This is a genomic window from Luteimonas arsenica (assembly GCF_004352825.1).
Lineage (GTDB): Bacteria > Pseudomonadota > Gammaproteobacteria > Xanthomonadales > Xanthomonadaceae > Luteimonas > Luteimonas arsenica.
Genome location: NZ_SJRW01000001.1, coordinates 453,566 through 510,166, shown reverse-complemented (window position 1 = coordinate 510,166; position 56,601 = coordinate 453,566). Strand labels below are relative to the sequence as shown.

Sequence of the window (56,601 nt, the reverse complement as noted above, 5' to 3'; positions counted from 1 at the left end):
ATGCGGGAAGTCGGTCAGCGCGACGGGTTCCGCATCGGCGGCGCCCGGCGTGCGCAGCAGCACGTTCGCCGGTTCCGTGGGCGATTCGCGCAGGGTGAGGATGCGCGAGGCATCGGCGTCGAGCAGGGCGATGGGCGCTTCGTACCAGGGCGCCTGCGAGTGGAACAGGCGCTCGGTGCCGCCGCCGGCGAGGTCCTGGCGATCGAGGAAGGGGCGGTCGCCCTCGGGCGAGGCACCGTCGCCGATGCGGTAGATGGTTTCGCCATCGCCGGTGGTGAGCAGGCGGGCGAAACCGCGCTCGTCGAGCTGCATCACCGGGTCGCCGGGATCGGCATAGCGGTCCTCGTAGGAGCCTTCGCGCAGCAGCGCGGGTGCGGTGCCGGTGTCGGGCGACAGCCGCCATTCGCGCAGCTGCCGGGTTTTCCACCAGTACTCGCTCAGCAGCGCAAGGCTGCCGTGCCCCCACTGGATGCCGCCGTAGCGCATCGACAGGTCGGCGATGGCTTCGGGTTCGCCGCGGAACGGGGCCGCATGCGCGAACACCCGGTCGCGAACCTCCACCTCGCGCGCCGGGTCGCCACCGTCCTGGGCCTCGGCCCAGACCAGGGTCGCCGGCGCGTCGGCACGCCAGGAAACCCGGCGCACGCCCGTGGCGACCGCGTCGTTGCCGGTGGGCAGGCCTTCGACCAGCGGCAGCGTGGCCACGGTGTGCAGCAGGCGCCCGTCGAGGTCGATGACGTCGATCCGGCGCGGGAAGCGCGAGTACGGCACGGCGTACGAGAACGGGCGCTCCAGCCGCTGGCGCAGCAGGTGGCCGCCATCGGGCGAGACCGAGGCACCGACGTACAGCTCCGGCACGCCGATCGCGCGCACGCGGCCGTCCACGCCCACGCGCACCAGCTGGCTGGTCATGTAGTACGCGAACAGCGCTTCGTCGTGGGCGTTCTTCAGCAGGTCCTGGTAGGTGCGCAGGCTCTGCACCTGGCCACTGCCCTCGGTCTCCTGGATGTTGGGGCCGACGGGCACGCCGTCGTCGGCCGGCGCCGCACCCTGCCCTTCCGGCCGCAGCAGGGCGATCAGGCCGCTGCTGTCGGGCAGCCAGTCGAAGCCGCTGCCGGTGACGCTGCCCAGCGCCTGCTCCAGCAGCCGGCGCGCACGGCCCCCGGCCACGTCCACCAGCCACAGCTCCACCCGTCCGGCGCGGGCATCGACGTGGCTGAAGGCGATGTGGCGCTGGTCGGGCGACCACTGCAGGGACGACAGCGCCAGCGGCTGCGGCAGGCCCTCGATGCGGCGCTCTTCACCGCCGTCCACGGCCTGCAGCCAGAGATCGGTGCTGAAGCTGAAGGCGCTGGCCGAATGCGTGCGCGGATGGATGCGCAGGCCGGCGAGCTTGAGCTCGGGCTGGGCGACCACGTCGATGCCCGGCAGCGCGGGCTGCTGCATGTAGGCCAGCAGGTCGCGGCGCGGCGACAGCGACAGTCGCGGCGCGGTCGGCGCATCGACGATGGCGCGCAGTCCGGCGGCGGGCAGGCGGTAGCCGGACGGCGCATCGGCGGACGCCTGCGTGGCAGGCGCGTCAGCCGCCTGCGCGAACGGATGCGCGCACAGCAGGGCGAACAGCAATGGGGCGGCGAAATGCTTCAGGGCGTGCGTGGCCAAGGCGTCGATCCTGTCGGGGCAAAGGATCTACCCTAGCCGCCGCGGCGCGCTGCGTACCGTGGCGACGGTCATGGTCGCCACGCCAGGCTCCCGCGTGGCTCAGCTGTCCTGCACGGTCACCGTGCCCGGCAGCTTCACGTAGTTGTTGTCGCCATAGTCACCATCGGCGGCACCGGAAATCTTGAACAGGCGTTCCGCGCTGCCGTAATCCGAGCCGCCCAGGTTGCGGGCCAGGCCGAGCGCGAAGTCGAAGGTCTCCACCGGGTTCCCGTCGTAATCCTGGGTGAGGATGCGCAGCCCATGGTCCATGCCGCCCAGGCCTTCCAGCGCGTCCTCGGCATGGCCCTGCAGTTCGGCCATCTCCTCGTGGGTATAGGTGATGGTCACGGTCTCGCCGGGCTTCACCGGGCCGTCCTTCGCCTTGTCCACGTCGCCGGTCTGCGCGGCGTTGATCAGCTGCGAAGTGTTCTCGTCGACCTTGAGGGTGAACGCATACTGCCGCTCGTCCATCATCTCGTTGCCGTCGGCATCGTATTTCTGCGTGAGCGTCATCGGCACGTTGCCGCTGTACTGCACGTTGAAGGTGCGCTCCGCGGTGCCGTCCGGGTAGGTGGTGACCACCGAGTCGCCGGTGTTCTTCGCGCCGTCGAGGCCCAGCTCCAGCGGGCCCAGCTTCGCCTCGATCTTGCTCTGCGACGAATAGTCGAGCTTCTCGATGGTCTTCACCTCCGAGATGCCCGGCCCGTTGTCGGCGGGCATGTTGCCGTTGGCCACGAAGTCGTTGTACCCCGCCAGGCCCTCGGGCGTGGACAGGTCGAACTCCGCGGTCTTGAGCGTCGCGCCGCTCAGGCTGGTGTCGTTGCCCAGCATCACCTTGACCTGTTCGAAGTCCAGGCCGACGCCGTTGTAGGCCTGGATGGCCTCGGTCGGGCCGGCGGTCACCCGGACGGTCTCGGCCCCGGTCTTCTCGACCAGGAGGCTGGTGCCCTCCTCGCTGGTCACCTTGGTCTCGGCGGCGATGTTCCTGAAGGTGGCCTTGAACTCGTTGCTGGTGTAGTCGGAGCCGTCGATCTTGACGACGGTGCCGGTCGGCATCGACGAGGGATCGAACGGGTTGACGGTGGCCAGATCGATGTTCCTGGCCGCCTGCTCCGGCATCGATACCTCGTAGGAGGCCTTGATCCCGCGGGTATGCCCGACTTCCACGCCAGCCTGCTTGACGTCCAGGCCGCCGCTCAGCGACACCGAAACGTCGCTGGAGACGGAGTAGGTGGTGATGCCGTCCTCGGTCTTCTTGCCGGCGACCACGGTGGTGCCGTAATCGATGCCGAAGCTCAGGCCGACGCCTTTCGAATTCTTGACGCTTTCGGTGAAGCCGCCGTTGGCCGAAAGCGAGACCGTGCCCTTGTCGGGATCCACGCCGATGCTGCCGCCGGCGGTGGTGCCGCTGGTGGTCTTGTTGCCGTCGGCATCGGTGGTCGTGGTCTTGTCGGTCTGCTTGCCGCCCACCGTGACCCCGTCGTCGGACACGCCGACGCTGGTCTCGCTCTTGGAGCTGGTGCCGTTGTCGTCGGTGCCGGTCCTGGTTGTCTCTTCACCGTTGACCTTGACCGAGCCACCGCCGGAATCGGCGTCCTTGGCGACCGCCGGCAGGTTGAGCGCATCGCCCGGATAGAGGTTGTCCGGGTTGGCCAGCTGCGGATTGGCCCCGATCAGCGCCTGTGGCGTGGTGCCGTTGGCCTTGGCGATGCTGGCGATGGTGTCGCCGTGCACGACTTCGTACTGCTTCGGCGGATCCGCCGGCGGCGGCGGCTGGACGGGCGGGTGGTATCCGACGGCGTTGACGGTCATGCGGGGCTTCCGGGGGCTTCTGGGGGATACCGCAAGCCTAGGGGGCGCCGGCCGCATGCCACACCCGGTCCAACCCTAGGTCGCGGCCCGCGAAGCCGCCCCGCTCCTGCGCTGGTCAGCCGGGGGCGTATATAATCCGCGGCTTCCGCCGAGGGGCGCTGCGATGGGCCGGCTTCCGATGAAGCCCCGTCCACCAGGCTCGGCGATGATTCCTGCAACGGCGCCCGGTTCACCTCACCCACCCTCTCCCGCGAGCGGGACAGGGAGCAGAAACCGGAGCTTCCGAATGAACGCACAGGTCAAGACCTTCTCCACCGAAGGCGACTACAAGATCGCCGACATCTCCCTGGCCGACTGGGGCCGCAAGGAGATCGACATCGCCGAGCACGAGATGCCCGGCCTGATGTCCATCCGCCGCAAGCACGCCACCAATGCGCCGCTCAAGGGCGTGCGCGTGACAGGCTCGCTGCACATGACGATCCAGACCGCGGTCCTGATCGAAACCCTCAAGGACATCGGCGCCGACGTGCGCTGGGCGTCGTGCAACATCTTCTCGACCCAGGATCACGCCGCCGCGGCCATTGCCGCCAGCGGCACCCCGGTGTTCGCCTGGAAGGGCGAGACTCTGGAGGAGTACTGGGACTGCACACTGGATGCGCTGAGCTTCCCCGACGGCCAGGGCGGCTTCCTCGGCCCGCAGCTGGTGGTCGACGACGGCGGCGACGTGACGCTGCTGATCCACAAGGGCTACGAGCTGGAGCAGGGCGACGAGTCCTGGGTGAACTCGCCTTCGGGCAGCCACGAGGAGCAGGTCATCAAGAACCTGCTCAAGCGCGTCGCGAAGGAACGCGCCGGGTTCTGGACCACCGTCGTCCGCGACTGGAAGGGCGTTTCCGAGGAAACCACCACCGGCGTGCACCGCCTCTACCAGCTGGCCCAGGACGGCAAGCTGCTGGTGCCGGCGATCAACGTCAACGACTCGGTCACCAAGTCGAAGTTCGACAACCTCTACGGCTGCCGCGAGTCGCTGGCCGACGGCCTCAAGCGCGCGCTGGACGTGATGCTGGCCGGCAAGGTGGCCGTGGTCTGCGGCTACGGCGACGTCGGCAAGGGCTGCGCGGCCTCGCTGCGCGCCTACGGCGCCCGCGTGATCGTCACCGAGATCGACCCGATCTGCGCCCTGCAGGCGGCGATGGAAGGCTACGAGGTCGCCACCGTCGAGGACACCCTCGGCGAGGCCGACATCTACGTCACCACCACCGGTAACAAGGACATCATCCGCGTCGAGCACATGACCGCGATGAAGGACCAGGCCATCGTCTGCAACATCGGCCACTTCGACAACGAGATCCAGGTCGATGCGCTCAAGGCGCTGGCCGGCGTGGAAATCGTCAACATCAAGCCGCAGGTGGACAAGTTCATCCTTCCGAACGGCAACGCCATGTTCCTGCTCGCCGAAGGCCGCCTGGTCAACCTGGGCTGCGCCACCGGCCACCCGAGCTTCGTGATGTCGAACTCCTTCGCCAACCAGACGCTCGCGCAGATCGACCTGTGGGCGAAGAAGGACGAGTACGCCAACAAGGTCTACATCCTGCCCAAGCTGCTCGACGAGGAAGTCGCCCGCCTGCACCTGGAGAAGATCGGCGTGAAGCTGACGAAGCTCACGAAGGAACAGGCCGACTACCTCGGCGTGCCGGTGGAAGGTCCGTTCAAGCCGGAGCACTACCGCTACTGAGCCCCGGGCGCCGCTCCAGGCGCGGCCGGTCTGCGACACGCGATGCCGCGGAACCGGCGTCGGCAGCAATGAAGGGCGCCCCCTGCGGGCGCCCTTCGTCTTTCCGGCACGCGTATCCACCGGCCGGCCAACACCCGCATCCCGCGCCGGAAACAGGCATGGCCGCGGAGGCCGCCGTCATTCGTTCACATCTATCGCGATAAAGCGATATGATCGCCCCACCCCGACCGGCGCCGGACCCATGACACCCATCAGCTTCGAGTTCTACCCACCCAAGAACGACGACCAGCGCGCGCAGCTCGCCCGCACCGCGAAGCGGCTCAAACGCTACCGCCCCGAGTACGTGTCCTGCACCTTCGGCGCCGGTGGCTCCACGCTGAGCTACACCGGGGAGACGATCCGGGCGCTGTCGCGGGAGCACCGCTTCGACGCGGCGCCGCACCTGTCCTGCGTCGGCGGCACCCGCGCCGAGATCGCAGCCCTGCTGCAGGACTACCGCGACGCCGGCTGCCACCGCATCGTCGCCCTGCGTGGCGACCTGCCCTCGGGCATGGGCCATCCGGGCGACTTCCGCCATGCCACCGACCTGGTCGCCTTCATCCGCGCCGAGCACGGCGACCACTTCCACATCGAGGTCGCCTGCTACCCCGAGGTCCATCCCCAGGCCGAGGACGCGATCATCGACCTGCGCCACTTCAAGGCCAAGGTCGATGCCGGCGCCGACGGCGCGATCACCCAGTACTTCTACAACGCCGACGCCTACTTCCGCTTCGTCGAAGACGCGCGCGCGGCCGGGGTCGAGGTGCCGATCGTGCCGGGCATCATGCCGATCTCGAACTTCTCGCAGCTGCGGCGCTTCTCCGAAGGCTGCGGCGCCGAGATCCCGCGCTGGCTGCGCAAGCGCATGGCCGCCCATGGCGACGACGTCGACAGCATCCGCGCATTGGGCGCCGACTTCGTAGCCGAGCTGTGCCGGCGCCTGATCGAGGGCGGTGCTCCCGCACTGCACTTCTACACGCTCAACCTGTCGCGGCCCACGACTTCGGTACTCGAACGCCTGGGCTGAGCCTGCCGCCGCTTCTGCGCGGTGGCCGGCCCCTGTACCCTTGGCCGATGCCGTACCCGCGACATCCTGCCGTGGCCGGCGCGCTGCTGTCGGCCGTGGCGATCGCCGCGGCCATGCCCGCGCCCGTCCACGCCCAAGTCCGCCGCTGCACGACGCCCGACGGCGGCACCGTGTACACCGACCGCGCCTGCACGTCCCTGGGCGCGGTCGAGAACCGGCCGCAGACTGGCGGCGGCATTGGCGCGGCCGCGCTGCGCTACCGGGGCGGCTGCTCGCGGCGCCTGCAGGACCTGGTCTTCGAAGTGACTTCGGCGATCGACGCCCGCGACGGCAACCGGCTGGCCCGCAGCTACCACTGGGTCGGCATGGGCCACAGCGCCGGCTATTCCGTGATCCAGCGGCTGGACGCGATCAGCCAGCGCCCGCTGGTCAACATCACCGCGCTGCGCCCGGCCCGGCCCGTGGTCGTCGAGGCGCAGCCCGTCGTCACGACCAGTCCCGACGGTATCAGCGTGCGACCGCCGCCCACCCCGCTGGCCACGCCCGATGGCGGTGCCGCGATGCCGGCCGCGGCAGCCGCGCCGCGGCGTCCGGTCGCGCTGCGCATCGACCAGGTGTTGAGCGACGGCGTCACGCCCTCGACCACCACCTTCGGCCTGCGCCGGCACATGGACTGCTGGTGGATATCGCTCTGAGCCCGGTGCGGCACAATAGCGGGTCAACACCAAGGAGCAGCGCGATGCAGTACCCCGAATGGATCTGGCACAACGGCGGCATCAAGCCCTGGGCGGAAGCCACCACCCACGTCATGTCGCACGGCCTGCACTACGGCTCCTCGGTGTTCGAGGGCATCCGCGCCTACAAGACGCCGACCGGCAGCGCGATCTTCCGCCTCCAGGACCACAACCGCCGCCTGTACGCCTCGGCGCGCATCCACGACATCGAAATCCCCTACACGCTCGATCAGCTCAACGCCGCCTGCCATGAAGTGGTGCGTCGCAACGGCCTGGAGCAGGCCTACCTGCGCCCGGTCGCCTGGCGTGGCCTGGGTGGCTTCGGCCTCAGCGCCGACACCCCGATCGACGTCGCGGTGGCGACCTGGCACATGGGCCCCTACCTCGGCCCCGACGCGCTGGAGAACGGCATCGACGCCTGCGTGTCGAGCTGGCAGCGCTTCGCGCCCAACACCATCCCGGCCGGCGCCAAGGCCGGCGGCAACTACCTGTCCGGCCAGCTGGTGGCGCGCGAGGCGCGGCGCCTGGGCTTCGGCGAGGGCATCGCGCTGGCCTCCACGGGCCTGCTCAGCGAGGGCGCCGGCGAGAACCTGTTCCTGGTCTTCGACGGCGCCCTGCACACCACACCGGTGAGCGCGGCGCTGCTCAACGGCATCACCCGCGACTCGATCATCCGCCTCGCGCGCGACGCCGGCATCCAGGTGGTCGAGCGCGACCTGCCGCGCGAGTACCTGTACCTGTGCGACGAGCTGTTCATGTGCGGCACCGCCGCCGAGATCACGCCAATCCGCTCGGTCGACGGCCGCCAGGTCGGCGCCGGCAAGGCAGGCCCGGTGACCCGCCGGCTGCAGGCGCTGTTCTTCGGCCTGTTCGACGGCAGCACGCCCGACACCTACGGCTGGCTGGAGCCGCTGGCCGACTGAGTCGGGGGCCGCGAGCCCGGCGCGGCAGGCTTCAGCCGGCTGCCGGGTCCGTGATGTCGAAGCGCAGCGTGGCCACCACGCCGCGCTCCTCGCCCGGCACCACGCGCACCTGCCAGTCGTAGAGGCTGCACAGGCGGCGCACGATCGACAGGCCGATGCCGCCGCCGTGGGTGTGCTCGGCATGGCTGCCGCGGTAGCCGCGCTCGAACAGGTGGGCGGCATCCTCGGCGCTGAGGCCCGGGCCGGAATCCACGACGTCCACCGCATTCCCGGCCAGGCGCACGATCACCGCACCCTCGGTGGTGTACTTCACCGCGTTGCCGATCAGGTTGCCCAGCGCGACCGAGACCGCGGATTCCGGCGCGTCCACCACCAGGGTTCCCGGCTCGCCTTCGAGGCGGAGTTCGAGCGGCTTGCCACCCAGCTGCGAGCGGTGCGCCTCCAGCAGCTGCTCGGCGACGCGATAGACGTCGGCACGGCCGTGTCCACGCTCGGCGCGCGAGAGCAGCAGCAGGGCGCTGATCAGGTCGGTGCACTGCGCCTCGGCGCGCTGGATCCGCTGCAGGCGAACCAGCGTCTTGTCGTCGAGGTCCGGCCGGGACAGCAGCAGTTCGACCGCGCCCTTGATCACCGCCAGCGGCGTGCGCAGCTCGTGGCTGACGTCGGCGTTGAATTCGCGGTCGCGCTGCACCACCTCGGTCAGGCGCGCGGCGTAGTCGTCGAGCGCGGTCGCAAGCTCACCCACTTCGTCATCGGGGAAATGCGGTGCCAGCGCCGCGGGGCGCGCGCTTTCATCGGAGGCACCCAGCAGGTTCGCCAGCTCCGACACCGGCCGCATCACCCGCGAGGCCGACCACCAGCCGATGATGCCGGCGAGCACCGTGAACAGCACCACCGCGGCGATCAGGATCAGCTTGATGCGCGCGCGCACCTCGGCGGTGTTGGTCATGTCCTGGGCGAGGAAGAACCAGTAGTCCGCGTCCTTCTTCACCACCAGCCGGTAGACGAAGGACTCGCCGTCCTCCTCGCCGGTGATGTTGTAGAGGCCGGTATCGAGCTCCGCCCAGTCCGGGGGCACGTTCTGGCGCCCGCCCGGACCGTAGACGTGCGCGCGCACGCTGCCCAGCGGCGCCCACTGCGCGGAGCGATCCTCGTAGAAGCGTTCGGCGTATTCGTCGACGTTGTGCTTGAGCACCCGGCCGACCGCCTCGTCCTCGACCACGGCGCCGACATAGGCCGCCGCGATCGCGAACATGGCCGTCAGCCCCAGCCCCAGCAGGGCGAAGGACAGGATGATGCGGCTGCGCAGCCTGCGCCGGTAGCGGCGGCGCCCGAGGATCGCGGGCGCGTCTGCACCCGCCTCAGGCTGAGGCATCGGGCGCGGCGATCCGGTAGCCGATGCCATGGCGCGTCTGCACCAGCTGGGTCGGGAACGGCTTGTCGATCACCGCGCGCAGGCCGTGGATGTGCACGCGCAGGCTGTCCGAATCGGGCAGTTCCTCGCCCCAGACGCGGGTTTCCAGTTCCTGGCGGGTGACCACCGCCGGCGAAGCCTCCATCAGCGCCTGCAGGATCTTCAGCGCGGTGGGGTTGAGCTGCACCAGCTTGCCGGCGCGGCGCACCTCGAGGGTGTCGAGGTTGTATTCCAGGTCGGCGACTTCCAGCACGCGGGTCTGCACGCCCTTGCCGCGGCGCGAGAGCGCGTTGAGCCGGACCTCGACCTCCTGCAGCGCGAAGGGCTTGATCAGGTAGTCGTCGGCGCCGGAGTCGAAGCCGGCAAGCTTGCTGTCCAGGCTGTCTCGCGCGGTCAGCATCAGCACCGGGGTCTGCTTGCGCGCCTCGTTGCGCAGCTTGCGGCAGACCTCCAGCCCGTCCATGCCCGGCAGGTTCAGGTCGAGTACGACGGCGTCGAAGTCGTGGACCACCGCCAGGTGCAGGCCGGTCACGCCGTCGGCGGCGAAGTCGACCGTATGGCCGCGGTCCTCCAGGTAGTCACCGATGTTGGCGGCGATGTCCTGGTTGTCTTCGATCACGAGGATGCGCATGCGAGGGTCCTGTTCAGGGGTCGGGATTGGACCGTTCCAGACGGCGGGCGTTCCCGGATCGCCCGATTCTTGCACAAGCCACCGCGGGCTCCCGCGATGACGCCCGGGCGGACAGAAAGCGGCCCGGGCAAGTGGCTTGCCCGGGCCGAAACGTATTGCCCCGATGACCGTAATCCACGACTGACGACAGGAGAGACCTCGATGACGCACGAGGGATTTCGGTCGGTTCAAGCTACCCGCGATGCGATTAAGGGCCTGTTAAACGCCCCGTTAAAATTTCGTTCCGCGGGGTTTTCTCACACGCTTGCGCGACGCCATCCCGGTGCCCGTGGCCCCCGCCGCAACGAACTCGATGATCCGCCCGGCGACATCGACACCGGTGGAACACTCGATGCCCTCCAGGCCCGGCGAGGCATTGACCTCCAGCACCAGCGGCCCGCGCGCCGAGAGGATCAGGTCCACCCCCGCCACGCCCAGGCCCAGCACCTTCGCCGCCCGCACCGCCAGTTCGGCGGCGGCCGGGTCCAGGGCGAAGGCTTCGGCCACCCCGCCGCGGTGCAGGTTGGCGCGGAAGTCGCCCTCCGGCGCCTGCCGCCGCATCGCCGCCACCACCTCGTCGCCGACCACCAGGCAGCGGATGTCGGCGCCGCCGGCCTCGGCGATGTACTCCTGCAGCAGGAAGGTCGCGTACAGCCCGCGCAGCGCATCGACCACGCCGCGCGAGGCCGAGGGCTTCTCGGTCAGCATCACCCCGCGGCCCTGGCTGCCCTCGGTGAGCTTGATGACGTGCGGCGGCTCGCCGAGCATCGCCAGCAGGTCGTCGGTGTCGTCGGGGTTGTCGCCGAACACGGTCAGCGGCATGTCGATGCCCTGCGCCGCCAGCAGCTGGTGGCAGCGCAGCTTGTCGCGCGCGTCCTTGATCGCCGCCGCGGGGTTGGGCGTGTGGCAGCCCATCAGTTCGAACTGGTGGAGCACGGCGGTGCCGTAGCGGTTGATCGACGCGCCGATGCGCGGGATCACCGCGCCGTAGCCGGCCAGGGACTGGCCCTTGTAGCGCAGCGCGAAACCGTCCTTGCCGATGCGCATGTAGCAGCGCAGCGGATCGAGCACGCGGACGCTGTGCCCGCGCTGGCGCGCCGCCTCGACCAGGCGGCGCGTGGAGTACAGCTTGCCGTTGCGCGAAAGGATCGCGAGTTTCATGCGCGCGGGAACGCCGGTTACTTCGCGAGCTTCGCCGAGTGGTCCAGGTACTTGCGGCCCTGGCTGCGCACGGTCTCGACCTCGTAGCGCTCGGAGGCGACGTGCACCGCTTCCAGGGTTTCCTCCAGGCCTTCGACTTCCGACTTGATCTTCGCCAGCGCGTTCTCGAGCGTGTAGGTCAGCTCGTGGATCTCGGCGGTGTCCTCGGGGCCCAGCTCGTCCTTGGCCAGGATCGATTCGAGCCGCGCGTTGTACGTCGACAGGTGTGCCAGGGCGTCTTCCAGGTTCGCGGCCTTCTCACCTTCGAAGTGGTCGGGACGCTCGTCGGCAAGCGCGAAATCGGACAGGCCAAAGGCCAGCACCAGGCCGGCGAACAGGAAGGACAGGCTCTTCATTGCGGGATTCTCGACAAAGGGAACGCGCATGGTAATGAATCGCATTACCGCGCGCTTGGCCGTCGACCGGGGGCGGTGCCGGTGGCGGGGCCACGGACCGCGAAGATGGAGCGGGCGAAGGGAATCGAACCCTCGTCAGTAGCTTGGGAAGCTACAGCTCTACCATTGAGCTACGCCCGCACGGGGCGGCCAGTCTAGGGCGCGGCCGCCACGCTTGGCAACGCCGCGCGGACGATCCGCGCGGCGCCCCGTGGCTCAGAAGCCGGCGCCGACGCTGGCGAAGACCATCGAGTGCTTGCCGCCCTTCTGGCCATTGTTGACGCTGGCGCCGATGTTGGCGTCCAGGCCAAACAGCTTCGTGCGCGCACCGAAGGTCAGGGTCGTCCAGGACTGGTCGTATTCCACGCCCGGCACCGCGTACGGCAGCGAGCCGGCGATCGACTGCGAACGCCCGAAGGCCTGCGTGGCCTCGTCCTCCAACTCGCGGTCGATGGTGATCCGCGCGTAGGGCACCAGGTGGTCGTGGATGGTGTAGGCCAGCTGCCAGCCGGCGCTGCCGACCAGCGAATCGAACTCCTGGTCGGGATAGGCGAGCGAGGTCGAGAGGGTCGGATCGCTTTCGGCGAAGCCGTCGACCTCGATCCGCTGCGCGACCACGCCCAGCACCGGGCCGTGGCGCAGGGCGCCGTCGCCGAAGTCCCAGCCGCCCTGCACCGCCACGGTCAGGTTGCTGCCGTCGGTCGAGGCGGTGTGCGTGCGCAACGCAGGGCCCAGCGGCACCTGGCGCTCGATGTCGAAGTCGATGCGGCTGTAGCTGAGCTGGCCGTTGACCCAGGCACCCGACTCGCCGTTCCATCCGGCATAGCCGCCGATGGAGAGCTCGGACTGGTCCCAGTTGCCGCGGCGGGCGCCCCAGTCGTTGCCCTGCGCACCGTAGCCGAGGAAGCCGCCCCAGGACAGGCCGTCGCTGCCCCAGTCCATGCCGACGGTCAGCGCCGGGCCGGCGCCGTCGTAGTGCTTGCCGTGGTCATAGCGCTGGAAGTCGCCGCGCAAGTCCGCCCACCAGCGCGAACCGGTGGCGTCGCCGCGCGCATTCGCCTGCGCACCCACGCGCGCGGCGCGGTCGCGGCCGGTGCCTGCGGCCGAGTGCGGCAGCACCGCCATCTGCCGCGGCGCCTCGATCGCGGCGATGGCCAGGTCGGCCAGCGCGACGTGGGCGCCGCTGGCCGGGTGCACGCCGTCGGCGAACAGGTGGGTCTGCGGTGCGTCCGGACTGACCAGGCTGGTCGGATTGCAGGTCAGCGACTGCGCGGTGATCTGCGGCATGCAGGCGGTGCCGGTGACGTTGGAAATGCCGAACAGCGCCGGGTTGGCCACCACTTCCTGCAGGAAGCTGAAGGTGTCGACCGGGATCACGCTCAGGCCGTTGGCGGCCAGGGCGCCGAACAGGGCCTCGTTGTAGGTCGTTGCCAGGGCCGTGCCCTGCGCCGCGGCCCCCGGCCCCTGGGCCAGGAAGCCCGGCGTCACGCCGAGGTCGGGGATGTTGGGCACCAGCACGTAGCGCGCGCCCGCGGCCTGCAGGCTGCCGATGATCCCCACCTGCGCGGTCACCGCGCCGCCGATGATGGCCTGGGCGTTGGCGGGGTCCGAGGTCACTGCGAACAGGTCGTTGGCGCCGCCCCAGACCGTATACAGGGCATCCGGATCGGCGCGGCCGCCGTTGGCGGCGAGGTAGCCGGCCGCCTGGGTCGCCAGCGACGGGGTGAAGCCCAACGCGCCGTTGACGTCCACGCCCACCCGGGCGCCGCCGGCGGCGTGGTTGTCGCCGGTCTGGCCGTTGCCGTTGGGACGGGCCTGGGTGCCGTAGTACTCCGCCAGCCACTGCGACCACACCAGGCCGGGGTTGGTGGTGAACTGGCCGGTGACCGCCTGCACCTCGGGCGGGAGCAGGGGCCGGAAATAGCCGGCGTCCGTCAGGCTGTCGCCGAAGAACACCGTCTGCGAGAACGGCTGGTCGTGGGCGGCGGCGGGCAGCACGGCCAGCGCGAGCGCGGCGGCAAGTGCGGTGTGGACGGCATTGCGCTTGGACATCAGGGGGCTCCTGGGGGGACGTCGTGTCTCGGCGCGGGTGCCGGACCGTGGCCGCGCATCGTTCCATACGGTCGCGGATGCGCTCAAGGTGCAGTGCGGCATGGCCGCGTACGGTCGCGCAGGCATGCAATCGCCCTGCCCCCGGGCGACAATGCCGGCATGGACATCATCCTCAACGGCGAGCCGCAGGCCCTTCCCGGCCCCTGCACCGTCCTCGCCCTGCTCGAAGCGAAGGACCTGGCCGGGCGCAAGGTCGCGGTCGAGGTCAACGGCGCCATCGTGCCGCGCAGCCTGCACGCCGAACACGCGCTGAAGGACGGCGACCGGATCGAGATCGTGCACGCGCTCGGGGGCGGCTGAAGCGCGAAGTTGCGCAATAATGGCGCAATGACCAGCCAAGACACCTTCGGCGACGACGCCCTCGTCATCGCCGGCAAGCGCTACCGTTCCCGCCTGCTCACCGGCACCGGCAAGTTCAAGGACCTCGAAGAGACCCGCCTGGCCACCGAGGCCGCGGCCGCCGAGATCGTCACCGTGGCCATCCGCCGAACCAACATCGGCCAGGACCCGGGCGAGCCGAACCTGCTCGACGTGCTGCCGCCCGACCGCTACACCATCCTGCCCAACACCGCCGGCTGCTACACCGCCGACGAGGCCGTGCGCACCTGCCGCCTCGCGCGCGAGCTGCTCGATGGCCACTCGCTGGTGAAGCTGGAAGTGCTGGGCGACCAGCGCACCCTGTTCCCGGACGTGGTGCAGACCCTGGCCGCCGCCGAGACCCTGGTCGCCGACGGCTTCCAGGTGATGGTCTACACCTCCGACGATCCGATCCTGGCCAAACGCCTGGAGGAGATCGGCTGCGTGGCGGTGATGCCGCTGGCCGCGCCGATCGGCTCGGGCCTGGGCATCCAGAACCGCTGGAACCTGCTCGAGATCGTCGACAACGCGAAGGTGCCGATCATCGTCGACGCCGGCGTGGGCACCGCCTCGGACGCCGCGATCGCAATGGAGCTCGGCTGCGACGGCGTGCTGATGAACACCGCCATCGCCGGCGCCCGCGAGCCGGTGCTGATGGCGCATGCGATGAAGCTCGCCGTCGAGGCCGGCCGCGCCGCCTTCCGCGCCGGGCGCATCCCGCGCAAGCGCTACGCCAGCGCCTCCTCCCCGGTGGACGGCCTGGTCGGCTGATGACCGACCCGTTCTCCAGTCCGGGATCGAAGGCACCGCCCAAGCCCTTCACCGTCGAGGACGGGCACCGCCGCGTGCGCAGCTTCGTGCTGCGCCAGGGCCGCTTCACGCCGGCCCAGCAGCGCGCCTTCGACGCGCTGTGGCCGCGCTTCGGCCTGGACTACGCGGGCACGCCGCGCGACTTCGACGCCGCCTTCGGGCGCAGCGCGCCGCGGATCCTCGAGATCGGCTTCGGCAACGGCGAAGCGCTGCGCTACTCGGCCGCGCGTGACCCGGGCCGCGACCACATCGGCATCGAGGTCCATGCCCCCGGCGTCGGCCGCCTGCTCAACGCACTCGCCGAAGATGGCAGCGACCACGTCCGTCTCTACCACCACGACGCGGTGGAAGTGCTGGAGAACGAAGTCGCCGATGCCAGCCTCGACGAAGTGCGCATCTACTTCCCCGATCCCTGGCACAAGAAGCGCCACAACAAGCGCCGGCTGGTGAACCCGGAGTTCGCCGCGCTGCTGGTGCGCAAGCTCGCGCCCGATGGCCGCTTGCACCTCGCCACCGATTGGCAGGACTATGCCGAGCAGATGTGGGACGTGCTCGACGCCACGCCCGGAATCGCCAACCGCGCCGGTCCGCGCGGCCAGGTGCCGCGGCCGGACTGGCGTCCACAGACCCACTTCGAGAGCCGCGGCCAACGGCTCGGGCACGGGGTCTGGGACCTGCTCTACGACAGGACGGGGGACTAGGCGCAGGACATGGACACGCTTGCACTCACCACCGACATGACGCTCGTGCTCGGGCTGGTCGCGCTGGTGATGGTGCTGTTCCTGTTCGAGCGCGTGCGCGCCGACCTCGTCGCCCTGGTGGTGCTGGTGGTGCTGGGCCTGACCGGCCTGGTCGCGCCCGAGGACATCTTCAACGGCTTCTCGTCGAACGCGGTGATCAGCATCATCGCGACCATGATCCTGGGCATGGGCCTGGACCGCACCGGCGCGCTCAACCGCCTGGCGGCCTGGCTGCTGCGCCGGTCCAAGGGCATGGAAAAGCGGCTGCTGCTCTACACCTCGGCGGTGGCCGGCCTCAACTCCTCCTTCATGCAGAACCCCTCGGTGATGGCGCTGTACCTGCCGGTGGCTTCGCGCCTGGCCTCGCGTACCGGCCTGCGCCTGTCGCGCTTCCTGCTGCCGATCTGCGCCGCGATCATCATGGGCGGCTCGCTGACCATGGTCGGCAACTCGCCGCTGATCCTGCTCAACGACCTGCTGGTGGCGGCCAACGCCAACCTGCCCTCGGGCGTGGCCACGCTCGAGCCGCTGCCGATGTTCGCGCCGCTGCCGATCGGCCTGACGCTGCTGGTGATCGCGCTGGCCTACTTCCACTTCTTCGGCGACCGGCTGCTGGGCGGCGGCGGCGAGAGCGACGGCAGCGTGACCCCGGCGCGCACCCAGAGCTACTTCGCCCGCGCCTACGGCATCGAAGGCGACGTCTTCGAGCTCACTGTCAGCGCCGACAGCCCGCTGGTGGGCATGGCGCTGGGCGAGGCCGAGAACGTGCACGGCGCGCCGCTGCTGCTGGCGCTCAAGACCGGCAACGATTCGCGGCTGGCACCGCCGGGCGACGCCCGCATCTGGGTCGGCAGCGTGATCGGCGCGATGGGCCCACGGCAGCAGGTCGCCGACTTCGCCCAGAACAACATGCTGCGCATGACGGCGCGGCTGCGCGAGTTCGGTGACCTGTTCAACCCCAGCCGCGCCGGCATTTCCGAGGCCGTGGTGCCGCCGACCTCGAAGTTCATCGGCAAGAGCGCGGCCGAGCTGTCGCTGCGCAAGAACTACGGCATCAGCCTGCTGGCGGTGAACCGTGACAAGGAAGTGCTGCGCGACGACGTCCGCAACATGCCGCTGCGCGCCGGCGACATGCTGGTGCTGCACAGCATCTGGCAGGATCTGGCGCAGACCGCGGCCAAGCGTGACTTCGTGGTGGTCACCGACTACCCCAAGGGCGAGCAGCGGCCGCACAAGTTCAAGGTGGCGATGGCGATCTTCGCGGTCACCATCCTGGTGGCGCTGGGCTCGGACCTGCCGACCTCGATCGCGCTGATGACCGGCGTGGCCGGCATGCTGGTCTGCGGCGTGCTGAAGATGGACGAGGCCTATTCGGCGATCAGCTGGAAGACGGTGTTCCTGATGGCCTGCCTGATCCCGCTGGGCTGGGCCATGGACACCAGCGGCGCGGCGGCCTGGATCGCCGGCCACACCGTCGAGGAACTGCCCGACGGGGTGCCGGTGTGGCTGCTGCAGTTCGCCATGGCCGCGCTGACCTCGGTGTTCTCGCTGGTGATCAGCCACGTCGGCGCGACCATCGTGATGGTGCCGCTGGCGATCAACCTGGCCCTGGCCGCCGGCGGCGACCCGACCGCCTTCGCGCTGATCGTGGCGCTGGCCGCGTCCAACAACATGGTCACGGCGTCCAACCCGGTGGTGTCGATGATCACCGGCCCGGCCGACTACTCCGCGCGCGACCTCTGGCGCGTGGGCTCGGCGCTGTCGATCGCCTACCTGCTGGTGGTGGTGGGAATGGTGAACCTGATCTTCTGACGGCCGCAGCCGTCAGCCGGCCAGCCAGACCGCGCCGTCGCGGACCTCGACCGGGACCGCGCGCAGGGCTTCGCCGCGGCAGGGACCGGCCTCGCACACGCCCCCCACGGTCTCGAAGCTGGCGCCGTGCACCGCGCACACCAGCAGCCCTTCCTTCGACACCAGGAACTGCCCCGGCGCCCAGTCCAGGCGGCGGCCGGCGTGCGGGCAGACGTTGAGCCAGGCGCGGACATCACCGGCGGCGTCGCGATGGAGGACCAGTGATTCGGCTTCGCCCTCGACCAGGCCCTCGACCTCGGCGAAGGCGCCCGGCGCAAGCGCGTCGAGCGCCAGCAGCGGCGCGCCAGCGGCCTGGGTTAACGCTTCACTTACATCTTCCGGCGCCATCGGCCCGATACTCGCTTCATCACCAAGATTTCACATTCTGGCACCACCCCATGATCAACCGCACCTTCCGCAGCTTCCATGCCCGTTTCGATGCCAGCCAGCTCGGCGCCGTGTTCGCGCCGCGCAAGCCCCGGCATCCGCTGCTGCGCCTGGCCGTGGGCCTGCTCGGCCTGGCCCTGCTGGCGGTGCTGCTGGTGTTCGGCGTGGTGATCGGCACGGCGATGCTGGCGATCGGCCTGGTGCGCCGCCTGCTGCGCCGTCGCCCCGCGCCGCACGCAGGCCGGGTGGTCGATGCCGAGTACCGCGTGGTCGACAAGCCGGCGCACTCCCTGCCCCACTGAGCCTGACGCTCACCCCCTCCTGGAGCCTTCCATGACCGACGTGATCCCCGCGCCGGCGCCGGTCCGCGTGCCGGTCCGCGGCGGTGGCTGCTTCCCCGTGCGCCGCATCTACTGCGTGGGCCGCAACTTCGCCGACCACGCCCGCGAAATGGGCGCGCAGGCCCCGGCCTCGAAGGCCGAGCGCGGCCGCCCGGTGTTCTTCATGAAGCCCGCCGACGCCGTGGCCACCGGCGGCGAAGTCCACTACCCGCCGGCCACCGCCGACCTGCACCATGAGGTGGAGCTGGTGGTCGCGCTGGGCCGCGACGCGCCCGACGGCGTGCTCGACCGCGCCGATGCCCAGGCCCTCGTTTTCGGCTACGGCGTGGGCCTCGACCTGACCCGCCGCGACCTGCAGGCTGCCGCCAAGCAGGCCGGCCTGCCCTGGGACACCGGCAAGGGCTTCGACGAGTCCGCGCCGCTGAGCGAACTGGTGCCGGCCGGCGAGATCGGCGAGCTGTCCCCGCGCCGGCTGTCGCTGGCGGTGAACGGCGTCGAGCGCCAGGCCGCGCCGCTGTCGGACCTGATCTGGGACGTGCCCGACATCCTCCACGAACTGTCGAAGCTCTACGCCCTGCGCGCAGGCGACCTCGTATTCATGGGCACCCCGGCGGGCGTCGCCGCCCTGTCCCCGGGCGACGTCTGCGAGGCCACCCTCGACGAGGCCATCACCCTGCGCTGCCGGATCATCCCGGCGCGTGTAGGCTGACAGCCGCCACACCATCCACAACCAGGGAGATCGCGATGGGCATGATGAGTGAGTTCAAGGAATTCGCAATGCGCGGCAACGTCATCGACCTCGCCGTCGGCGTGGTCATCGGTGCCGCCTTCGGCAAGATCGTGTCCGTGCTGGTCGACAACGTGATCATGCCGCCGATCGGCCTGCTCATCGGCGGGGTCGACTTCTCCAACCTGGCCATCACCCTCAAGGAAGCCAGCGTCGATGCCGCCGGCGAAGCCGTGCCCGCGGTGGTGATCGGCTACGGCGAGTTCATCAACGCACTGATCCAGTTCATCATTGTGGCCTTCGCGATCTTCATGGTGGTCAAGGCGATCAACCGCATGAGCCGCAAGCAGGAAGAACCCGCAGCGCCGGAAGCGCCGCCGGAGGACGTGCTGCTGCTGCGCGAGATCCGCGACTCGCTGAAGCGCTGAGGCGCCGTCCCGCCGGTCGGGACTTGTCGCACATGGGCACTGGGCCGCGGCTTGCTAAGCTGCGGCCCCGTCCTTTTCCGCGCCGGAGCACCATGCGCCTGGTCCCGATGTTGCTCGCCGCGGCGATCGCCGCCGTCACCGTCCCCGCAGCCTCTGCCACCGACGCGGCCGCAGCCGCCGCACCGGCCACCGCCGAAACCCGCATGAGCGACGCCTCGCTGGCCGTCGCCGCCCGGCTGCGCGAGACCGCGCTGGCCAGCAGTCTGGCTTGGGACATCACCGAATCGCTGACCACCGAGATCGGCCCGCGCCTGGCCGGCAGCGAGGCCGATGCGCGCGCGGTCGAGTGGGCGAAGGCGAAGTTCGCCGAGCTCGGCTTCGACCGGGTGTGGACGGAGCCGGTGACCTTTCCGAAATGGATCCGCCGCAGCGAGTCCGCCGAAGTGCTGGGCGCGAACGCGCAACCGCTGGCCCTGACCGCGCTCGGCGGCAGCCCCGGCGGCACGGTCGAGGCCGAGGTCGTGCGCTTCGCCGATCTTGCCGCGCTGGAGGCCGCGCCCGTGGGCTCGCTGGCCGGGAAGATCGCCTTCGTCGATTACCGCATGGAGCGCGCCCGCGACGGCAGCGGCTACGGACCCGGCTCGCGCGTGCGCAGCCGCGGCCCTTCGGCGGCGATCCGCGCAGGCGCCATCGGCTTCGTGATGCGTTCGGCGGGCACCGACTCGCACCGCAACCCCCACACCGGCATCACCCGCTTCGACGAGGGCCTGGCGCCGGTGCCTTCGGCGGCGCTGGCCGTGCCCGACGCCGACCAGCTCGCGCGCCTGCTCGCGCGCGGCCCCGTGCGCCTGCGCCTGGCGCTGGACTGTGGCTGGGACGGCGAATACACCTCGCAGAACGTGATCGGCGAGATGACCGGCGCCCGCCTTCCGGACGAAGTGGTGCTGATCGGCGCGCACCTCGATTCCTGGGACCTGGGCACCGGCGCGATCGACGATGCCGCGGGCATCGGCATCACCCTGTCCGCGGCCGTGCACATCGCCGCGCTGGAGCGGCGCCCCGCACGCAGCATCCGCGTGGTCGCCTTCGCCAACGAGGAGCAGGGCCTGCACGGCGGCAACGCCTACGCCGCGGCGCATGGCGCCGATGCCGCCCGCCACCAGCTGGTGGCCGAGAGCGACTTCGGCGCCGGCCGCATCTACGGTTTCAGCACCAGCGCGCCGGCACACGCCAAGGCGGCCGAAGCGCGCATCGCCGAGGCACTGGCGCCGCTGGGCATCGAACACATGCCCGGCGAAGGCGGCCCGGGGCCGGACGTGATCGCGATCGCGGCCAAGGGCGCCACCTGGGCCTGGCTGGGCCAGGACGGCACCGACTACTTCGACCTGCACCACACGCCCGACGACACCCTGGACAAGATCGACCCCGCGGCGCTGGCACAGAACGCGGCGGCCTACGCGGTGTTCGCCTACCTGGCCGCGGATGCCGAAGGCAACTTCGGCAGTGCGCCAGTCGCGGTGCCGTGACCTGGCGGGAAGGGCTTTTTTGCCACGGATTTACGCGGATTGCGCGGATTTACACGGATCTAGCCGAGGCAGGATCGTGGCCCGAAGCCCATCCAGCCAACTCGCCAGAGGCCATTCTTGGAAAAAGCTTGTACAGCGCCTGATGTGGATCGTGGCCGCAGACAGATCCGTGTAGATCCGCGCAATCCGCGTCATCCGTGGCAAAAGCCCTTGCTCTACCCGTGAAAATCCGCGGCGAATCCGCGTAGATCCGTGGCAACCGCTTTTCCCCGCTGCGACGCCTACGAAGCGCGCGCCGCCTGCCACCAGCGGGCGAGCAGCACGGCAGTCGCCGCGGCAACATTGAGGCTTTCTACCGCGCCGGTGCCGGGAATCGACAGCTGCAGGTCGCAGGCCTCGGCGAGTGCCGGTGACATGCCCTCGCCTTCGTGGCCCAGGACGTAGACCAGGCGCTGCGGCAACGCTGCCGCGAAAGCGTCGTCGCCGCCACGCACCACGGTCGCGGCCAGGCCGAAGCCGGCGCCGCGCAGCTGGGCGATGGCGTTGTCCTCGCGGCCCAGGCGCACCAGCGGCACCGCTTCGGCGCCGCCTTCGGCCACGCGCGCGGCGGCGCCCGACAGCTGCAGCGGCGAATGCTTGGGCAGCAGCACCGCGGCGCCGAAGTTCGCGGCCGAGCGCAGGATGGCGCCGAGGTTGTGCGGGTTGCCGACGCCATCCAGCCACAGCGCGCAGGCCGCGCCTTCGCCGAGGTCGCGCAGCCAGGCGGTCAGCGCCTGCGGCGCCTCGCGCAGCACGTCGGCGACCACGCCCTCATGGTGGCTGCTGGCGGCAAGCTTGCGCAGGTCGTCCTCATCGACCACGCGGTAGCCGACGCGATGGGCCACGCACCATTTCAGCAGCGGTTGCAGGCGCGGGATCAGCGCTTCGGCGAGGTAGAGCTTGCGGATCGCCTCCGGGCGGCGCGCGAACACGGCCTGCACGGCGTTGATGCCGTGCAGACGGATCTCGTCGCTGGAACCGGCCCTGGCCAACTCAGTCCTTCCTGCGTTCCCAGAAGGCCGCGTTGCGGATGCCCAGCGCGGCCGGGTCGAACTCGGGCTCCAGGCCCTGCTTCTTCTGCCGCTCGTAGTCGCGCAGCGCGAGCAGCGCCGGCTTCTGCAGGATCAGGATGGCGACGATGTTGAGCCAGGCCATCAGGCCCACGCCGATGTCACCCAGGGTCCAGGCCGCGCCGGCCGAGCGCACCGCGCCCAGGATCACCGCCAGCAGGATGCCCACGCGCAGCACCAGGGTCATCCAGGGGCGGCTCACCTTGCGGTTGATGAAGGCGATGTTGGTCTCGGCCATGTAGTAGTACGCGACGATCGTGGTGAAGGCGAAGAACAGCAGCGCCAGGGCCACGAAGCCGGCGCCGTAGCCGGGCATCACCGATTCCACCGCCGCCTGCGCGAAGCCGGGGCCGGCCTCGATGCCGGGCAGCGCCTCGACCAGCATCGCGCCATCGGGCGTGGCCACGTTGTACATGCCGGTGGACAGGATCATGAAGGCGGTGGCCGAACACACCAGCAGGGTGTCGACATAGATGGAGAACGCCTGCACGTAGCCCTGCTTGGCCGGGTGCGAGACCTCGGCCGCCGCCGCAGCGTGCGGGCCGGTGCCCTGCCCGGCCTCGTTGGAATAGATGCCGCGCTTGACGCCCCACTCCACCGCCAGGCCCAGCATCGCCCCGAAACCGGCTTCCAGGCCGAAGGCGCTGCGGAAGATCAGCGCCACCATCTCCGGCACCTGGCCGGCGTTGAGCACCATGATCACGAACGCCACCAGCATGTAGGCCAGGGCCATGAACGGCACCACGAACTCCGCGAAGCGCGCGATCCGCTTGACGCCGCCGAAGATGATGAAGCCCAGCGCCAGCACCACGCCGGCCGCGGTCACCGTGGGCGGGATGTTCCAGGCGTTGTCCAGGCCCGAGGCGATGCCGTTGGCCTGCACGCCGGGCAGGAAGAATCCGGTGGCAATGATGGTGACCACGGCGAACAGCCACGCATACCACTTCTGGCCCATCGCCTTTTCGATGAAGTAGGCCGGGCCGCCGCGATAGCGCCCTTCGTCGTCCTTTTCCTTGTAGATCTGCGCCAGCGTGGACTCGATGTAGGAGGTCGAGGCCCCGAGGAAGGCCATCACCCACATCCAGAACACCGCGCCCGGACCGCCGAAGGCGATCGCGGTGGCGACGCCGGCGATGTTGCCGATGCCGACGCGGCCCGACAGCGATATCGCCAGCGCCTGGAACGAGGACACGCCGGCCCGCGAGGACTTGCCCGACAGCAGCAGCCGGATCATTTCCGGCACATGGCGCAGCTGCATGAAGCGGGTGCGGATGGAGAAGTACAGGCCCGCACCCAGGCAGAGCGCGATCAGCGCCTTGCTCCAGATGAGGCCGTTGAGGGTTGCGAGGAACGCGTCCAAGGGCTGGCTCCGGTGGTGGGTTGCAGTGCACCGGCACCAGGCTCTCCCCCGACCGGAACCGTCCCGATTCTCCACGATCGGGACACGGATGTGAAAGGGCCGCCCTTCAGCGGCCCTTTCCGGTCAGGCGTGCCCGCCCACGCTGGGCACTTCCCGCGCCTGCTTCTCCAGCTCCTGCGCCACGGCCTCGGGGGAACTGGTGAACGGCGCGAACAGGGTGTAGAACGCCGGCACCACGAACAGCGACAGCAGGGTCGAGAACGCCACGCCGGCGATGATCACCACGCCGATGGTGGCGCGGCTGGCCGACCCGGGACCGCCGGCCAGCACCAGCGGCAGGGCGCCGGCGGCGGTGGCGATCGCGGTCATGAGGATCGGGCGCAGGCGCACGGTCGAGGATTCGACGATGGCCCGGGCGACGCTGCGCCCCTCGTCGCGCAGTTGGTTGGCGAACTCGACGATCAGGATGCCGTTCTTCGCCGCCAGGCCGATCAGCATCACCACGCCGATCTGGCTGAAGAGGTTCAGCGTGCCCCCGGTCAGCGCCAGTCCGATGAGGGCGCCCAGCACCGCCAGCGGCACCGTCAGCATGATCACGAAGGGGTGCACGAAGCTCTCGAACTGCGCCGCCATCACCAGGTAGACCACCAGCAGCGCCATGGCGAAGGTCAGCAGCACCGCGCCGCCGGCCTTCGTGAATTCGCGCGATTCGCCCTTCCAGCCGACCTGGGCGTAGTCGGGCAGCTCGGTGCGCACCACCTCGTCGAGGAAGGCCAGGGCGTCTCCCATCGGATAGCCGGGGGCGAGGCCGGCGCTGATGGTGATCGCGCGCATGCGGTTGAAGCGGTTGAGGCTGCCGGGCTCGGCCAGCTCGCTGAGCGTGACCAGGTTCGACAGCGGCACCAGGTCGCCGCTGCGCGCGCGGACCTCGATCGCGGCCAGGTCGGCAGGCTCGGCACGGCCGGAGCGGCCGGCCTGCACCAGCACGTCGTACTCCTCGCCCTCCTGGACGAAGGTGGTGACGCGGCGGCTGCCCATCATCGTCTCCAGCGCGCGGCCGATGTCGGTGACGCTGACGCCGAGGTCGGCGGCGCGCACGCGGTCGATGTTCACGCGCATCTGCGGGCGCGTCTCCTTGTAGTCGGAGTCGACCGAGAAGAAGCCGGGGTGGGCCTCCATGCGCTGCATCACCAGGTCGCGCCACTGCGCGATCTCCTCGTACTCCGGGCCGCCGAGCACCATCTGGATCGGCTGCCCGCGGCTGCCCACCAGGCCGCCGCCCACGCGCGGCTGCGCTTCAACGCCGCTGAGCTGGCCCAGTTCCGCGCGCAGGGAGTCGGCGACCTCGGCGGTGCTCTGGTCGCGCTTGTTCCACTCCTCGAGGAACACGATCACGTTGCCGGTGTGCATCTCCTCGCTCGCACCCCAGCCGCCGGGCGCACGGGTGTTGTAGCGGCGGATGGCGCTGCCCTCCTCGGCCACGCGCTGCGCGAAGACCTTCTCGACCTCGCGCACCTGCTGCACGGTGTAGTCGAATCCCGCGCCTTCGGGGCCGATGATCGAGACGAAGAACGAACCGCGGTCCTCCGCCGGCGCCAGTTCCGAAGGCACCAGCCGGCCCAGGCCCCAGGCCGCGGCCACGCAGGCCAGCATCACCAGCAGCACGCCGCCCAGCAGCTTCGCCGGCTGCAGCGCGGTCATCGACTCCAGGCGGCGGCCATAGGCGGCCGTGACCGAGGCCAACCGGGCGTTGAACCAGCGATTGATGCGGCTGGACTTCTCCTCGGTATGCGGGCGCACCATCTTCGAGGCCATCATCGGCGTCAGCGTCAGCGCGACGAAGGCCGACAGCGCCACCGCGCCGGCCAGCGCCACCGAGAGCTCGCGGAACAGGCGCCCGGTGTTGCCTTCCATGAAACCCACCGGCAGGAACACCGCCACCAGCACCGTGGTGGTCGCGATCACCGCGAACGCCACCTGTCTGGTGCCGCGCTGCGAGGCCACCAGCCGCGGCTCGCCCAGGTCGACGCGGCGCTGGATGTTCTCCAGCACCACGATCGCATCGTCCACCACCAGGCCGATCGCCAGCACCAGGGCCAGCAGGGTCAGCAGGTTGATGGAGTACCCGAACACCAGCAGCGGGATGAAGGCCGCCAGCAGGCAGACCGGCACCGTCACCGCCGGGATCAGCGCGGCGCGGAAGCTGCCCAGGAACAGCCAGATCACGATCAGCACCAGCGCCATGGCCTCGATCAGGGTCCAGTACACGCGTTCGATCGAGGCTTCGATGAACACCGTATCGTCGTAGGCGACGAAGATCTCCGTGCCCTCGGGCAGCGATTTCTGGATCTCGACGGCCGCCGCGCGCGCGGAGCGGGTCACGTCGAGCGCATTCGCGGTCGAGGTCTTGACGATGCCCAGGCCGATATTGGGCTGGCCGTTGCTGTGGTAGTAGGCGCGGCGCTCGGCCGAGGCCAGCTCCACCTCGGCCACGTCGCCCAGGCGCACCACGTAGCCGTCGTCGCCCTTGCGCAGCGGAAGCTGGGCGAAATCCTGCGGCTCCACGTAGCTGCGCTCCACGCGCAGGGTGAAGTCGCGGCTGCCGGATTCGATGCGGCCCGCGGGCAGCTCGACGTTCTCCGAGCGCAGCGCGGCCTCGACGTCGTTGGGGGTGATGCCGCGCGCGGCCATCGCCGCGCTGTCCAGCCACACGCGCATCGCATAGCGCTGGCGGCCGCCGATGCGCACCTGGGCCACGCCGTCCAGGCTGGAGAGCCGGTCGACGATGTAGCGGTCGGCGTAGTCGGACAGCTCCAGCGTGTCCATCGTCGCCGAGCTCATGTTGAGCCAGATGATGGTGTCCGAGTCGCTGTCGGCCTTCTCGACCTCGGGCGCGTAGGCCTCGTCGGGCAGGCGGTCGAGGATGCCGCTGACCGCGTCGCGCACGTCGTTGGCCGCGGCCTCGATGTCGCGGTTCAGGGTGAATTCCAGGGTCACCGACGAGCGCCCGTTGCGGCTGCGCGACTGGATGATGTCGATGCCCTCGATGCCCGACAGCGCGTCCTCGAGCACCTGGGTGACGCGGGTCTCGACCACCGCCGCCGAGGCGCCGGGGTAGTTCACGTCCACCGAGACGATCGGCGGATCGATCGCCGGCAGCTCGCGCAGGGTCAGGCGCGAGAAGGCCATCACGCCGATCACCATCAGCAGCAGGCTCATCACCGTGGCGAACACGGGACGGCGGATGGAGAGGTCGGACAGCACCATGGCTCAGCCCTCGCCGGGCACGCCCGCAGGCGCAGGTTCGGCGGCTTCAGCGGCATCGGCGGGCACCACCGGCGCGCCGTCACCGGCTTCGACGATGCTGCTGCCGTCGCGCAGCTTGCCGGTACCGTCGACCACGATGCGGTCGCCGGGCTCGAGGCCGGCGGTGATCTCGGCCATGCCCGCTGCGCGCGAGCCGATGGCCACGGCCACCTGCTGCACCGTGTCGTCGGGGCGCACTCGATAGACGAAGGAATCGCGACCCACCTGGACCACGGAAATTTCCGGCACCAGCAGGGCATCGCGCTCGGCGCGCTCGAGTTCGATCTGCACCAGCATGCCCGGGCGCAGCAGGCGCTCGGGGTTGTCGAAGTCCGCGCGCACGTTGAAGGCGCGGCTGGTCGGGTCCACGCGCGAACCGACGTTGCTGACCACGCCCTCGAAGCCGCGCGCGCGCCAGGCCGTGCTGGTGCCGGTGATGCGCTGGCCGACGGCGACGTTGGCGAGCTGCCCCTCGGGCACCGGGAAATCCACGTACACCGTGGACAGGTCGTCCAGGGTCGCGATCACGGTGCCGGGCGTGATCAGCGCGCCGGGGCTGACCTGGCGCACGCCGAGCACGCCGCCGAAGGGCGCGCGGATGATGCGGTCCTGGAGGTTGGCCTCGATCTGGCGCACCTGGGCCAGCGCGCTGTCGCGGACCGCGCGCTGGGTGTCGAGGGTGGCGCGTGCGATCAGCTGCTGTGCGGCGAGTTCCTGCTGCCGCTTGAACATGCGGTCGGCCTCTTCGGCGGTGGCGCGCGCCGCCGCCAGCGCCGCCTGCTGCTGCTGGCCGCTGAGCGAGACCAGCGGCGCATTGGCCGCCACCACGTCGCCGCTCTCGAAATGCACCCGCTCCACGGTCTCGCTGACCTTGGCGGTGACCTCCACCGATTCGCGGGCCTTGACCGTGCCCAGCGCGCGGATGCGATCGTTGAAGGGCTGGATCGCGATCGTGGTGGTGGTCACCATGGCCGCAGGGGCGCCACCCGGGCCCATCGCATCGCCGCCACCCGTGCACGCCGCCAGCGCCAGGGCGACCAGCGCGGTCATGAAGGCCCTGCAGGCCGGGCGGGAACGTGGTGCGTGGGGCATCGTCTGTCCGTGGGGGCGGCTGGGGGATGAACCGGTGGATTCTATCGACCCGCCGTGTGTGCGACGTATGCCATCAGGCCCGGTCGCGGAATGCCGTGTTCCTGTCAACCGCTGGCGCCGTCATGCGTTACGGCGCACTCTGGCCCTGCCCCGGGGCCACCCCGGTGGCCCGTCCCCTCCCCGACCAGGACGCCACCCATGATCCACGAAAGCATCCTCGACACCATCGGCGGCACGCCGGTCGTGCGCCTGAACCGCATCGCGCCCGAGGGCGTGAGCCTGTACGCGAAGGTCGAATCCTTCAACCCCGGCGGCTCGGTCAAGGACCGCCTGGCCCTGGCCATCATCCTCGACGCCGAGCAGCGCGGGCTGCTCAAGCCCGGCGACACCGTGGTCGAAGCCACCTCGGGCAACACCGGCGTGGCCCTGGCCATGGTCTGCGCAGCGCGCGGCTACCGGTTCGTCGCCACCATGGTCGAGACCTTCTCGATCGAGCGCCGCAAGCTGATGCGCGCCTACGGCGCCCGCGTGATCCTGACCCCGGCCGCCGAGCGCGGCACCGGCATGGTGCGCAAGGCGGAGGAACTGGCCGAGGAGCACGGCTGGTTCCTGGCCAGCCAGTTCGCCAACCCCGCCAACCCGGCCTACCACCGCAACACCACCGCGGCGGAAATCCTGCAGGACTTCGCCGGCCGCCGGCTGGACCACTTCGTCACCGGCTGGGGCACGGGCGGCACGCTCACCGGCGTGGGCGAGATGCTCAAGCTGGCGCGGCCGGAGGTCGAGGTGGTCGCCGCCGAACCGGCGGTGGCCGCGCTGCTGCAGGGCGCCGAATTCACCCCGCACAAGATCCAGGGCTGGACCCCGGACTTCGTGCCCGAGGTGCTCAACCGCGAGGTCGCCAACCGCGTGCTGTCGATCAGCGACGCCGACGCCATCGCCATCGCGCGCCGGCTGGCGGCTGAGGAAGGCGTCTTCACCGGCATCTCCGCCGGCGCGACCGTGGCCGCGGCGCTGGAGGTGGCGAAGGATGCCGCGGAAGGTGCCGTGATCCTGGCGATGCTGCCCGACACCGGCGAGCGCTACTTCTCGACCCCGCTGTTCGAGGGCGTGTCCGAAGGCAGCGACGACGACTGGCTGGCCGGCCTGCCCTGACGCAGCCCCCCCTGTGGGAGCGGCTACAGCCACGATGGCCGCAAAAGCACCTCGTTCCACCAGCCATGAAAGAAAGGGCGGCCTTCGCGGCCGCCCTTTCGTGAATCCCGAAATGCATCGCGGCTGTAGCCGCTCCCACAAGGGGCTCCGGGGATGGATCAGCCGCGGGTCCACTGCCCCAGCGCGGCCAGGCCGTTGGCCTTGGCGCGCTCGTACACGGTGGCCTGGGCGGCCCCATAGTTGCCGGCCAGATCCTGCGACCACAGCTTCAGCGCGGCGGACTGCATGGCGCGGCCGTAGGAGAACGACAGCGGCCAGGGGTTCGGGCCCAAGCGGTTCATCGCGTCCAGGTGCGCGGTGGCGTCGTCGTCGGACTGGCCGCCGGACAGGAACACGATGCCCGGCAGGATCGCCGGCACCGCCGACTTCAGGCACATCAGGGTGGCTTCGGCGACCTCGTCGACGCTGGCCTGCTCGTCGCAGTCCTTGCCCGGCAGCACCATCGAGGCCTTCAGGATCGTGCCCTCGAGCGCCACGTTCTGGTTGTACAAGGCGTCGAACAGCGCGCGCAGGGTGACCTCGGTGACCTCGTAGCAGGTCTCGATGTCGTGGTTGCCGTCCATCAGCACTTCCGGCTCCACCATCGGCACCAGGCCCTGCTCCTGGCACAGCGCGGCGTAGCGCGCCAGGGCGTGGGCGTTGGCCTCGATGCAGGTGCCCGAGGGCACGTCGTCGCCGATGTTGATCACCGCGCGCCACTTGGCGAAGCGGGCGCCGAGCTTGTAGTACTCCTCCAGGCGCGCGCGCAGGCCGTCCAGGCCCTCGGTCACCAGCTCGCCCGGGAAGCCGGCCAGGGCGTGGGTGCCCTTGTCGACCTTGATGCCCGGGATCATGCCGTTGTCGGCCATGAACTTCGCGAAGGGCACGCCGTCCTTCGTCTTCTGGCGGATGGTCTCGTCGAACAGGATCGCGCCGCTGATGTACTCGTTGAGCTTCGGCGTGGACAGGAGCAGCTCGCGGTAGGCGCGGCGGTTCTCCTCGGTGTTCTCGATGCCGACGCCTGCGAAGCGCTTGGCGATCGTGCCGGTGGATTCGTCGATGGCGATGATGCCCTTTCCGGGGGCGACCATGGCGAGAGCGGTTTCGGCAAGCTGTTCGATGCTCATTCTCTGGACTCGGGGCTGGCGACGGGGCCGCCCAGTATAGCCGTTTGCCCCTGCCGGGGCCCCGTCCCGCGGCGGCGCCCTACAGCGTGCCGAGGCCCTGCGCGGCGCCGTCCTCGCCGACCTGGAGCAGGCGCAGGGTATTGGTGGCGCCGTGGGTCTCCATCGCCTCGCCGCTGGTGAACACCACCCGGTCCCCGGCCGACAGCAGGCCGGCGGCCACCAGCAGGGCCATGGCGTCGCGGGCCGCCTGCCGGGCGTCCTGGCCGCGGCTGTCGTGGGCCGTGGGGAAGACGTCGCGCATCAGGCTCATGCGCCGGCGCGCGCCGGCATGGCGGGAGAAGGCGTAGATCGGCGCGCTGGAGCGGAAGCGCGACAGGAAGCGCGCGGTGCCGCCGGATTCGGTCATGGCCACGATCGCGGCCACGCCGATGTGCTCGCTGAGGAACATCGCCGCCATCGCGATCGCCTGGTCGGCACGCTCCAGGCCGCGCTGGGCCTGCTCGAAGTCGGTGTCGTGCTCGAACTGCTTCTCGGCGCCGACGCAGATCCGGCTCATCGCCTCCACCGCCGCCACCGGCCAGGCGCCGGCCGCGGTCTCGGCCGAGAGCATCACCGCGTCGGTGCCATCGATCACCGCATTGGCGACATCCAGGACCTCGGCGCGGGTCGGCATCGGGCTTTCGACCATCGACTGCAGCATCTGGGTGGCGGTGATCACCACCCGGTTGCGGGCCAGGGTCTCGCGGATGATCTTCTTCTGGATGCCGGGCAGCTCGGCGTCGCCGATCTCCACGCCGAGGTCGCCGCGGGCGACCATCACCACGTCGCTGGCATCGATGATCGCGCCCAGGTTCTCGATCGCCTCGGCGCGCTCGATCTTCGACACCAGGGCGGCGTCGCTGCCGTGCGAGCGGGCCACGCGGCGGGCCTCGTGCATGTCTTCGGCGGTGCGGCAGAACGAGACCGCGATGAAGTCCACGCCGATCTCCGCGGCCACCTTGATGAGGTCGCGGTCGTGGTCGGTGATCGCGCCCAGCGACAGCCCGCCGCCCTGCTTGTTCAGGCCCTTGCGGTCGGACAGCACGCCGTCGTTGAGCACGGTGGTGGCGATGGTGTCGCCCTCCACCGCCTGCACGCGCAGCTGCACCATGCCGTCGTCGAGCAGCAGCACGTCGCCCGGGGCGACGTCGCCGGGCAGGCCGAGGTAGCTCACGCCGACGCCGGCCACGGTGCCCTGCGGCGCATCGGCGCGGGCGTGCAGGTCGAAGCGTTCACCGGCGCGCAGCTGCACGCGTCCGCCCTCGAAGCGTTCGATGCGGATCTTCGGCCCCGGCAGGTCGGCGAGGATGCCGACCTCGACGCCGGCGCGGGCCGCGGCCTCGCGCACCTCCTGCGCGCGCCGGACGTGGTCGTCGGGCACGCCGTGGGAGAAGTTCAGCCGCACCGCGTTGACGCCCGCGCGCACCAGCGCATCGAGGACGCCGGGCGCGTCCGTCGCCGGCCCGAGGGTGGCGAGGATGCGGGTACCGCGGCGGTATTCGGACATCGGAGGCCTCGTGCTCGGCAGGTCGGGACGGATCGCCCCATGCTAGCCGAGCCGGGTTTCAGGTGGCGGACCGCGATCCGGCGCCGCCTTCCCGCTGTCAGTCGCCGCGCTGCGCCAGCGCCGCGACCGCCGGCAGGGTCTTGCCCTCGAGGAACTCGAGGAAGGCGCCGCCGCCGGTGGAGATGTAGGACACGCCCTCGGCGATGCCGTACTTGTCGACCGCGGCCAGGGTGTCACCGCCGCCGGCGATCGAGAACGCCTTCGAAGCGGCGATCGCCCGCGCCAGGGCCTCGGTGCCCTTGCCGAAGGCGTCGAACTCGAACACGCCGACCGGGCCGTTCCAGACCACGGTGCCGGCTTCGGCGATCAGCTGCGCGTAGCGCGCCGCGGTCTCCGGGCCGATGTCGAGCACCATGTCCTCGGCGCCGATGGCGTCGACCGCCTTCACCGTCGCAGGCGCGTCGGCGGCGAAGGCCGGCGCCACCACCACGTCGGTCGGCACCGGGATGTCGGCGCCGCGGACGCGGGCGTCGGCGATGATCTTCTTCGCGGTATCGATGAGGTCGGCCTCGTACAGCGACTTGCCGACGCCGTGACCCTCGGCGGCGATGAAGGTGTTGGCGATGCCCCCGCCCACGATCAGCTGGTCGACCTTGCCTACCAGCGAGGACAGCAGCTCGAGCTTGGTCGAGACCTTGGAGCCGGCAACGATCGCCAGCAGCGGGCGCGCCGGATCCTGCAGCGCACGGCCCAGGGCGTCGAGCTCGGCCATCAGCAGCGGGCCGCCCGCGGCCTGCGTGGCGTGGCGGATCACACCGTGGGTCGAGGCCTGGGCGCGGTGCGCGGTGCCGAAGGCGTCCATGACGAAGGCATCGCACAGCGCCGCGTACCGCTTCGCCAGCGCCTCGTCGTCGGCCTTCTCGCCGGCGTTCATGCGGCAGTTCTCCAGCAGCACCAGCTGGCCGGGCGCGACCTCGACGCCGTCGAGATAGTCGCGCACCAGCGGCACCTCGCGGCCGAGCAGCTCCGACAGGCGCGCGGCCACCGGCGCCAGCGAATCGGCCTCGCTCCACGCGCCCTCCGTCGGGCGGCCCAGGTGCGACATCACCATCACCGCGGCACCGGCGTCGAGCAGCGCCTTCAGCGTCGGCAGCGACGCCAGGATGCGCTGGTCGGAGGTCACGCGGCCCTCGGCCACGGGCACGTTGAGGTCCTGGCGGACCAGCACGCGCTTGCCGGCAAGGTCGAGGTCGGTCATGCGGAGGATGGACATGGGATGGCGGCCGGAGTGTCAGGGGGCGCCATTGTCCGTGCGGGTGGCGGCGGATTCAAACCCGCGATGGTGGCCGCGATGCCGCCGGAAACGGAAAGGCCCCGCCTGGGCGGGGCCTCGTCCACTGTCGCCGGACGCTTCCGGAGGCGCTTACTCGCGGTAGCCGGACTCGTTCTTGTTGTGGATGATCCAGATGAGGTTGCCGCCGCTGTCCCAGCCCTTGCCGGCGAAGATCAGCCGCCCCTGGCCCTTGTAGGCCATCTCGTAGCGGTGGCGGTCGGACCCGAAATAGAACGGGATGAAAGCCTTGCCGGTGACGTAGACGCCCTGGTCGGTCGGCTCGCCCACGATGTCGGTCACCTGCTTCATCGGCATGCCGATCTGAAGCTGGGTGAACTTGCTGTCCGGCGCGGGCTTGCCGGTGATCTCGCCTTCCCAGCCGTTGACGCCGGTGACGGTCTCGCCATAGCCGGCTTCGACCGCCGACGAATCAGTCACTTCGCCTTCGGCGTTCAGCCAGGCCGGCGCTTCCTTGGCCTTCGAACCGCGACGCGCCTCGGCGTCTCCGGCTGCGAACAGGCCCGCGCCGGCAATCACCGCCACGGCGGCGATCACTCGCATGCTGCTGTGCATTGCTTTCCTCTCCCTGTGGTTGCGCCCCCTTTCCTTGTCTCCCCCCACGGACCGGGGCCTGATCCGAGGCGTGGTCGGATTCTCACCGCGTCCCCGGCCGGGCGCAACCTCGGAAATCAGCCGCTCCGGCGCCGGAAAAGCAGCCAGGACACCGTCAGCATCAGCAGCGGCGGCACCGCGTAGGCGATCCGGTAGTCGAAGCCGTAGACTGCGGCGAGCTTGGCCACCTGGTTCTGCAGCAGCCAGAACAGCAGCGCGAACACCACGCCGACGAACAGCCGCCGCCCCAGGCCACCGCTGCGCAGCGAGCCGAAGGCGAAGGGAATCGCCGCCAGGCACAGCGCCAGCACGTTGAGCGGGTAGAACCAGCGGGCCCAGTAGTGCTCTTCGTACTCGCTGGCGTCCAGGCCGTTGCGCTTGCGGTAGTCGATGCCCTGGCCCAGTTCGGCCGCGGACATGTAGCGGGGGCGGAAGGCGCCGCCCGCGCTCGCGGCCAGCGCGGCCGCGTCGAGCCGGGACTCCCAGCGCTCCTCGTCGACGTGGACCTCGGCCACCGAGCGTTCCTCGAAGGTCACCCGGCGCACCCCGCGCAGCAGCCAGCCGTCACTTCGGTGCTCGGCCAGGCCGACCTGGGCGACCGACTCCAGGCGGCCGTCGTCGTCGAACTCGAACATGCGCACGTCGTCCAGCTCCAGCCATGACTGGCCGTCTTCGCTGCGCTCACGCCCGTCGCGGGCATTGAGGAAGGTATTGCCCTCGCGTGCCCACAGGCCCGAGTACCGGGCCACGATCATGTCGTTGGAGCGTGCGGCGGCCTTCATCGCGTCGGCGCTGCGCTGCGCGCCCGGTCCCAGGGTCTCGCCGCTGAACATCATCAACCCGGTCAGCAGCGCCAGCGGCAGCGCCACCGAGAAGCTCAGGCGCCGGCGGGACACGCCCAGCGCGCGCAGGGCGGTCAGCTCCGAGGTCGCCGCCAGCTGGCCCAGGCCCATCAGCGAGCCGATCACCGCCGCGGTGGGGAACATGGTGTAGGCCCGGCGCGGCAGCGAATAGACGATGTAGGTCAGCACGCTCACGAAGCCGTAGTTGCCCTGGCCCATGTCGTCGATCTCGTCGACCGCGGCCAGCACCGCGTCCAGGCCCACCAGCACCACCCAGACCAGGAGCACGGTGGCCACCACCACGCGCGCGACGTGGAGGTCGTGGATCTTCGGGAAGGGCATCATCGCGCCACCTCCGCGCCACGGCGCCGGCGCGGGGCGCCGACCCGGCCGTCACGGAAGTACATCCAGGCGCCAAAGGCCAGCAGCGGCAGCACCAGCCACCACAGGCCCAGCGGCAGCGGCAGCTTGCCGTCGGCCAGCCAGCGGGTGCCCAGGGACATCAGGTTCATGCCCACCACGTAGGCCAGGAAGCCCAGTGCGATGCGGCCGTAGCGCGCCTGGCGCGGGGGGCTGCGCGCCAGCGGCACCGCCAGCAGGGCGAAGGCCAGCGCCAGCAGCGGCGGCGCGATGCGCGCGTGCAGTTGGGCCCGCGCCTCGGGCCGGGGATCGCCGAGCAGCGCGACGGTGGTGGCATATTCGGGATCGTCCTCGGCCGCGCGGGTCTCGGCGTCGGGCAGGCGCAGTTCGTTGCGCTGGTAGCGCATCATCCGGAAGTCCAGGGTGTCGGCCAGCGGGCCCTCGACCCGGAAGCCCTCGCCCAGGTCCAGGTAGCGCTCGGCGCCGTCCACCGCCAGCCGGCCGGTGCGGGCAGTGGTGACGTCCATGCGCTCCCCGTCCTCGCGGTAGACGAAAACCCGGCCCAGGGCCGAGCCCTCGCCCGACATCGCGCCCACGTAGACCACGCCCCCGCCGCCGGGCAGTTCCACGAAGCGTCCGGCCTCCAGGCCCGCCAGCAGCAGGTTGCGGTTGCCCTCGGCGACCATGCGCTGCGAGTAGTCGTTGGCCCAGGGGCCCAGCCACAGCGAACAGGCGGCGATGAAGACGACCACCGGCAGCACCAGCATCATCAGCGGCCGCAGCAGCCGCCGCGGACCGACCCCGGTGGCCACCAGCACCGGCATCTCCGAATCCCGGTACAACCGGCCCACGGCCAGCAACAGGCCCAGCATCAGGCCCAGGGGCAGGATCAGCGGCAGGTAGTTCAGCACCATCAGTCCCAACTGGGACAGCATCAGGCCCGCAGGGACCCGGCCGCGGGCGATGTCGCCGAGCACGTCGGCGAACACGCCGCCCAGGCTCACGATCATCAGCACCACCAGCGCCGCGAAGGTGGACTGGGCGAATTCGCGGAACAGGTAGGTATCCAGCTTCGGCATCGGGGTGCGGCCTTGCATTAGAATCGGGGGTTCTCGTCCATACACCGCTACGGCCGCGCCGGGACGCCGGCGCCGCGGCGCATCGCCGCATTCTGGACCGCGGATTGTAAGGAACACTTCACGCCAAACCCCAGTACAGGACCCCATGACCCTCGAATTCGCCCTGAACAACGCCGCCCCCGCCTCCGCCGACGTCGACTGCGTGGTGGTCGGCGCCTATGCCGACCAGACCTTCACGCCCGCCGGCCGCGCCCTGGACGAAGCCAGCGGCGGCCGCCTGGCGGCCCTGGCCGCCCGCGGCGACATCGACGGCAAGACCGGGCGCAGCGCGACGCTCCACGACCTGCCGGGCGTCACCGCGCCGCGGGTGCTGGTGATCGGCCTGGGCGAGCCGGGCAAGTTCGCGGTCCCGCAGTACCTCAAGGCCATCGCCGACGCCGTGCGCGCGCTGAAGACCGGCCCGGTGCGCTCGGCCCTGCTGACCCTGGCCGAGGTCGAGGTCCCCGGCCGCGACGCCGCCTGGACCCTGCGCCAGGCCGTCATCGCCGCCGACCACGCCGCCTACCGCTACACCGCCACCCTGGGCGAGAAGAACCGCAAGCGCGACGAAAAGGGCCTGGAGCGCCTGGAGATCAGCGGCAGCGACGCCACCGCCCTGGCCCGCGGCCAGGCCATCGCCGCCGGCGTGGCCTTCACCCGCGAGCTTGGGCACCTGCCGCCGAACATCTGCAATCCGGCCTACCTGGCCCAGCAGGCGCAGGAGTTCGCCGCGAAGTTCGACAAGGCCTCCTGCGAGGTGCTCGAGCGCGAGGACATGGAGAAGCTCGGCATGGGATCGCTGCTGGCGGTCGCCCGCGGCTCGGCCAACGCGCCGAAGCTGATCGTGCTGAAGTGGAACAATGGCGGCGACGCGAAGCCTTACGTGCTGGTCGGCAAGGGCATCACCTTCGACACCGGCGGCGTCAACCTCAAGACCCAGGGCGGCATCGAGGAGATGAAGTACGACATGCTCGGCGCCGGCTCGGTGCTGGGCACCTTCGTGTCCGCCGCGGGAATGGACCTGCCGGTGAACCTGGTGGTGGTGGTGCCGGCGGTCGAGAACGCGATCGACGGCAATGCCTACCGCCCTTCGGACATCGTCACCAGCATGTCGGGCAAGACCATCGAGGTCGGCAACACCGACGCAGAGGGCCGCCTGATCCTGTGCGACGCCCTGACCTATGCTCAGCGCTTCGAGCCGCAGGCCCTGGTCGACGTGGCCACGCTCACCGGCGCGTGCATGGTCGCGCTCGGCAGCTTCGCCACCGGGCTCATGTCCAAGCACGACGACCTGTCGCAGGAGCTGCTGGCCGCCGGCGAGGACGTGTTCGACCGCGCCTGGCGCCTGCCGCTGTGGGACGAGTACCAGACGATGCTGGATTCGACCTTCGCCGACGTCTACAACATCGGCGGCCGCTGGGCCGGCGCGGTGACCGCGGGCTGCTTCCTGGCGCGCTTCACCGAGGGCCAGCGCTGGGCGCACCTGGACATCGCCGGCAGCGCCAGCCACAGCGGCAAGAACGGCCTGGCCACCGGCCGCCCGGTCGGCCTGCTGTCGCAGTGGCTGCTGGACCAGGCGGGCTGAGCCCGTCGTGGCCCGCGCCGACTTCTACCTGATCGCGAAGCCGCGCTTCCGCGACCAGCCGCTGCTGCTGGTCTGCGAGCTGGCGAAGAAGGCGCTGGCCGCCGGCCAGCCGATGCTGGTGCTGGCGCGCGATGCCGCCCAGGCGGAGCAGCTCGACGACCTGCTGTGGTCGTTCGAGCCCGACGCCTACGTGCCGCACCAGATCGCCGGCGTCGACCTCGAGGACGGCGGCGGCGAGGAGGAGGAAGCCGATGTGCTGATCGCCTCGCCCGAAGCCGACGTGGCGCTGCGCCCGCTGGTGCTGAACCTGCGCGACGCCGCGGTCGAGGGCGACTTCGAACGCGTGCTCGAGGTGGTGCCCGCCGACCCCTCGGCCCGTGAACCGCTGCGCGCGCGCTGGACGCAGTACAAGGCGCGCGGACTCGCCCTGAACAAGTACGACATGTGATCCCCCCATGACCCTCGCCACCGGCTACGACCCCAAGTCCTTCGAATCCCGCCTCTACGCCCAGTGGGAGTCCAGCGGGGCCTTCGCGCCCGCCGGCGACGGCCCCGCGTACTCGATCCTGCTGCCGCCGCCCAACGTCACCGGCACCCTGCACATGGGCCATGCGTTCCAGCACACGCTGCAGGACGCGCTGATCCGCTACCACCGCATGCGCGGCTTCCGCACCCTGTGGCAGGTGGGCAGCGACCACGCCGGCATCGCCACCGAGATGGTGGTGGCGCGCAACCTCGACCGCGAGGGCCGCGGCGAGACCCGCGACTCGCTGGGCCGCGAGGGCTTCATCGACAAGGTCTGGGAGTGGAAGGGCCAGTCCGGCGACACCATCGAGCGCCAGATGCGGCGCATGGGCGCCTCGGGCGACTGGTCGCGCAGCGTCTTCACCATGGATCCGATCGCCTCGGACGCCGTGGTCGAGGCCTTCGTGCGCATGCACGCCGAGGGCCTGATCTACCGCGGCCAGCGCCTGGTCAACTGGGACCCGGTGCTGCAGACCGCGATCTCCGACCTGGAAGTGGTGAGCGAGGAAGAGGACGGCCACCTGTGGTCGATCCGCTACCCGCTGGCCGATGGCGCCAGCTACGAGCACGTCGAGCGCGACGCCGACGGCAACGAAGTGCTGCGCGAGACCCGCGACTACGTGGTGGTCGCCACCACGCGCCCGGAAACCATGCTCGGTGACACCGCGGTGATGGTGCATCCGGAGGATCCACGCTACGCGTCGCTGGTCGGCAAGGCCGTGGCCCTGCCGCTGACCGGGCGCCGGATCCCGGTGATCGCCGACGCCTACGTCGAGCGCGACTTCGGCACCGGCGTGGTCAAGGTCACCCCGGCGCACGACTTCAACGACTACGCGGTGGGCCAGCGCCACGGCCTGCCGATGATCAACGTGCTGACCGCCGACGCCAAGGTGGTGTCGGACGACGACGCGATCCCGGCGCACTACCGCGGCCTGGACCGCTTCGATGCGCGCGCCGCGGTGCTGGCCGACCTCGAGACCGCCGGCCTGCTGGTGGAAACGAAGGACCACAAGCTGCAGGTGCCGCGCGGCGACCGCACCGGCCAGGTGATCGAGCCCTGGCTGACCGACCAGTGGTTCGTGCGCATGGACGGGCTGGGCGCGCGCGGCCTGGAACTGGCCGGCGGCAGCGACGCCGGCGAAGGCCAGGTGCGCTTCGTCCCCGGCAACTGGATCAACACCTACCGCCACTGGCTGGGCAACATCCAGGACTGGTGCATCAGCCGCCAGCTCTGGTGGGGGCACCGCATTCCCGCGTGGTACGGCAGCGGCGGCGAGATCTTCGTCGGCCGCGACGAGGCCGAGGCGCGCGCGAAAGCGGACGAAGCCGGCTACACCGGGCCGCTGCTGCAGGACGAGGACGTGCTGGAGACCTGGTTCTCCTCCGCGCTGTGGCCGTTCAGCACCATGGGCTGGCCGGACGCCGACGCCATGGTCGAACGCGGCTACGACGGCTTCCTGCCGTCGGGCGTGCTGGTCACCGGCTTCGACATCATCTTCTTCTGGGTCGCCCGGATGATCATGATGACCGACCACTTCACCGGCCGCCTGCCCTTCCGCGACGTCTACGTCACCGGCCTGGTGCGCGACAAGGACGGCCAGAAGATGTCCAAGTCGAAGGGCAACATCCTCGACCCGCTGGACATCATCGACGGCATCGCGCTCGACGACCTGGTGGCCAAGCGCACCAGCGGCCTGATGCAGCCGAAGATGGCGGAGAAGATCGCAAAGGCCACGCGCAAGGAGTTCCCCGACGGCATCCCCGCCTTCGGCGCCGACGCCCTGCGCTTCACCATGGCCGCGCTGGCCGGCCCGGGCCGCGACATCAAGTTCGACCTCGCCCGCGCCGAGGGCTACAAGAACTTCTGCAACAAGCTGTGGAACGCCACGCGCTTCGTGCTGATGAACACCGAAGACGCACGCTGGGCCAATGGCGAGCGGCCGGCGGGAGCACCCGCCACCGCCGCCGAACAGTGGATCATCACCCGCCTCGCCGCCGTCACCGCCGAGGCCGAAACCCACTTCGCCAGCTACCGCTTCGACCTGCTCTCGCAGTGTCTGTACGAGTTCGCCTGGAACGAGTTCTGCGACTGGTTCGTCGAACTCGCCAAGCCCGCGCTCAACGGCGACGACGCCGCGGCCGCGGCCAGCACCCGCCACACCCTGCTGTTCGTGCTCGAGCGCCTGCTCTGCCTGCTGCACCCGCTGGTGCCCTTCGTCACCGAGGAGCTGTGGCAGCAGGTCGCGCCGCGCCTCGGCATCGAGGACGGCAGCATCATGGCGCGCGCCTACCCGCGCAGCGAAGACTTCGCGGGTGAGGACTTCTCCGAAGCCGCCGCCGACGTCGAATGGCTGAAGGCCATGGTCTCGGCCCTGCGCCGCATCCGCAGCGAGCTCGGCGTGTCGCCGGGCAAGCCGGTGCGCCTGCTGGTGTCGAACGGCGACGCCCTCGACGCCGCGCGCCTGCAGCGCTTCGCCTCGCAGCTGGGCTTCCTGGCCAAGGTCGAGGGCATCGAGGCGATCAGCGGCGACCCGCCGCCGGCCGCCGCCGCCCTGGTCGGCGAGCTGAAGCTGTTCGTTCCGCTGGAAGGCCTGGTCGACCTCGACGCCGAACGCGCGCGCCTGGACAAGGAGCTCAAGCGCGTCGCCGGCGAGCTGGCGAAGTCGAAGGGCAAGCTCGCCAGCGAGACCTTCGTCGCCAACGCCCCCGCGGCCGTGGTCGAACAGGAACGCAGCCGCCTGGCCGACTGGACCGCCCAGCACGAAGCCCTCGCCGCCCAGCGCGCCCGCCTCTGAGCGGCCTTGCCGCTTTGGTCGGGGCTGGGCGTAGAAGCTTTTGCCACGGATTGCGCGGATTACGCGGATTTACGCGGATCTGGCCGAGGCGAGAATGGATGTTCTTTTTATTGAAGAAGCAGGGCGCTACAGGGCGCGATTTTTTCGCCTGACTGAAATTGATCCGCGTAAATCCGCGTAATCCGCGTAATCCGTGGCAAAAAAGCTCTTACCCTCTCAAGGGCCAAGCAGTTCCATGGCCATGACGATGGCGTCTTCGCGGGTGTGGTTGTCGGCGGGGTAGTAGCGCGGCCGGCGGCCGATCTCGTTGAAGCCTTCGTCCTGGTAGAGGGCGAAGGCCGCCGGATTCGAGGGGCGCACCTCCAGGAACACCCGGCAGGCGCCGCGTCCGCGCGCGGCCTCGACCATCGCCCGCAGCAGCGCGCGGCCGTGGCCGCGGCCCTGGCGCGCGGGGTCGATGCAGACGTTGAGCACGTGGGCTTCGTCGGCGGCCACGCTCAGCACGCCGTGGCCGATGTAGGCCCCGCCCTCCATCAGCACCCAGGCCGGGTAGCCGGCCGACAGGCAGTCGCGGAAGATGCCGATCGTCCACGGCCAGGGATAGGCGCGGCGCTCGACCACCATCACCGCGTCGAGGTCGTCGACGCGCATCGGCCGCATCTGCGGACGCTGCAGCGCGTCGGCCGCCACCGCGGCGTTCATCCCGGCGCGCCCCCGCGGCGCAGGGCGCGCAGCTTCGGCCACAGCGCCCGCTTGGCCGCGGGATCGGCCCGCAGCGCCGCGAGCGGGGGCAGCCCGCGCAGCAGCGCGGCGGCATCCCCGGAATCCGGGCCGCGCCCGGCCGCGCGCAGCAGCGCATGCGCCAGCGGGTCGTCGGGCACGATGTCCTCCGGCCGCGGCGCGCGCGCATAGACCCGGTGGCCCATGGCCTCCAGCACCTCGCGCTGCCAGGCGTCCCAGGCCACCGCGCTCAGCCCGCGTCCGCCCCGCGGCGCCCGCGCAGGCGCCACAGCCACATCGCCGGCCCGGACAGCGCATAGGCCCCGAGCACCGCCAGCAGGGTCTTGGGCGGATCGATCCACAGCGCGATCAGCGCCGCCACCACCAGCAGCAGCGCGAAGAACGGCACCCGGTCCGAACCCGGCCCGCTGCCGCTGCCCTTGAAGCTGGTGTAGCGGAACTGGCTGACCATCAGCAGGCCGCCCGCCACCGTGATCGCCAACGCCACGTAGCGCATCGCCTCGCCGCTGAGGTCGAGGCTGTGCATCGTCCACACCGAACTGGCCATGATCCCCGCCGCCGCCGGGCTGGCCAGGCCGATGAACCAGCGCTTGTCGACCTTGCCGACCTGGCTGTTGAAGCGCGCCAGGCGCAGCGCCGCGCAGGCGGCGTACAGGAAGGCGGCCAGCCAGCCGATCTTGCCGAGCGTGGCGCCATCGAGCTTCATCGACACCAGCGACCAGTGGTACATCACCAGCGCCGGCGCCATGCCGAAGCTCACCAGGTCGGCCAGCGAGTCGTACTGCACGCCGAATTCGCTCTGGGTATTGGTCAGCCTCGCTACCCGGCCGTCGAGGCCGTCGAGGATGGCGGCGACGAAGATCGCGATGCAGGCCGCCTCGGTGCGCCCCTGGGAAGCGGCGATGATGGCGAAGAAACCCGCGAACAGCCCGCCCGTGGTGAACAGGTTGGGCAGCAGGTAGATGCCGCGTCCGCGGCGCGCCTGGGGCGTGGGCTCGTCCATGCCGGCAAGTGTACCTGCCGCCCGAGCGCCTGCCGCAGGCGTCGCGCGGTCACGGAACCGCCCCGCGGCGCTTGCACCCGCCGGTCCCCGGTGCTGCAATCACGGCCCATCGCCCCTTGAGGCAGGAGCCCCGCATGCACCGCTACGTCCTTGGCGCCGTCCTGGCGTTCGCCGCCGCCCCGGCCCTCGCCCAGCAGACCGCCGGCGAGGTCTACCAGTGGAAGGACGCCAACGGCGTCACCCACTACTCGCAGACCCCGCCCGCCCAGGGCCGCTACGAGCAGCGTGTGATCACCTCGTCGGGCGCCGCCGCGCCCACCGCGGCGGTCGAGGCCAAGGCCGACGACGCGGCAGCGGGGAACCCGCAGTGCGCCACCGCGCGCGCCAACGTCGCCACCCTCCAGGCCGAGGGCGACGTGCAGATCGACGCCGAGGGCGACGGCCAGCTCCGCGTGCTAAATGCCGAGCAGCGGGCCAACCAGCTGGAACTGGCCCAGGCCGCCGTCAAGGCCTACTGCACGCCCTGACCGGCCCCGCAGCGCAGCACCGTGCAGACCCGCTGGGCCATCGTCGCCGGGCTTGCCGCCGGGATCACGGTGGCCTGGTGGTTCTCGCGCGAGGCGCCCGAAGCCGCCGAGGCGCGGCGTGATCGCGCCGGACAGACGGCCGACGCCAGCTACGAGGACGCCCTCCCGGTGCTTTATCGCTGGACCGACGAGGCCGGCGTGGTCCAGGTGACCCAGGATCCGCCGCCGCGCGGCCGCCGCTACGAAAAGGTCGACATCCAGCCCCGCGACGGCATCGAAGTCGACGGCCGCCGGCCCTAGCGGCACCCGCGCCGCGGCAAGCCGCGTGCTGCATGGCACAATCAGCGGCCGTGCCACTCAGACGATGCCGCCGATGCGCCTGTCGCAGTTCCACCTCCACACCGAAAAGGAAACGCCCGCCGAGGCCGAGCTGGTCAGCCACCGGCTGATGCTCAAGGCGGGGATGATCCGCAAGCTGGCCGCCGGCATCTACACCTGGTCGCCGCTGGGCCTGCGCGTGCTGCGCAAGGTCGAAGCCGTGGTCCGCGAGGAGATGGACGCCGCGGGCGCGATCGAGCTGCTGATGCCGTCGATCCAGCCGCGCGAGCTGTGGGAGGAGACCGGGCGCTGGGAGAAGTTCGGCGGCCAGCTGCTGAAGATCCGCGACCGGAAGGACGCCGAATACGCCTACGGCCCCACCCACGAGGAAGTGATCACCGACTTCGCGCGCCAGGAGCTGTCGAGCTACCGCCACCTGCCGGTGACCTTCTACCAGGTGCAGGCCAAGTTCCGCGACGAGATCCGCCCGCGCTTCGGCGTGATGCGCGCGCGCGAGTTCCTGATGAAGGACGCCTACTCCTTCGACATCGACGCCGAGGGCATGGCCGCGTCGTACGCGAAGATGCACGCAGCCTATACCCGCATCTTCAGCCGCCTGGGCCTGCGCTTCCGCGCGGTGCTGGCCGACACCGGCGCGATCGGCGGCGACGCCTCGCAGGAATTCCACGTGCTGGCCGACTCCGGCGAGGACGCCATCGCCTGGTCGGACACCGGCCGCGACAACGACGCCTCCGGCTACGCCGCCAACGTCGAGACCGCACGCGCCGCGGCCCCCGGGCCGCGCCCGGCACCGAGCGAGGCCATGCGCAGCATCGACACCCCCACGCAGAAGACCTGCGAGGCGGTGGCGGAGCTGATGGGCATCGATCTGGCACGTACCGCCAAGTCGGTCGCCGTGATGGGCCACGATGCCGACGGCCAGCCGCAGTTCGTGCTGGTGCTGGTGCGCGGCGACCACGAGGTCAACGAGATCAAGCTGGCCAAGGTCGAGGGCCTGGGCGACTACCGCATGGCCACCGAGGCCGAGATCCTGGAGCACCTGGGCAGCGAGCCCGGCTTCCTGGGCCCGGTCGCGCCGGCGAGGCCCATCCGCGTGGTCGCCGACCTGGAGGTCGCGGCCATGGCCGACTTCGTGGTCGGCGCAAACCGCCCCGGCGAACACATCGCCGGCGTCAACTGGGGCCGCGACCTGCCCGAGCCCGGCACCGTCGCCGACGTGCGCAGCGTGGTCGACGGCGACCGCGCCGAGGACGGCGGCGTGCTGCGCCTGATGCGCGGCATTGAGGTCGGCCACATCTTCCAGCTCGGCGCGAAGTACGCCGAGGCCATGGGCTGCACGGTGCTCGACGCCGCCGGCAAGGCCGCGGTTCCGATGATGGGCTGCTACGGCATCGGCGTGTCGCGCATCGTCGCCGCCGCGATCGAGCAGAACCACGACGAGGCCGGGATCGTCTGGCCGGAAGCCATGGCGCCGTGGACGGTCGCGATCTGCGTCATCAACCCGAAGAACGACCCCGCCGTGGCCGAAGCCGCGAACGCCTTGCACGACGAGCTCGCCGCGCGCGGCATCGACGTGGTGCTCGACGACCGCGGCCTGCGACCGGGACCGATGTTCGCGGACATGGAGCTGATCGGCATCCCGCACCGCGTGGTGGTGTCGGGGCGCGGGCTGGAGGCGGGTACGTTCGAGTACCGTTCGCGCAGCGCCGCGGAATCCGAGAACCTCGACCGCGAGGCCTTGCTGGCCCGCGTATGATGGCGCTTTCGCCGGACCCCGGCACACCCACCCCACCGGAGACAGCATGGCCATCGACCTCAACACCCTGTCCGCCAAGGAACTCGACTCGCTGATCACCAAGGCGAAGAAGCGCAAGACCGTGCTCAAGAAGCGCAAGCCGCTCAGCACCGTGCGCTCGCGCCTGACCGCCCTGGCCAAGGCCGAGGGCTACACCATCGACGAGCTCTTCGGCACCGCCGCCCAGGGCCGCATCGCCAAGCCGGCGCGCGCGCCGCGCAAGACCGCCGGCACCAAGGTGCCGCCGAAGTACCGCAACACCGCCAACCCCGAGCAGACCTGGACCGGCCGCGGCAAGCAGCCGCGCTGGCTGGCCGAGGAAGTGGCGAAGGGCCGCAAGCCCGAGGAATTCCTGATCGGCTAGAGACTCCGCCGCGCAGGCAGCAGCAGGTTGCCGAAGATCAGCCCGGCCACGATCGCCAGCAGGATGTTGACCACCGCCATCGCGGCGCTCTGGCCCACGGCCAGGTCCTGCTGCTGCACCGAGGTGATCAGGGTGCGCACGCTGGAACTGCCGGGCACCATCAGGATGATGCCCGGCACCCGCAGCAGGGCGCCGGGGCGCGAGGCCCAGCGTGCATAGCCGTTGCCGGCGACGGTGATGACGAGCGCCGACACGAAGATCCCGACCTCGCTGCCCCAGGCCTGGCCGACCAGCCGGGACACCAGGTAGCCGGTCACCGCGGCGGCGGCCACCAGCGCGTAGTCCCGCCGCTTGGCGCGGAACAGGACCGCGAACGCGAACGCCGACAGCGCCAGGGCGCACCACTCGACCCAGTCCGGCTGCGGCCGCCAGGCCCGCACCTGCGGCTCGATGCCCAGCATCGACGCGGCCACCATCGCCACCATCGTGCCCACGGTGAGCATGATCATGGTCGTCACCGCGCCGAAGAAGCGTGCCGTGCCCGACACCAGGTGCTGGCTGGTCAACTCGTTGACGGCGTTGGTCAGCGCCAGGCCCGGCATCAGCACGATCAGCGCCGAGATGATCACGGTATTGAGGTTCAGCGGCGCGACGAAGGCCGCGACCAGGATCGTGATCGTCGCCGCGACCACCGCGCTCACCGCGTCGCCGGCCTCGCGCAGCCGCGGCCGCGACCGCGCGGCCACCTGCAGCACGCCGATGATCAGGCCGATCATGCTGGCGGTGGCGATGTCCAGCCAGGGCAGGCGCAGCAGGCCGCCGACGCCCGCTGCCACCAGGCCGAAGCCCAGCACCTGCATCAGGTTCTGCCGCCGGCTCGGCGGCCGGTCGAGCGCGCGCATCGCGGCATGGCCCTCGCCCAGGTCCATCCTCCCCGCGAGCACGTCTTCGGCGATGCGGTCGACCTCGCACAGCCGGCCCAGGTCGTTCTCGCCCGGCGGCATCCGGATCACGCGCGTGGCATCGCCGTCGCCCGGCGGACGCATGGGGTCGCTGAAGGACAGCACCATGCCGGTGGGGTTGGTCCAGGCCTCGCACTCCAGGCCCAGCTGTGCTGCGACCTGGTCCAGCGCGCCTTCCAGGCGCGGGCCGGTGGTGCCGTAGGCGTGCAGGTGTTCGGCCAGCTCGACCATGAAGGCGATGCGGGCGGCGTAGGCTTCCTGGGGGAACGGGCGCGACATGCGCAAAGGATCGCACGCGCGCGCGACGCCGTGTTCGGTATCCTTCGGCGATGCCCAAGGCCCCCACCAGCCCCCCGACACTCGACATCGACGGCGAGACGTTGCGCCTGTCGGGCAGCTGGACGCTGGACCACGCCGGCAATGTGTCGTCGGCGCTGGCCTCCGCGCCCGACGGCGCGGCCGCTGTGGACGCCACCGGGATCGAGCGCCTGGACACCCTGGGCGTGCTGCAGCTGCTGCGCTTCGTCCACCGCCGCGGCATGCCCGACGACGCGCTCGGCTTCCGCGAAGACCACCTCGCGCTGGTCGCAGCGATCGAGGACGTGGCCGACGACCGCCCGAAGAAGCGCCGCGAGTACGGCGTAGCCGCGGCGCTCGCCCGGCTCGGCGAGACCATGCACGTCAACGGCCGCGAGATCGTGGCCCTGGTGAGCTTCCTCGGCGAAAGCCTGGTCAAGCTCGGCCGCATCGCGCGCCAGCCAAGGCGCCTGCGAGTCACCTCGACCGTGCACCACATGGAGCAGGTCGGCCTGGACGCGATGCCGCTGGTGGCCCTGCTCTCGTTCATGGTCGGCGCGGTGATCGCCTTCCTCGGCTCCACCATCCTGGCCGAGTTCGGCGCCACCCTGTTCGTGGTCGAGCTGGTCGGCATCGCCTTCCTGCGCGAGTTCGGCGTGCTGCTCACCGCCATCCTGCTGGCCGGCCGCACCGCCAGCGCCTTCACCGCGCAGATCGGCATCATGGTCACGCGCGAGGAAGTCGACGCCATCCGCACGCTCGGCCTGGATCCGATCGAACTGCTGGTGATCCCGCGCCTGCTGGCGCTGCTGGTGATGCTGCCGCTGCTGACCTTCATCGCCATGGTTGCCGGCCTGCTCGGCGGCATGGCGGTGGCGGCGTTCGAGGTCGGCATCCCGCCGCAGGCCTTCCTGGTGCGCCTGGACGAGACCATCGAGCTGCGGCATTTCCTGGTGGGCATGGCCAAGGCGCCGGTGTTCGCGCTGGTGATCGGCCTGATCGGCTGCCTGGAGGGCCTGCAGGTGCAGGGCACGGCGCAGTCGCTGGGCGAGCGCACCACCTCCAGCGTGGTGCAGACGATCTCGCTGGTGATCCTGCTCGATGCGGTGGCCGCGATCTGGTTCATGCAGGTGGGCTGGTGAGCGCGCGCGGCGACGGCGCGCAGCCGGTCATCCGCGTGCGCGGGCTGGTGAACCGCTTCGGCCCCCAGGTGGTGCACGAAGGCCTCGACCTGGACGTGCGCCAGGGCGAGATCCTCGGCGTGGTCGGCGGTTCGGGCACCGGCAAGTCGGTGCTGATGCGCTCGATCCTCGGCCTGCGCACGCCCGACGAGGGCACGATCGAAGTGCTGGGCGTGGACGCGCGCTCGCCCGATCCCGCCCACCGCCAGCACATCGAGCGCAACACCGGCGTGCTGTTCCAGGACGGCGCGCTGTTTTCGTCGCTGACCGTGGGCGAGAACGTCGAGGTGCCGCTGAAGGAGCACCACCCGGGGCTCTCCGACGGACTGCGACGCGAACTCGCCCTGCTCAAGGTCAAGCTCGCCGGCCTGCCGGCGGACTCGATCAACAAACTGCCCTCGCAGCTGTCGGGCGGCATGCGCAAGCGCGCGGGACTGGCGCGGGCGCTGGCCATGGATCCGCCGCTGCTGTTCCTGGACGAGCCCACCGCGGGCCTGGATCCGATCGGCGCGGCGGCCTTCGACCGGCTGATCCTGACCCTGCGCCAGGCGCTGGGCCTGACCGTGTTCATCATCACCCACGACCTGGACACCCTGTACGCTATCTGCGACCGCATCGCGGTGATCGCCGACCGCAAGGTGGTGGCGACCGGCACGCTCGACGAGATCGAGCGCCTGGACCACCCCTGGGTGCAGGACTACTTCAACGGCCCGCGCGGCCGCGCGGCACGAGAGGCGGGCGAACGCGCCGCCGTGGAAACCTGAGCGATGGAAACCAAGGCCAACTACGTCCTGATCGGCGTCTTCACCCTGCTGGTGGCGGTGGCCATGCTGCTGTTCGGGCTGTGGGCGGCGAAATACTCCAGCGACCGCAACTGGCAGGCCTACCACGTGGTCTTCAACGAGCCGGTCACCGGCCTCACCGAGGGCGGCGCGGTGCAGTACAACGGCATCAGCGTGGGCACGGTGGATTCGCTGTCGCTGGCGCCGCAGGACCCGCGCCGGGTGGTGGCGCGGATCCGGGTGCATGCCGACGTGCCGGTGAAGGTCGACACCCGCGCCAAGCTGTCGATGACCGGCCTCACCGGCGCCACCTTCATCCAGCTCACCGGCGGCAGCCCGGAAGCGCCGCGGCTCACCGTGCGCGGCGGCGAGGACATCCCGGTGATCCTGACCGAGGCCTCGGCGCTGCAGAACATCGCCGACACCGCCAACCGCCTGGTCGCGCGCCTGGACGAGGTGCTGAGCGACGAGAACGTGGCCCGCATCGCGGCCACGCTGGAGCACATCGAAGGCATGACCGGCGCCGTGGCCGGGCAGCGCGAGGATCTGGCTTCGCTGATCACCAACGCGCGCGTGGCCAGCGAGAAGCTGGTGGAGACGGTGGAAACCTCCAACCGCGCCATGAGCGGCATCGACCGCGAGCTGGTGCAGAAGCTGCCGGGCATGGTCGAGCGCCTGGAATCCACGCTGGCGCGGGTCGACTCCGCCGCCAACAGCGCCGACGCGATCCTCGGCGAGAACCGCAACGCCATCAACAGCTTCGCCAATGACGGCCTGGCCCAGCTCGGGCCGACCCTGTCCGAGCTGCGTTCGCTGGTGCGCGACCTGCGCCGGATCAGCGACCGCTTCGATTCCAACCCCGCCCGCTACCTGCTTGGCCGCGACGCCCCGAAGGAGTTCGAACCCGAATGAAGCCGACCCTCTTCCTGGCCCGCGCCGCCATCGCCGCATCCGCGCTGCTGCTGGGCGCCTGCTCGCTCCTGGGCGGCGGCGGCGAGCGCGAGCGCGGCTCGATCTACTCGCCCGACCCGCGGGTGCAGGCCGAAGCCGCCTGGCCGCGCGTGGACTGGCAGCTGGCGATCAACCCGCCGACCGCATCGCGCACCGTCGACACCTTCCGCATCACCGTGCGCCCGGTACCGGGCGAGCTGCAGGTCTACGGCGGCGCCAGCTGGGCGCGCGCGCCCTCGGACATGGTCGAGGACGTGATCCTGCGCACGCTGGAGGACTCCGGGCACATCCCCGGCGTCGCCCGCCGCGGCAGCGGCACCGCGCCGGACTACCGCCTGCTGCTCGACCTGCGACGCTTCGAGGCCGACTACGCCGGCGGCACGAACCCGAAGGCCACCATCGAGCTGCACGCCAAGCTGCTGCACGCCCGCGCGCAGGGCATCGTCGCCTCGCGCACCTTCACCATCGCCGAGCCGGCGGCCGCCACCGACGTCGGCAGCGTGGCCGAGGCCTACACCCGCGCGCTGGAGGCCCTGGGACGCGACGTGGCCGGCTGGACGCTCGAAGCCGGCGAGGCCCACGCGCGCACCGCCACGAACTGAGCGGAAGCATCGGGAACCGCGCCGGTTTGCCGCGCGCGGCTCCAGCCGCGACAATCCGTACTTTGCCGCACGGGCCGCCAGCATGAATCCGCAAGCAGACCCCAACGCCACCGTCGAGGTGCCCGAGCCCGAGCGCGACGTCATGGAGTACGACGTCGTCACCGTCGGCGCCGGCCCCGCCGGCCTGGCCTTCGCGATCCGGCTGAAGCAGCTCGATCCCGACATTTCGGTCTGCGTGATCGAGAAGTCGAGCACTATCGGCGCCCACATCCTGTCGGGCGCGGTGATCGAGCCGGAACCGCTCGACGCCCTGCTCCCGGGCTGGCGCGACAACCCGCCGCCGATCTGCGTGCCCGCGACCGAAGACGAGCTCTGGTACCTGACGAAGGACGGCGGCCGCAAATTCCCCGTCGTGCCCCCGGGCATGCGCAACCACGGCAACTTCATCGTCAGCCTCGGCGCGATGTGCGCCTGGCTGGCGCCGCAGGCCGAGGCCCTGGGCGTGGAGATCTACCCCGGATTCGCCGCCGCGCAGACCCTGCACGACGCCGACGGCCGCGTCACCGGCGTGCGCATCGGCGACATGGGCATCGCCCGCGACGGCTCGCAGAAGCCCGGCTACACCGCCGGCATCGACATCCACGCCAAGGTCACCGTGCTCGCCGAGGGCGCGCGCGGCCACCTCACCAAGCGCCTGGTCAAGCGCTTCAGGCTCGACGCCGACAGCGACCCGCAGGCGTATTCGATCGGCATCAAGGAACTGTGGCAGCTGCCCCCCGGCCGCGCGCAGCCCGGGAAGATCGTGCATTCGCTGGGCTGGCCCGCCGACAGCCACACCTACGGCGGCAGCTTCCTGTACCACCTGGAGAACGACCAGGTGGCGCTGGGCTACGTCAGCGGCCTCGATTACAAGGATCCGGACTACAAGCCCTGGGAGGCCTTCCAGCAGTGGAAGAACCATTCCACGGTGAAGCCGCTGCTCGAAGGCGGCAGCATCCTGTCCGCCGGCGCGCGCGCCATCGTCACCGGCGGCTGGCAGTCGCTGCCGAAGGTGGAGATGCCCGGCGCGCTGCTGATCGGCGACACCGCCGGCCTGCTCAACGTGCCCAAGATCAAGGGCACCCACCAGGCCATCCGCAGCGGCATGCTCGCCGCCGAGCACCTGGCGGCCGGCGCGCTCGCGCCCGAGGGCTTCGACGCGAAGCTGCGCGACTCCGACGCCATGCGCGAGCTGCGCGCGGTGCGCAACATCAAGCCCGGCTTCAAGAAGGGGTTGTGGTTCGGCCTAGGCAACGCCGCGCTGGAGACCGCGCTCGGCGGCCGCACGCCGTGGACGCTGAAAGTCACGCCGGACTGGTCGTCGCTGGACAAGCTTGGCGAACAGGAGCAGCCGGAGCGCGACTGGGGCCCGCGCGAACTGGCCCCGCGCGACCGCCTGGCCGGCGTCTACTTCGCCGCCACCGAGCACGACGAGGACCAGCCCGTGCACCTGCTGGTGCACGACACCGAGGTCTGCGTGACCCGCTGCGCCGAGGAATACGGCAACCCCTGCACCCGTTTCTGCCCGGCCGGCGTCTACGAGATCGTTGATGATCCCGACGGCCCCGCGAACACCGGCAAGCGCCTGCAGATCAACGCGGCCAACTGCGTGCACTGCAAGACCTGCGACATCAAGGATCCCTACGAGATCATCACCTGGGTGACGCCGGAGGGTGGTGCGGGGCCGAACTACCAGAACCTCTGAGGCCCGCCCCGCCGCGCAGGCCCAGGTCGAACGGTCAGGGCCGCCGCCGCAGGTAGGAGAAATGCGTGCCGTGGACGATGTCCAGGCCTGCCTCTCCGGCCAGGACCTCCGCGCGCTGGCGGACCTGGTCCCGGGGCACATCCCTCACCACGTGCGGATAGACCACGTCACGCAGGTCGAAGTACGGGACCGCCACCACGTCCAGCAGGTCGCCGTCGAACGCCTCCGCAAGATTCCGCTCGACGTGGCGCCCGCGCACCGCCTCGAGGATCGGCTGCGGCCACTGCCTGCGCACGATCACCGAAGCCTTGTCCCCGCCTGTGTTGTAGCACCGCACCCGGGCGCGCACGCACAGGGTATTGCTCGAGTACTCGTTCCTGCCGTGTGCATCGTGCAGCTGCAGCAGCAGCACCCGCTCGTCGCGGACCAGGCCGCTGGCGAAGGCGGCCGAATACTCGCCGTGGATGGTCTCGGCGCGCTCCAGCGCCGCCCTGCCCGTGCCGGCGTTCGCGCGCGGATCCGGAAACACCTCGAACAGGGCCAGCGCCAGCAACGCGGCGGCGGCGACCTTGCCACGGCGCCCCCCTTGCACGAGACGGACTGCGACCAGCAGCACCGCTACCACCCACGCCATCCGCGTCACCACCTGCCAGCGCGCGAGCACCCGTGCGTTGCGGATGCCCGGGACGTTCTGGTAGATCCAGGCCGTGTGCAGGCTCGGGCCGGCGGCCTCGGCCGGCATCATGCGCTTGCCCAGCGTTGCGCCGGCAAGCGCCGGATCGCGCGGCTTGAAGTCCATGAACTTCAGCGACGGTCCAAGCGAGAGCAGCATCGCGACCAGGCCCGCCGCCAGGATTCCCGCGGCCAGGGGTTCGATGCGGATGCGCCGTCTCGCCCACCACCAGGCAAGGACCACCGCCGCGACCACGCTCGATACGCCCATGAAGACCCCGAGCAGGCCCGAACGCCCGCCCCAGGTCATCTCCGGGGTGATATCGAGCCCCAGTCCCAGCAGGCCCCAGCCGCCCTGCCACTGCAGCGGCAGGAGCATCGTCGCCACATCGACCCCCGCGCCGCGGAAGAAGTCCACGGGCATCACCCCCAGCGCTCCGGCGCCGAGGTAGCCGCGATACGCGGCGGCGGCCGCGCCGCTGGCTGCCACGTACAGCGCCAGCGCCACGAGCGCATCCGCCCGCATGCCCGGCCGCAGCGCGGACGCCACGAAACACGACACCGACAGCAGCGTGGCCAGCAGGAAGGAATACCCGTCGAGGAACAGGGAGAACACGCGCACCGAGCACACCAGCAGCACGACTCCGGCGAGCCGCGGCAACGCCGCCTTCCAGCCCTGGCGGCGCGCGCCGATAGCCCGCATCAGCCATGCGTCGGCCAGCAGGTAGCCGGGCAGCAGCGCCATGCCCAGTTGCAGCACGCCGAAGCTGGACTGCAGGTGCAGCGCCGGCGCGAGCAGGAACAGCGCGGCCCCGAGCAGCCCCAGTCGGGCACCGCCCGCGATTCGCGTGAACAGCCGCCAGGCGAGCAGGAAGGCCAGTACGAAGACGGCTGCATAGAGCAGTCGCATCTCCGCCATCGATACCACGTCATCGGCAGCGAACAGCGCAGCCGCCAGCATGTTGACCGGCAACCCGAACGGTTTCGGCGCACCGGCCGGATAGCCCGTGTTCGCGCAGCCCGGACGCCCTTGTCCGGCACTGGCGTGCAGGCATTCGGCGTAGGCGGCATCGGCGACAATGAACTGGGCGTTCGGGATCTGGCCTGGCACCAGCCGGTAGGCGACCAGGAGGGCCAACAGCACCAGCAGGGCCCGTGCCCAATCGATCGCCGTCAGGCGTGCACCCGCCGCAGGGCCCGCCCCGACCGAGCCTGCTGGATCACTTGCGGCGGAAACGCCCGGCATGTGCTGCTCCTTGCGATGCAGCGCGGAAGGTTAGCATCCGGCCGCGCCACCGCCGCGGGGCTCCCGCTCGCCCGGGACCACAGGAACCGCTAAAATTCCTGTTTCCGCCCTCCGCCAGATTGCATGCCGGGGCGCTCCCCACAAGGAATTCCATTCGATGAAGATCCTCGTCGGTTACAAGCGCGTGGTGGACTACAACGTCCGCATCCAGGTCAAGCCGGACGGCTCCGGCGTGGTCACCGAGGGCGTCAAGCTCTCGGCCAATCCCTTCGACGAGATCGCGCTGGAAGAGGCCCTGCGCCTGCGCGACAAGGGCATCGCCACCGAGGTCGTGGTCGCCACGATCGCCCCCGCCGACGCCCAGGCCCACCTGCGCAACGGCCTGGCCATGGGTGCCAACCGCGCCATCCACGTCGTCACCGAGGCCGGCCAGGAGGTCCAGCCGCTGGCCGCCGCCCGCGCCCTGCTGAAGCTGGTGGAGAAGGAGTCGCCGGACATCGTGATCCTCGGCAAGCAGGCCATCGACGACGACGCCAACCAGACCGGCCAGATGCTGGCCACGATCTGGGGCCGCCCGCAGGCCACCTTCGCCTCGAAGCTCGAGGTCGCCGACGGCAAGGCCACCGTCACCCGCGAGGTCGACGCCGGCCTGGAGACGCTGGAAGTCGACCTCCCGGCCGTGGTCACCACCGACCTGCGCCTGAACGAGCCGCGCTTCATCAAGCTGCCCGACATCATGAAGGCCAAGTCCAAGCCGATGGAATCCATCGCCTGGGCCGACCTGGGCGTCGAGGCCGGCGAAGGCCTGAAGACCACGCAGTACGCGGCGCCCGCGAAGCGCAGCAAGGGCGTGATGGTGAAGGATGCGGCCGAACTCGTCGCCGCGCTGAAGGACAAGGGGTTGCTCTGATGGCCAAGGTACTCATCGTCGCCGAACACGCCGACGGCAGGCTCAACGGTTCCACCGCCAAGTGCGTCACCGCCGCGCAGGCGCTGTCGCCCGAGGCCATCGACATCGTGGTGCTGGCGGCCGACCCGGCCGCGGTCGCCGCCGAGGCCGCGCAGATCGCCGGTGTCGCCCGCGTGCTGACCGTGGCCAACGACGCCAATGCGAACGCCATCGCCCAGGTACTGGCACCGCAGGTGGCGAAGCTGGCGGATGGCTACAGCCACGTCTTCGGCCCCAGCTCGACCTTCGGCAAGGACCTGATGCCCTGCGTGGCCGCGCTGCTGGGCGTGGCCCAGGTGTCGGACCTGATGTCGGTCGAGGGCGAACACACGTTCAAGCGCCCGATCTACGCCGGCAACGCCATCGTCACCGTCGAGGCCCCGGCCGGACAGACCGTGGTGGCCACCGTGCGCACGGCGTCGTGGAAGGAAGCCGGCAAGGGCGGCAACGCCGCGGTCGAGGCCGCCAGCGTCGAGGCCACCCTGCCCTCGCACACCCGCTTCGTCGGCCTGGCCGCCGGCAGCTCCGACCGCCCCGACCTGCAGAGCGCGAAGCGCGTGGTCTCCGGCGGCCGTGGCGTGGGCTCGGCCGAGAACTTCGACGTGATCTACAAGTTCGCCGACAGGCTTGGTGCGGCGGTGGGCGCCTCGCGCGCCGCGGTCGACGCCGGCTACTGCCCCAACGAGATGCAGGTCGGCCAGACCGGCAAGATCATCGCCCCGGAGCTGTACGTGGCCATCGGCATCAGCGGCGCGATCCAGCACCTCACCGGCATCAAGGACGCCGGTACGATCGTGGCGATCAACAAGGACGCGGACGCGGCGATCTTCGAGATCGCGGACATCGGCCTGGTGGGTGACCTGTTCCAGGTGCTGCCGGAGCTCGAGGCAGCGTTGGGCTGAAGAGCCGGGTACGCAGGTACGCAGACCGTGCCCAGCCGGGCACGGTCCGCGCACACGACCTCAGCGCATTGCTCTCGCTACGGCCGCTTCGATGAATGGCGCAAGGGAGGCGCTGAACGTCGGAGTGATGTGGTTGTCATCTCGATGCGTGACCATTCCACCGACCACGAAGTGGCAAGTGGTGTCGTCGCAAAAGAACGGCGTCAAATCCAGGAACTCCACGTCCGGGTTGCCGGTAGCGGCGACCGTCATCGGATCCGGCGCCGCGGCTACCTTGAGAGGAATCGCGCAAGGATCCTCAAGCTGGCCGGACCTGGAGATGCAGGTCGGCACGTTCACCCGGTCGCCTTCCGGGGTGTATGACAACGGCACGTCGGAAATCACCAGCACACGCTTTCCGGCCTCGCGCCATCGCCGCCACGCATTGCGAAAACCTTCGCTGATGTTCCGGTGGTTGTCCGGGGCGTCGGTGAAGTTGTAGCGCCGCGCCGCGTTCGAGGTCACCACCAGGTCGACGCGGTCGTTGACCGCCAGGTACTCGATGACGCGCCGCTTCCAGTCCACGCAGTCCTCCTCACTTTCGGCCGGGACACCGGACTGGTAGGTAGGCGTGGCCGCACGGCAGGACGTCTTCTGGTAAAGCACGATGTTCCAACCGTGCTCCTTGGCAAGGATCGACAGCGGAACCAGCAGGTGCCCGGCATGGGAGTC

The 56,601-nt window shown here is 70.5% G+C and carries 50 protein-coding genes, 1 tRNA gene, 1 pseudogene and 1 riboswitch (2 of these 53 only partly in view); of the genes and pseudogenes, 27 read left to right on the top strand and 25 right to left on the bottom strand.

Annotated elements, in window-relative coordinates; genetic code table 11:
• Positions 1-1,662: the 5' portion of a prolyl oligopeptidase family serine peptidase gene (locus tag E2170_RS02315; RefSeq protein ID WP_132999031.1), read on the bottom strand. The gene continues 828 nt to the left of window position 1, outside the view; 1,662 of the gene's 2,490 nt are visible here — the first part of the coding sequence; it begins with the start codon at positions 1,660-1,662; its stop codon lies beyond the left edge, outside the window.
• 99 nt (positions 1,663-1,761) lie between these two features.
• Entirely contained in the window at positions 1,762-3,513 is a 1,752-nt protein-coding gene (locus tag E2170_RS02310) for a LysM peptidoglycan-binding domain-containing protein (RefSeq protein ID WP_165942130.1), read from the bottom strand.
• Positions 3,514-3,657: 144 nt separating this feature from the next.
• A riboswitch (S-adenosyl-L-homocysteine riboswitch) is annotated at positions 3,658-3,746 on the top strand.
• Positions 3,747-3,799: 53 nt separating this feature from the next.
• On the opposite strand from E2170_RS02310, the gene ahcY reads away from it, so the two are divergent.
• From ahcY to E2170_RS02290, 4 genes are all read left to right on the top strand, one after another.
• Positions 3,800-5,248 carry an adenosylhomocysteinase gene (gene ahcY, locus E2170_RS02305; protein ID WP_132999029.1) on the top strand — a complete coding sequence of 483 codons (1,449 nt, stop codon included), beginning with the start codon at positions 3,800-3,802 and terminating at the stop codon, positions 5,246-5,248.
• A 241-nt stretch (positions 5,249-5,489) separates the two neighbouring features.
• Entirely contained in the window at positions 5,490-6,314 is an 825-nt protein-coding gene (gene metF, locus E2170_RS02300; RefSeq protein ID WP_132999028.1) for a methylenetetrahydrofolate reductase [NAD(P)H], read from the top strand.
• Positions 6,315-6,361: 47 nt separating this feature from the next.
• Positions 6,362-7,009 carry a DUF4124 domain-containing protein gene (locus tag E2170_RS02295; protein WP_132999027.1) on the top strand — a complete coding sequence of 216 codons (648 nt, stop codon included), beginning with the start codon at positions 6,362-6,364 and terminating at the stop codon, positions 7,007-7,009.
• A gap of 44 nt (positions 7,010-7,053) precedes the next feature.
• The gene (locus E2170_RS02290; RefSeq protein WP_132999026.1) at positions 7,054-7,971 is read left to right on the top strand and encodes a branched-chain amino acid transaminase; all 918 of its coding nucleotides are present in this window, start codon (positions 7,054-7,056) and stop codon (positions 7,969-7,971) included.
• Positions 7,972-8,002: 31 nt separating this feature from the next.
• On the opposite strand, the gene E2170_RS02285 is transcribed toward E2170_RS02290, so the two are convergent.
• The 6 genes from E2170_RS02285 to E2170_RS02260 form a co-directional block, all read right to left on the bottom strand.
• Positions 8,003-9,346 carry a sensor histidine kinase gene (locus E2170_RS02285; protein ID WP_243708027.1) on the bottom strand — a complete coding sequence of 448 codons (1,344 nt, stop codon included), beginning with the start codon at positions 9,344-9,346 and terminating at the stop codon, positions 8,003-8,005.
• Positions 9,333-10,016, bottom strand: coding sequence for a response regulator transcription factor (locus tag E2170_RS02280; protein WP_132999024.1), 684 nt, complete (start codon positions 10,014-10,016; stop codon positions 9,333-9,335). Before E2170_RS02280 ends, E2170_RS02285 begins: the two co-directional genes overlap by 14 nt.
• A 270-nt stretch (positions 10,017-10,286) precedes the next feature.
• Entirely contained in the window at positions 10,287-11,216 is a 930-nt protein-coding gene (gene rimK / locus E2170_RS02275; protein ID WP_132999023.1) for a 30S ribosomal protein S6--L-glutamate ligase, read from the bottom strand.
• Positions 11,217-11,233: 17 nt separating this feature from the next.
• Positions 11,234-11,611, bottom strand: a complete 378-nt coding sequence (locus tag E2170_RS02270; RefSeq protein WP_132999022.1) for a DUF6746 family protein — start codon at positions 11,609-11,611, stop codon at positions 11,234-11,236.
• A 106-nt stretch (positions 11,612-11,717) separates the two neighbouring features.
• Positions 11,718-11,791 (bottom strand) — tRNA-Gly (locus tag E2170_RS02265).
• Between the two features lie 75 nt (positions 11,792-11,866).
• Entirely contained in the window at positions 11,867-13,702 is a 1,836-nt protein-coding gene (locus tag E2170_RS02260) for an autotransporter domain-containing protein (RefSeq protein WP_132999021.1), read from the bottom strand.
• A 159-nt stretch (positions 13,703-13,861) separates the two neighbouring features.
• Here E2170_RS02260 and thiS point away from each other — a divergent pair, with 159 nt between their 5' ends.
• Genes thiS through E2170_RS02240 form a run of 4 tightly spaced genes read left to right on the top strand, consistent with a single transcriptional unit; the run spans position 13,862 to position 17,481 of the window.
• On the top strand, positions 13,862-14,062 hold the full coding sequence (gene thiS / locus E2170_RS02255) for a sulfur carrier protein ThiS (RefSeq protein ID WP_132999020.1): 201 nt from the start codon (positions 13,862-13,864) through the stop codon (positions 14,060-14,062).
• Positions 14,063-14,089: 27 nt separating this feature from the next.
• Positions 14,090-14,890, top strand: a complete 801-nt coding sequence (locus E2170_RS02250) for a thiazole synthase (RefSeq protein ID WP_132999019.1) — start codon at positions 14,090-14,092, stop codon at positions 14,888-14,890.
• A complete protein-coding gene (gene trmB, locus E2170_RS02245) occupies positions 14,890-15,630 on the top strand; it encodes a tRNA (guanosine(46)-N7)-methyltransferase TrmB (protein WP_132999018.1) in 741 nt (246 codons plus the stop codon). Before E2170_RS02250 ends, trmB begins: the two co-directional genes overlap by 1 nt.
• Before the next feature lie 9 nt (positions 15,631-15,639).
• On the top strand, positions 15,640-17,481 hold the full coding sequence (locus E2170_RS02240; RefSeq protein ID WP_132999017.1) for an SLC13 family permease: 1,842 nt from the start codon (positions 15,640-15,642) through the stop codon (positions 17,479-17,481).
• Positions 17,482-17,493: 12 nt separating this feature from the next.
• Here the strand turns inward: E2170_RS02240 and E2170_RS02235 are convergent, their stop codons facing one another.
• Positions 17,494-17,868, bottom strand: coding sequence for a Rieske (2Fe-2S) protein (locus E2170_RS02235; protein ID WP_132999016.1), 375 nt, complete (start codon positions 17,866-17,868; stop codon positions 17,494-17,496).
• 50 nt (positions 17,869-17,918) lie between these two features.
• On the opposite strand from E2170_RS02235, the gene E2170_RS02230 reads away from it, so the two are divergent.
• The 4 genes from E2170_RS02230 to E2170_RS02215 all read left to right on the top strand — a co-directional run bounded on the left by E2170_RS02230 (position 17,919) and on the right by E2170_RS02215 (position 20,929).
• Positions 17,919-18,209 (top strand): hypothetical protein, encoded by a 291-nt coding sequence (locus E2170_RS02230; RefSeq protein ID WP_132999015.1) that lies wholly within the window; start codon positions 17,919-17,921, stop codon positions 18,207-18,209.
• A 31-nt stretch (positions 18,210-18,240) separates the two neighbouring features.
• Complete coding sequence (locus E2170_RS02225) at positions 18,241-18,957, top strand: fumarylacetoacetate hydrolase family protein (protein WP_132999014.1); 717 nt, start codon at positions 18,241-18,243, stop codon at positions 18,955-18,957.
• Positions 18,958-18,992: 35 nt separating this feature from the next.
• Entirely contained in the window at positions 18,993-19,403 is a 411-nt protein-coding gene (mscL, locus tag E2170_RS02220; RefSeq protein WP_132999013.1) for a large-conductance mechanosensitive channel protein MscL, read from the top strand.
• Positions 19,404-19,495: 92 nt separating this feature from the next.
• The gene (locus tag E2170_RS02215) at positions 19,496-20,929 is read left to right on the top strand and encodes a M28 family peptidase (RefSeq protein WP_132999012.1); all 1,434 of its coding nucleotides are present in this window, start codon (positions 19,496-19,498) and stop codon (positions 20,927-20,929) included.
• A gap of 281 nt (positions 20,930-21,210) precedes the next feature.
• Here E2170_RS02215 and E2170_RS02210 read toward each other — a convergent pair.
• The 4 genes and pseudogenes from E2170_RS02210 to E2170_RS02195 form a co-directional block, all read right to left on the bottom strand.
• Positions 21,211-22,053: pseudogene (locus E2170_RS02210) on the bottom strand (TrmH family RNA methyltransferase); the annotation flags it as partial.
• Entirely contained in the window at positions 21,962-23,398 is a 1,437-nt protein-coding gene (locus E2170_RS02205; RefSeq protein ID WP_132999010.1) for an alanine/glycine:cation symporter family protein, read from the bottom strand. The pseudogene E2170_RS02210 and the gene E2170_RS02205, both read right to left, overlap by 92 nt.
• A gap of 123 nt (positions 23,399-23,521) precedes the next feature.
• Positions 23,522-26,665 carry an efflux RND transporter permease subunit gene (locus tag E2170_RS02200; protein ID WP_132999009.1) on the bottom strand — a complete coding sequence of 1,048 codons (3,144 nt, stop codon included), beginning with the start codon at positions 26,663-26,665 and terminating at the stop codon, positions 23,522-23,524.
• Between the two features lie 3 nt (positions 26,666-26,668).
• The gene (locus E2170_RS02195) at positions 26,669-27,754 is read right to left on the bottom strand and encodes an efflux RND transporter periplasmic adaptor subunit (protein WP_132999008.1); all 1,086 of its coding nucleotides are present in this window, start codon (positions 27,752-27,754) and stop codon (positions 26,669-26,671) included.
• Between the two features lie 240 nt (positions 27,755-27,994).
• Between E2170_RS02195 and cysK the strand changes: the two genes are divergently transcribed.
• A complete protein-coding gene (gene cysK / locus E2170_RS02190; RefSeq protein ID WP_132999007.1) occupies positions 27,995-28,951 on the top strand; it encodes a cysteine synthase A in 957 nt (318 codons plus the stop codon).
• Positions 28,952-29,109: 158 nt separating this feature from the next.
• Here cysK and E2170_RS02185 read toward each other — a convergent pair whose 3' ends face one another.
• The 6 genes from E2170_RS02185 to lptF form a co-directional block, all read right to left on the bottom strand.
• A complete protein-coding gene (locus E2170_RS02185) occupies positions 29,110-30,117 on the bottom strand; it encodes a class I fructose-bisphosphate aldolase (RefSeq protein WP_132999006.1) in 1,008 nt (335 codons plus the stop codon).
• Between the two features lie 79 nt (positions 30,118-30,196).
• On the bottom strand, positions 30,197-31,663 hold the full coding sequence (gene pyk / locus E2170_RS02180) for a pyruvate kinase (protein WP_132999005.1): 1,467 nt from the start codon (positions 31,661-31,663) through the stop codon (positions 30,197-30,199).
• Positions 31,664-31,760: 97 nt separating this feature from the next.
• Complete coding sequence (locus tag E2170_RS02175; RefSeq protein ID WP_132999004.1) at positions 31,761-32,936, bottom strand: phosphoglycerate kinase; 1,176 nt, start codon at positions 32,934-32,936, stop codon at positions 31,761-31,763.
• A 150-nt stretch (positions 32,937-33,086) separates the two neighbouring features.
• A complete protein-coding gene (locus E2170_RS02170; protein ID WP_132999969.1) occupies positions 33,087-33,515 on the bottom strand; it encodes a hypothetical protein in 429 nt (142 codons plus the stop codon).
• A 170-nt stretch (positions 33,516-33,685) separates the two neighbouring features.
• Positions 33,686-34,795 (bottom strand): LPS export ABC transporter permease LptG, encoded by a 1,110-nt coding sequence (gene lptG, locus E2170_RS02165; protein WP_132999003.1) that lies wholly within the window; start codon positions 34,793-34,795, stop codon positions 33,686-33,688.
• A complete protein-coding gene (lptF, locus tag E2170_RS02160) occupies positions 34,792-35,889 on the bottom strand; it encodes an LPS export ABC transporter permease LptF (protein ID WP_132999968.1) in 1,098 nt (365 codons plus the stop codon). The genes lptG and lptF overlap by 4 nt, the downstream gene beginning before the upstream one ends.
• Before the next feature lie 145 nt (positions 35,890-36,034).
• Between lptF and E2170_RS02155 the strand changes: the two genes are divergently transcribed.
• The 3 genes from E2170_RS02155 to E2170_RS02145 are packed head-to-tail and all read left to right on the top strand — an operon-like array spanning position 36,035 to position 40,833.
• The gene (locus E2170_RS02155; RefSeq protein WP_132999002.1) at positions 36,035-37,513 is read left to right on the top strand and encodes a leucyl aminopeptidase; all 1,479 of its coding nucleotides are present in this window, start codon (positions 36,035-36,037) and stop codon (positions 37,511-37,513) included.
• 7 nt (positions 37,514-37,520) lie between these two features.
• The gene (locus E2170_RS02150) at positions 37,521-37,961 is read left to right on the top strand and encodes a DNA polymerase III subunit chi (RefSeq protein WP_132999001.1); all 441 of its coding nucleotides are present in this window, start codon (positions 37,521-37,523) and stop codon (positions 37,959-37,961) included.
• Positions 37,962-37,968: 7 nt separating this feature from the next.
• Positions 37,969-40,833 carry a valine--tRNA ligase gene (locus tag E2170_RS02145; RefSeq protein WP_132999000.1) on the top strand — a complete coding sequence of 955 codons (2,865 nt, stop codon included), beginning with the start codon at positions 37,969-37,971 and terminating at the stop codon, positions 40,831-40,833.
• Positions 40,834-41,049: 216 nt separating this feature from the next.
• Here E2170_RS02145 and rimI read toward each other — a convergent pair whose 3' ends face one another.
• From rimI to pssA, 3 genes are read right to left on the bottom strand one after another with little or no spacing between them, the layout of a single operon-like run.
• On the bottom strand, positions 41,050-41,535 hold the full coding sequence (gene rimI, locus E2170_RS02140; RefSeq protein ID WP_132998999.1) for a ribosomal protein S18-alanine N-acetyltransferase: 486 nt from the start codon (positions 41,533-41,535) through the stop codon (positions 41,050-41,052).
• Positions 41,532-41,798 carry a hypothetical protein gene (locus E2170_RS02135; protein WP_132998998.1) on the bottom strand — a complete coding sequence of 89 codons (267 nt, stop codon included), beginning with the start codon at positions 41,796-41,798 and terminating at the stop codon, positions 41,532-41,534. The genes rimI and E2170_RS02135 overlap by 4 nt, the downstream gene beginning before the upstream one ends.
• A 5-nt stretch (positions 41,799-41,803) precedes the next feature.
• Positions 41,804-42,577, bottom strand: a complete 774-nt coding sequence (gene pssA / locus E2170_RS02130; protein ID WP_132998997.1) for a CDP-diacylglycerol--serine O-phosphatidyltransferase — start codon at positions 42,575-42,577, stop codon at positions 41,804-41,806.
• 134 nt (positions 42,578-42,711) lie between these two features.
• Between pssA and E2170_RS02125 the strand changes: the two genes are divergently transcribed.
• The 4 genes from E2170_RS02125 to E2170_RS02110 all read left to right on the top strand — a co-directional run bounded on the left by E2170_RS02125 (position 42,712) and on the right by E2170_RS02110 (position 45,602).
• Complete coding sequence (locus E2170_RS02125) at positions 42,712-43,104, top strand: DUF4124 domain-containing protein (RefSeq protein WP_132998996.1); 393 nt, start codon at positions 42,712-42,714, stop codon at positions 43,102-43,104.
• A gap of 21 nt (positions 43,105-43,125) precedes the next feature.
• Entirely contained in the window at positions 43,126-43,404 is a 279-nt protein-coding gene (locus tag E2170_RS02120) for a DUF4124 domain-containing protein (RefSeq protein ID WP_132998995.1), read from the top strand.
• 73 nt (positions 43,405-43,477) lie between these two features.
• Complete coding sequence (locus E2170_RS02115) at positions 43,478-45,199, top strand: proline--tRNA ligase (protein ID WP_132998994.1); 1,722 nt, start codon at positions 43,478-43,480, stop codon at positions 45,197-45,199.
• A gap of 46 nt (positions 45,200-45,245) precedes the next feature.
• Positions 45,246-45,602 carry an H-NS histone family protein gene (locus tag E2170_RS02110; RefSeq protein ID WP_132998993.1) on the top strand — a complete coding sequence of 119 codons (357 nt, stop codon included), beginning with the start codon at positions 45,246-45,248 and terminating at the stop codon, positions 45,600-45,602.
• On the opposite strand, the gene E2170_RS02105 is transcribed toward E2170_RS02110, so the two are convergent.
• A complete protein-coding gene (locus E2170_RS02105) occupies positions 45,599-46,843 on the bottom strand; it encodes a threonine/serine exporter family protein (RefSeq protein WP_132998992.1) in 1,245 nt (414 codons plus the stop codon). The genes E2170_RS02110 and E2170_RS02105 overlap by 4 nt on opposite strands.
• Before the next feature lie 50 nt (positions 46,844-46,893).
• Between E2170_RS02105 and E2170_RS02100 the strand changes: the two genes are divergently transcribed.
• From E2170_RS02100 to E2170_RS02080, 5 genes are all read left to right on the top strand, one after another.
• Complete coding sequence (locus E2170_RS02100; RefSeq protein WP_132998991.1) at positions 46,894-48,003, top strand: MlaE family ABC transporter permease; 1,110 nt, start codon at positions 46,894-46,896, stop codon at positions 48,001-48,003.
• Positions 47,997-48,806 (top strand): ABC transporter ATP-binding protein, encoded by an 810-nt coding sequence (locus tag E2170_RS02095; protein ID WP_425477834.1) that lies wholly within the window; start codon positions 47,997-47,999, stop codon positions 48,804-48,806. The genes E2170_RS02100 and E2170_RS02095 overlap by 7 nt, the downstream gene beginning before the upstream one ends.
• Positions 48,807-48,809: 3 nt before the next feature.
• On the top strand, positions 48,810-49,736 hold the full coding sequence (locus E2170_RS02090; RefSeq protein WP_132998990.1) for an MlaD family protein: 927 nt from the start codon (positions 48,810-48,812) through the stop codon (positions 49,734-49,736).
• Complete coding sequence (locus E2170_RS02085) at positions 49,733-50,377, top strand: ABC-type transport auxiliary lipoprotein family protein (protein ID WP_132998989.1); 645 nt, start codon at positions 49,733-49,735, stop codon at positions 50,375-50,377. Before E2170_RS02090 ends, E2170_RS02085 begins: the two co-directional genes overlap by 4 nt.
• Before the next feature lie 82 nt (positions 50,378-50,459).
• On the top strand, positions 50,460-52,121 hold the full coding sequence (locus E2170_RS02080) for an electron transfer flavoprotein-ubiquinone oxidoreductase (RefSeq protein ID WP_132998988.1): 1,662 nt from the start codon (positions 50,460-50,462) through the stop codon (positions 52,119-52,121).
• A 34-nt stretch (positions 52,122-52,155) separates the two neighbouring features.
• On the opposite strand, the gene E2170_RS02075 is transcribed toward E2170_RS02080, so the two are convergent.
• Positions 52,156-54,039 (bottom strand): hypothetical protein, encoded by a 1,884-nt coding sequence (locus tag E2170_RS02075; protein WP_132998987.1) that lies wholly within the window; start codon positions 54,037-54,039, stop codon positions 52,156-52,158.
• 157 nt (positions 54,040-54,196) lie between these two features.
• On the opposite strand from E2170_RS02075, the gene E2170_RS02070 reads away from it, so the two are divergent.
• Positions 54,197-54,949 (top strand): electron transfer flavoprotein subunit beta/FixA family protein, encoded by a 753-nt coding sequence (locus tag E2170_RS02070; RefSeq protein ID WP_132998986.1) that lies wholly within the window; start codon positions 54,197-54,199, stop codon positions 54,947-54,949.
• A complete protein-coding gene (locus E2170_RS02065; protein ID WP_132998985.1) occupies positions 54,949-55,890 on the top strand; it encodes an electron transfer flavoprotein subunit alpha/FixB family protein in 942 nt (313 codons plus the stop codon). The genes E2170_RS02070 and E2170_RS02065 overlap by 1 nt, the downstream gene beginning before the upstream one ends.
• Before the next feature lie 60 nt (positions 55,891-55,950).
• Here the strand turns inward: E2170_RS02065 and E2170_RS14115 are convergent, their stop codons facing one another.
• Positions 55,951-56,601, bottom strand: partial view of an SGNH hydrolase domain-containing protein gene (locus tag E2170_RS14115; protein WP_165942129.1) — the 3' end only. Its footprint extends 1,518 nt past the window's final position; the window shows 651 of its 2,169 coding nt (coding positions 1,519-2,169); the start codon falls outside the window, past its right edge; its stop codon occupies positions 55,951-55,953.

Bases quoted from the DNA above. Each gene is read 5' to 3' on its own strand.
- E2170_RS02310 (WP_165942130.1), bottom strand. From the start codon at position 3,513: ATGACCGTCAACGCCGTCGGATACCACCCGCCCGTCCAGCCGCCGCCG.
- ahcY (WP_132999029.1), top strand. From the start codon at position 3,800: ATGAACGCACAGGTCAAGACCTTCTCCACCGAAGGCGACTACAAGATC.
- metF (WP_132999028.1), top strand. From the start codon at position 5,490: ATGACACCCATCAGCTTCGAGTTCTACCCACCCAAGAACGACGACCAG.
- E2170_RS02295 (WP_132999027.1), top strand. From the start codon at position 6,362: ATGCCGTACCCGCGACATCCTGCCGTGGCCGGCGCGCTGCTGTCGGCC.
- E2170_RS02290 (WP_132999026.1), top strand. From the start codon at position 7,054: ATGCAGTACCCCGAATGGATCTGGCACAACGGCGGCATCAAGCCCTGG.
- E2170_RS02285 (WP_243708027.1), bottom strand. From the start codon at position 9,346: ATGCCTCAGCCTGAGGCGGGTGCAGACGCGCCCGCGATCCTCGGGCGC.
- E2170_RS02280 (WP_132999024.1), bottom strand. From the start codon at position 10,016: ATGCGCATCCTCGTGATCGAAGACAACCAGGACATCGCCGCCAACATC.
- rimK (WP_132999023.1), bottom strand. From the start codon at position 11,216: ATGAAACTCGCGATCCTTTCGCGCAACGGCAAGCTGTACTCCACGCGC.
- E2170_RS02270 (WP_132999022.1), bottom strand. From the start codon at position 11,611: ATGAAGAGCCTGTCCTTCCTGTTCGCCGGCCTGGTGCTGGCCTTTGGC.
- E2170_RS02260 (WP_132999021.1), bottom strand. From the start codon at position 13,702: ATGTCCAAGCGCAATGCCGTCCACACCGCACTTGCCGCCGCGCTCGCG.
- thiS (WP_132999020.1), top strand. From the start codon at position 13,862: ATGGACATCATCCTCAACGGCGAGCCGCAGGCCCTTCCCGGCCCCTGC.
- E2170_RS02250 (WP_132999019.1), top strand. From the start codon at position 14,090: ATGACCAGCCAAGACACCTTCGGCGACGACGCCCTCGTCATCGCCGGC.
- trmB (WP_132999018.1), top strand. From the start codon at position 14,890: ATGACCGACCCGTTCTCCAGTCCGGGATCGAAGGCACCGCCCAAGCCC.
- E2170_RS02240 (WP_132999017.1), top strand. From the start codon at position 15,640: ATGGACACGCTTGCACTCACCACCGACATGACGCTCGTGCTCGGGCTG.
- E2170_RS02235 (WP_132999016.1), bottom strand. From the start codon at position 17,868: ATGGCGCCGGAAGATGTAAGTGAAGCGTTAACCCAGGCCGCTGGCGCG.
- E2170_RS02230 (WP_132999015.1), top strand. From the start codon at position 17,919: ATGATCAACCGCACCTTCCGCAGCTTCCATGCCCGTTTCGATGCCAGC.
- E2170_RS02225 (WP_132999014.1), top strand. From the start codon at position 18,241: ATGACCGACGTGATCCCCGCGCCGGCGCCGGTCCGCGTGCCGGTCCGC.
- mscL (WP_132999013.1), top strand. From the start codon at position 18,993: ATGGGCATGATGAGTGAGTTCAAGGAATTCGCAATGCGCGGCAACGTC.
- E2170_RS02215 (WP_132999012.1), top strand. From the start codon at position 19,496: ATGCGCCTGGTCCCGATGTTGCTCGCCGCGGCGATCGCCGCCGTCACC.
- E2170_RS02200 (WP_132999009.1), bottom strand. From the start codon at position 26,665: ATGGTGCTGTCCGACCTCTCCATCCGCCGTCCCGTGTTCGCCACGGTG.
- E2170_RS02195 (WP_132999008.1), bottom strand. From the start codon at position 27,754: ATGACCGCGCTGGTCGCCCTGGCGCTGGCGGCGTGCACGGGTGGCGGC.
- cysK (WP_132999007.1), top strand. From the start codon at position 27,995: ATGATCCACGAAAGCATCCTCGACACCATCGGCGGCACGCCGGTCGTG.
- E2170_RS02185 (WP_132999006.1), bottom strand. From the start codon at position 30,117: ATGAGCATCGAACAGCTTGCCGAAACCGCTCTCGCCATGGTCGCCCCC.
- pyk (WP_132999005.1), bottom strand. From the start codon at position 31,663: ATGTCCGAATACCGCCGCGGTACCCGCATCCTCGCCACCCTCGGGCCG.
- E2170_RS02175 (WP_132999004.1), bottom strand. From the start codon at position 32,936: ATGTCCATCCTCCGCATGACCGACCTCGACCTTGCCGGCAAGCGCGTG.
- lptG (WP_132999003.1), bottom strand. From the start codon at position 34,795: ATGATGCCCTTCCCGAAGATCCACGACCTCCACGTCGCGCGCGTGGTG.
- lptF (WP_132999968.1), bottom strand. From the start codon at position 35,889: ATGCCGAAGCTGGATACCTACCTGTTCCGCGAATTCGCCCAGTCCACC.
- E2170_RS02155 (WP_132999002.1), top strand. From the start codon at position 36,035: ATGACCCTCGAATTCGCCCTGAACAACGCCGCCCCCGCCTCCGCCGAC.
- E2170_RS02145 (WP_132999000.1), top strand. From the start codon at position 37,969: ATGACCCTCGCCACCGGCTACGACCCCAAGTCCTTCGAATCCCGCCTC.
- rimI (WP_132998999.1), bottom strand. From the start codon at position 41,535: ATGAACGCCGCGGTGGCGGCCGACGCGCTGCAGCGTCCGCAGATGCGG.
- pssA (WP_132998997.1), bottom strand. From the start codon at position 42,577: ATGGACGAGCCCACGCCCCAGGCGCGCCGCGGACGCGGCATCTACCTG.
- E2170_RS02125 (WP_132998996.1), top strand. From the start codon at position 42,712: ATGCACCGCTACGTCCTTGGCGCCGTCCTGGCGTTCGCCGCCGCCCCG.
- E2170_RS02115 (WP_132998994.1), top strand. From the start codon at position 43,478: ATGCGCCTGTCGCAGTTCCACCTCCACACCGAAAAGGAAACGCCCGCC.
- E2170_RS02110 (WP_132998993.1), top strand. From the start codon at position 45,246: ATGGCCATCGACCTCAACACCCTGTCCGCCAAGGAACTCGACTCGCTG.
- E2170_RS02105 (WP_132998992.1), bottom strand. From the start codon at position 46,843: ATGTCGCGCCCGTTCCCCCAGGAAGCCTACGCCGCCCGCATCGCCTTC.
- E2170_RS02100 (WP_132998991.1), top strand. From the start codon at position 46,894: ATGCCCAAGGCCCCCACCAGCCCCCCGACACTCGACATCGACGGCGAG.
- E2170_RS02090 (WP_132998990.1), top strand. From the start codon at position 48,810: ATGGAAACCAAGGCCAACTACGTCCTGATCGGCGTCTTCACCCTGCTG.
- E2170_RS02085 (WP_132998989.1), top strand. From the start codon at position 49,733: ATGAAGCCGACCCTCTTCCTGGCCCGCGCCGCCATCGCCGCATCCGCG.
- E2170_RS02080 (WP_132998988.1), top strand. From the start codon at position 50,460: ATGAATCCGCAAGCAGACCCCAACGCCACCGTCGAGGTGCCCGAGCCC.
- E2170_RS02075 (WP_132998987.1), bottom strand. From the start codon at position 54,039: ATGCCGGGCGTTTCCGCCGCAAGTGATCCAGCAGGCTCGGTCGGGGCG.
- E2170_RS02070 (WP_132998986.1), top strand. From the start codon at position 54,197: ATGAAGATCCTCGTCGGTTACAAGCGCGTGGTGGACTACAACGTCCGC.
- E2170_RS02065 (WP_132998985.1), top strand. From the start codon at position 54,949: ATGGCCAAGGTACTCATCGTCGCCGAACACGCCGACGGCAGGCTCAAC.